This window comes from Aeromonas sp. S16(2024) (assembly GCF_041403065.1).
In the GTDB taxonomy this organism is placed as follows: domain Bacteria; phylum Pseudomonadota; class Gammaproteobacteria; order Enterobacterales; family Aeromonadaceae; genus Aeromonas.
The window spans coordinates 1-57,671 of the sequence record NZ_JBGLQX010000002.1; the positions used below are offsets into that span (position 1 = coordinate 1).

Annotated in this window: 49 protein-coding genes (1 of these 49 running past the window's edge); 26 read left to right on the forward strand and 23 right to left on the reverse strand. The window is 61.9% G+C overall.

All coding sequences use genetic code 11. From position 1 onward, the window contains the following. Window positions 1-135: 135 nt before the first annotated feature. Window positions 136-834, reverse strand: coding sequence for a B3/4 domain-containing protein (locus tag ACB030_RS01860; RefSeq protein ID WP_371157561.1), 699 nt, complete (start codon window positions 832-834; stop codon window positions 136-138). 310 nt (window positions 835-1,144) lie between these two features. On the opposite strand from ACB030_RS01860, the gene ycaO reads away from it, so the two are divergent. The 3 genes from ycaO (at window position 1,145) to pflB (ending at window position 6,459) form a co-directional block, all read left to right on the forward strand. Then, on the forward strand, window positions 1,145-2,905 hold the full coding sequence (ycaO, locus tag ACB030_RS01865) for a 30S ribosomal protein S12 methylthiotransferase accessory factor YcaO (protein WP_371157563.1): 1,761 nt from the start codon (window positions 1,145-1,147) through the stop codon (window positions 2,903-2,905). A 381-nt stretch (window positions 2,906-3,286) separates the two neighbouring features. Next, window positions 3,287-4,135, forward strand: a complete 849-nt coding sequence (gene focA, locus ACB030_RS01870; RefSeq protein ID WP_371157565.1) for a formate transporter FocA — start codon at window positions 3,287-3,289, stop codon at window positions 4,133-4,135. Window positions 4,136-4,176: 41 nt separating this feature from the next. Continuing rightward, window positions 4,177-6,459 (forward strand): formate C-acetyltransferase, encoded by a 2,283-nt coding sequence (gene pflB, locus ACB030_RS01875; protein WP_371157567.1) that lies wholly within the window; start codon window positions 4,177-4,179, stop codon window positions 6,457-6,459. A 122-nt stretch (window positions 6,460-6,581) separates the two neighbouring features. Here pflB and phnX read toward each other — a convergent pair whose 3' ends face one another. From phnX to phnW, 3 genes are read right to left on the reverse strand one after another with little or no spacing between them, the layout of a single operon-like run. Further along, window positions 6,582-7,421, reverse strand: coding sequence for a phosphonoacetaldehyde hydrolase (gene phnX, locus ACB030_RS01880; protein WP_371157569.1), 840 nt, complete (start codon window positions 7,419-7,421; stop codon window positions 6,582-6,584). Beyond that, window positions 7,414-8,838, reverse strand: coding sequence for an aspartate aminotransferase family protein (locus ACB030_RS01885; RefSeq protein WP_371157571.1), 1,425 nt, complete (start codon window positions 8,836-8,838; stop codon window positions 7,414-7,416). The genes phnX and ACB030_RS01885 overlap by 8 nt, the downstream gene beginning before the upstream one ends. Further along, on the reverse strand, window positions 8,835-9,977 hold the full coding sequence (gene phnW, locus ACB030_RS01890; RefSeq protein ID WP_371157573.1) for a 2-aminoethylphosphonate--pyruvate transaminase: 1,143 nt from the start codon (window positions 9,975-9,977) through the stop codon (window positions 8,835-8,837). Before phnW ends, ACB030_RS01885 begins: the two co-directional genes overlap by 4 nt. Window positions 9,978-10,218: 241 nt before the next feature. Here phnW and phnR point away from each other — a divergent pair, with 241 nt between their 5' ends. From phnR to ACB030_RS01915, 5 genes are all read left to right on the forward strand, one after another. Continuing rightward, on the forward strand, window positions 10,219-10,926 hold the full coding sequence (gene phnR, locus ACB030_RS01895; protein WP_371157575.1) for a phosphonate utilization transcriptional regulator PhnR: 708 nt from the start codon (window positions 10,219-10,221) through the stop codon (window positions 10,924-10,926). 134 nt (window positions 10,927-11,060) lie between these two features. Beyond that, a complete protein-coding gene (locus ACB030_RS01900; protein WP_202045325.1) occupies window positions 11,061-12,080 on the forward strand; it encodes a putative 2-aminoethylphosphonate ABC transporter substrate-binding protein in 1,020 nt (339 codons plus the stop codon). A 256-nt stretch (window positions 12,081-12,336) separates the two neighbouring features. Next, window positions 12,337-13,431, forward strand: a complete 1,095-nt coding sequence (locus tag ACB030_RS01905) for a putative 2-aminoethylphosphonate ABC transporter ATP-binding protein (RefSeq protein WP_371157577.1) — start codon at window positions 12,337-12,339, stop codon at window positions 13,429-13,431. Next, window positions 13,428-15,164: a putative 2-aminoethylphosphonate ABC transporter permease subunit gene (locus tag ACB030_RS01910; protein ID WP_371157579.1), complete on the forward strand. Its 1,737-nt coding sequence runs from the start codon at window positions 13,428-13,430 to the stop codon at window positions 15,162-15,164. The genes ACB030_RS01905 and ACB030_RS01910 overlap by 4 nt, the downstream gene beginning before the upstream one ends. An 18-nt stretch (window positions 15,165-15,182) precedes the next feature. After that, complete coding sequence (locus tag ACB030_RS01915; protein ID WP_371157581.1) at window positions 15,183-16,589, forward strand: FAD-dependent oxidoreductase; 1,407 nt, start codon at window positions 15,183-15,185, stop codon at window positions 16,587-16,589. Between the two features lie 116 nt (window positions 16,590-16,705). Here ACB030_RS01915 and ACB030_RS01920 read toward each other — a convergent pair whose 3' ends face one another. From ACB030_RS01920 to sdhC, 10 genes are all read right to left on the reverse strand, one after another. Further along, the gene (locus ACB030_RS01920; protein WP_371157583.1) at window positions 16,706-17,161 is read right to left on the reverse strand and encodes a YcgN family cysteine cluster protein; all 456 of its coding nucleotides are present in this window, start codon (window positions 17,159-17,161) and stop codon (window positions 16,706-16,708) included. Between the two features lie 330 nt (window positions 17,162-17,491). Continuing rightward, a complete protein-coding gene (locus ACB030_RS01925) occupies window positions 17,492-18,592 on the reverse strand; it encodes a GTP pyrophosphokinase family protein (RefSeq protein ID WP_371157585.1) in 1,101 nt (366 codons plus the stop codon). 285 nt (window positions 18,593-18,877) lie between these two features. Beyond that, on the reverse strand, window positions 18,878-19,750 hold the full coding sequence (sucD, locus tag ACB030_RS01930) for a succinate--CoA ligase subunit alpha (RefSeq protein WP_042649072.1): 873 nt from the start codon (window positions 19,748-19,750) through the stop codon (window positions 18,878-18,880). Continuing rightward, complete coding sequence (sucC, locus tag ACB030_RS01935) at window positions 19,750-20,916, reverse strand: ADP-forming succinate--CoA ligase subunit beta (RefSeq protein WP_005300220.1); 1,167 nt, start codon at window positions 20,914-20,916, stop codon at window positions 19,750-19,752. The genes sucD and sucC overlap by 1 nt, the downstream gene beginning before the upstream one ends. A gap of 106 nt (window positions 20,917-21,022) precedes the next feature. Continuing rightward, window positions 21,023-22,213, reverse strand: coding sequence for a 2-oxoglutarate dehydrogenase complex dihydrolipoyllysine-residue succinyltransferase (odhB, locus tag ACB030_RS01940; protein ID WP_025326738.1), 1,191 nt, complete (start codon window positions 22,211-22,213; stop codon window positions 21,023-21,025). A gap of 92 nt (window positions 22,214-22,305) precedes the next feature. Beyond that, window positions 22,306-25,116, reverse strand: a complete 2,811-nt coding sequence (gene sucA, locus ACB030_RS01945; protein ID WP_371157588.1) for a 2-oxoglutarate dehydrogenase E1 component — start codon at window positions 25,114-25,116, stop codon at window positions 22,306-22,308. Window positions 25,117-25,231: 115 nt separating this feature from the next. Beyond that, entirely contained in the window at window positions 25,232-25,948 is a 717-nt protein-coding gene (locus ACB030_RS01950; protein WP_139435404.1) for a succinate dehydrogenase iron-sulfur subunit, read from the reverse strand. Between the two features lie 17 nt (window positions 25,949-25,965). Continuing rightward, window positions 25,966-27,732 (reverse strand): succinate dehydrogenase flavoprotein subunit, encoded by a 1,767-nt coding sequence (gene sdhA, locus ACB030_RS01955; RefSeq protein WP_025326735.1) that lies wholly within the window; start codon window positions 27,730-27,732, stop codon window positions 25,966-25,968. 1 nt (window position 27,733) lies between these two features. Then, window positions 27,734-28,078: a succinate dehydrogenase, hydrophobic membrane anchor protein gene (gene sdhD / locus ACB030_RS01960; RefSeq protein ID WP_005326929.1), complete on the reverse strand. Its 345-nt coding sequence runs from the start codon at window positions 28,076-28,078 to the stop codon at window positions 27,734-27,736. Beyond that, window positions 28,072-28,461, reverse strand: a complete 390-nt coding sequence (gene sdhC, locus ACB030_RS01965) for a succinate dehydrogenase cytochrome b556 subunit (RefSeq protein ID WP_025326734.1) — start codon at window positions 28,459-28,461, stop codon at window positions 28,072-28,074. Before sdhC ends, sdhD begins: the two co-directional genes overlap by 7 nt. Window positions 28,462-28,884: 423 nt before the next feature. Between sdhC and ACB030_RS01970 the strand changes: the two genes are divergently transcribed. The 3 genes from ACB030_RS01970 (at window position 28,885) to ACB030_RS01980 (ending at window position 31,169) form a co-directional block, all read left to right on the forward strand. Further along, a complete protein-coding gene (locus ACB030_RS01970) occupies window positions 28,885-30,171 on the forward strand; it encodes a citrate synthase (protein WP_371157592.1) in 1,287 nt (428 codons plus the stop codon). A gap of 95 nt (window positions 30,172-30,266) precedes the next feature. Further along, complete coding sequence (locus ACB030_RS01975; RefSeq protein WP_371157594.1) at window positions 30,267-30,581, forward strand: DUF4377 domain-containing protein; 315 nt, start codon at window positions 30,267-30,269, stop codon at window positions 30,579-30,581. A gap of 93 nt (window positions 30,582-30,674) precedes the next feature. After that, the gene (locus ACB030_RS01980; protein WP_371157596.1) at window positions 30,675-31,169 is read left to right on the forward strand and encodes a GNAT family N-acetyltransferase; all 495 of its coding nucleotides are present in this window, start codon (window positions 30,675-30,677) and stop codon (window positions 31,167-31,169) included. Between the two features lie 62 nt (window positions 31,170-31,231). Here the strand turns inward: ACB030_RS01980 and fabB are convergent, their stop codons facing one another. After that, complete coding sequence (gene fabB, locus ACB030_RS01985; protein WP_371157598.1) at window positions 31,232-32,443, reverse strand: beta-ketoacyl-ACP synthase I; 1,212 nt, start codon at window positions 32,441-32,443, stop codon at window positions 31,232-31,234. A 90-nt stretch (window positions 32,444-32,533) separates the two neighbouring features. On the opposite strand from fabB, the gene mnmC reads away from it, so the two are divergent. Next, window positions 32,534-34,558 carry a bifunctional tRNA (5-methylaminomethyl-2-thiouridine)(34)-methyltransferase MnmD/FAD-dependent 5-carboxymethylaminomethyl-2-thiouridine(34) oxidoreductase MnmC gene (mnmC, locus tag ACB030_RS01990; RefSeq protein WP_371157600.1) on the forward strand — a complete coding sequence of 675 codons (2,025 nt, stop codon included), beginning with the start codon at window positions 32,534-32,536 and terminating at the stop codon, window positions 34,556-34,558. Between the two features lie 72 nt (window positions 34,559-34,630). Here the strand turns inward: mnmC and ACB030_RS01995 are convergent, their stop codons facing one another. Then, on the reverse strand, window positions 34,631-35,236 hold the full coding sequence (locus tag ACB030_RS01995; protein WP_371157602.1) for a DUF922 domain-containing protein: 606 nt from the start codon (window positions 35,234-35,236) through the stop codon (window positions 34,631-34,633). A gap of 320 nt (window positions 35,237-35,556) precedes the next feature. On the opposite strand from ACB030_RS01995, the gene dcuC reads away from it, so the two are divergent. From dcuC to ACB030_RS02020, 5 genes are all read left to right on the forward strand, one after another. After that, window positions 35,557-36,909, forward strand: a complete 1,353-nt coding sequence (gene dcuC, locus ACB030_RS02000) for an anaerobic C4-dicarboxylate transporter DcuC (protein ID WP_371157604.1) — start codon at window positions 35,557-35,559, stop codon at window positions 36,907-36,909. Window positions 36,910-37,011: 102 nt separating this feature from the next. Next, complete coding sequence (locus tag ACB030_RS02005) at window positions 37,012-38,673, forward strand: bifunctional UDP-sugar hydrolase/5'-nucleotidase (RefSeq protein WP_371157606.1); 1,662 nt, start codon at window positions 37,012-37,014, stop codon at window positions 38,671-38,673. Between the two features lie 394 nt (window positions 38,674-39,067). After that, window positions 39,068-40,711 carry a hypothetical protein gene (locus ACB030_RS02010; protein WP_371157608.1) on the forward strand — a complete coding sequence of 548 codons (1,644 nt, stop codon included), beginning with the start codon at window positions 39,068-39,070 and terminating at the stop codon, window positions 40,709-40,711. 131 nt (window positions 40,712-40,842) lie between these two features. Then, complete coding sequence (locus tag ACB030_RS02015) at window positions 40,843-41,346, forward strand: M48 family metallopeptidase (RefSeq protein ID WP_371157610.1); 504 nt, start codon at window positions 40,843-40,845, stop codon at window positions 41,344-41,346. Between the two features lie 81 nt (window positions 41,347-41,427). Beyond that, on the forward strand, window positions 41,428-42,192 hold the full coding sequence (locus ACB030_RS02020; RefSeq protein ID WP_371157931.1) for a DUF2927 domain-containing protein: 765 nt from the start codon (window positions 41,428-41,430) through the stop codon (window positions 42,190-42,192). Between the two features lie 129 nt (window positions 42,193-42,321). Here ACB030_RS02020 and ACB030_RS02025 read toward each other — a convergent pair whose 3' ends face one another. Then, window positions 42,322-42,576 (reverse strand): DinI family protein, encoded by a 255-nt coding sequence (locus ACB030_RS02025; protein ID WP_025326722.1) that lies wholly within the window; start codon window positions 42,574-42,576, stop codon window positions 42,322-42,324. Window positions 42,577-42,831: 255 nt separating this feature from the next. Between ACB030_RS02025 and ACB030_RS02030 the strand changes: the two genes are divergently transcribed. Both ACB030_RS02030 and ykgO read left to right on the forward strand, forming a co-directional pair. Next, complete coding sequence (locus ACB030_RS02030; protein ID WP_139744400.1) at window positions 42,832-43,101, forward strand: type B 50S ribosomal protein L31; 270 nt, start codon at window positions 42,832-42,834, stop codon at window positions 43,099-43,101. Next, window positions 43,098-43,223 carry a type B 50S ribosomal protein L36 gene (ykgO, locus tag ACB030_RS02035; RefSeq protein WP_025326720.1) on the forward strand — a complete coding sequence of 42 codons (126 nt, stop codon included), beginning with the start codon at window positions 43,098-43,100 and terminating at the stop codon, window positions 43,221-43,223. Before ACB030_RS02030 ends, ykgO begins: the two co-directional genes overlap by 4 nt. Window positions 43,224-43,312: 89 nt before the next feature. On the opposite strand, the gene araC is transcribed toward ykgO, so the two are convergent. The 4 genes from araC to ACB030_RS02055 form a co-directional block, all read right to left on the reverse strand. Beyond that, window positions 43,313-44,224 carry an arabinose operon transcriptional regulator AraC gene (gene araC, locus ACB030_RS02040; RefSeq protein ID WP_163156424.1) on the reverse strand — a complete coding sequence of 304 codons (912 nt, stop codon included), beginning with the start codon at window positions 44,222-44,224 and terminating at the stop codon, window positions 43,313-43,315. Window positions 44,225-44,356: 132 nt separating this feature from the next. Beyond that, complete coding sequence (gene araH, locus ACB030_RS02045; protein ID WP_371157613.1) at window positions 44,357-45,358, reverse strand: L-arabinose ABC transporter permease AraH; 1,002 nt, start codon at window positions 45,356-45,358, stop codon at window positions 44,357-44,359. A gap of 50 nt (window positions 45,359-45,408) precedes the next feature. After that, a complete protein-coding gene (araG, locus tag ACB030_RS02050) occupies window positions 45,409-46,905 on the reverse strand; it encodes an L-arabinose ABC transporter ATP-binding protein AraG (RefSeq protein ID WP_371157614.1) in 1,497 nt (498 codons plus the stop codon). A 66-nt stretch (window positions 46,906-46,971) separates the two neighbouring features. Beyond that, entirely contained in the window at window positions 46,972-47,955 is a 984-nt protein-coding gene (locus tag ACB030_RS02055) for an arabinose ABC transporter substrate-binding protein (protein ID WP_371157615.1), read from the reverse strand. Window positions 47,956-48,316: 361 nt separating this feature from the next. On the opposite strand from ACB030_RS02055, the gene ACB030_RS02060 reads away from it, so the two are divergent. The 3 genes from ACB030_RS02060 to araA are packed head-to-tail and all read left to right on the forward strand — an operon-like array spanning window position 48,317 to window position 52,203. Then, entirely contained in the window at window positions 48,317-49,993 is a 1,677-nt protein-coding gene (locus tag ACB030_RS02060; RefSeq protein WP_371157617.1) for a ribulokinase, read from the forward strand. Next, window positions 49,990-50,688 carry an L-ribulose-5-phosphate 4-epimerase gene (locus ACB030_RS02065; RefSeq protein WP_371157619.1) on the forward strand — a complete coding sequence of 233 codons (699 nt, stop codon included), beginning with the start codon at window positions 49,990-49,992 and terminating at the stop codon, window positions 50,686-50,688. The genes ACB030_RS02060 and ACB030_RS02065 overlap by 4 nt, the downstream gene beginning before the upstream one ends. A 15-nt stretch (window positions 50,689-50,703) precedes the next feature. Next, window positions 50,704-52,203 (forward strand): L-arabinose isomerase, encoded by a 1,500-nt coding sequence (araA, locus tag ACB030_RS02070; RefSeq protein ID WP_371157621.1) that lies wholly within the window; start codon window positions 50,704-50,706, stop codon window positions 52,201-52,203. 109 nt (window positions 52,204-52,312) lie between these two features. Here the strand turns inward: araA and ACB030_RS02075 are convergent, their stop codons facing one another. After that, window positions 52,313-53,203: a LysR family transcriptional regulator gene (locus ACB030_RS02075; RefSeq protein ID WP_371157623.1), complete on the reverse strand. Its 891-nt coding sequence runs from the start codon at window positions 53,201-53,203 to the stop codon at window positions 52,313-52,315. Window positions 53,204-53,317: 114 nt separating this feature from the next. Between ACB030_RS02075 and ACB030_RS02080 the strand changes: the two genes are divergently transcribed. The 4 genes from ACB030_RS02080 (at window position 53,318) to ACB030_RS02095 (ending at window position 57,084) form a co-directional block, all read left to right on the forward strand. Continuing rightward, window positions 53,318-54,469, forward strand: coding sequence for a methionine aminotransferase (locus ACB030_RS02080; RefSeq protein ID WP_371157625.1), 1,152 nt, complete (start codon window positions 53,318-53,320; stop codon window positions 54,467-54,469). An 8-nt stretch (window positions 54,470-54,477) separates the two neighbouring features. After that, a complete protein-coding gene (locus ACB030_RS02085) occupies window positions 54,478-55,293 on the forward strand; it encodes a carbon-nitrogen hydrolase family protein (RefSeq protein ID WP_371157627.1) in 816 nt (271 codons plus the stop codon). 53 nt (window positions 55,294-55,346) lie between these two features. After that, entirely contained in the window at window positions 55,347-56,117 is a 771-nt protein-coding gene (locus ACB030_RS02090) for an ABC transporter substrate-binding protein (protein ID WP_371157629.1), read from the forward strand. 250 nt (window positions 56,118-56,367) lie between these two features. Beyond that, window positions 56,368-57,084 carry a metallophosphoesterase gene (locus ACB030_RS02095; protein ID WP_371157631.1) on the forward strand — a complete coding sequence of 239 codons (717 nt, stop codon included), beginning with the start codon at window positions 56,368-56,370 and terminating at the stop codon, window positions 57,082-57,084. Window positions 57,085-57,619: 535 nt separating this feature from the next. Here ACB030_RS02095 and ACB030_RS02100 read toward each other — a convergent pair. Then, on the reverse strand, window positions 57,620-57,671 hold the 3' portion of the coding sequence (locus ACB030_RS02100; protein ID WP_371157633.1) for an ADP-ribosylglycohydrolase. It continues 590 nt past the right edge of the window; 52 of the gene's 642 nt are visible here — the last part of the coding sequence; its start codon lies off the right edge, out of view — the gene reads right to left on this strand; the stop codon is at window positions 57,620-57,622.

Genomic DNA, 57,671 nt, shown 5'->3' on the forward strand with positions numbered 1-57,671 from the left:
GCGAGCCTCGATAGCGGTGTTATGGGAGGGCTGGTTTAGGTTAGAGACCCTCCTTGAAGGCTATGAACTGGCGCTGTCTCTTGCGCATCAACAGTTGTGATCAAGAGACAGCCCAGGGTGGCCATTATGTTCTCCTCATGCCCCGTCGGGGTTTCCTATCAGCACGCTCTCTATCCGGGCGCCCGGCATCATCTGCCTTAACCCCTCGATCAGCCGATCACCGGCCTCCTGCAGCGCCGCCAGCGGCATTTCAGGCAAGCTTTCCAGGATGAACCACATCTGCCCGGACTCGGCGCTGAGCCGGGTTCTGGTCCCCTGACGCCAATTCCAGCGGCGACAGGTCACGCCTCTGTCATCACACCAGACCACCTCGCCAGGTTCGGGGGTCTCATGGGCAGGGGCCCCCTCCTTCATGGTGTCAAACAGCTCGGTGCCATCGGCAATGATCAGCCGGGGCGATCCTTCATAAGCGGTGAGATCCTCTCCACCGACGGGGATGGCATATTCGATGCTGATGGCGTTGTAGAGATCGACGACGGGATCGATGCAGGGCAGGCTGCCCTCGCGCTGCACCCGCTTGAGCAGCGCCTGTGCCGAGCAGGGGGTCCGCTGAGGCTTGGCACCGAAGCGTTTGAATACTTCGCCCCAGGCGGACAGATGATCCTGTGCCCAAGGTGCACCGCCCGCCGCAACGTATTGGCAGGCCCGCGCCAGCGCTTGTGCGCCGACGTTGCGATCGACCATGGTGGCCCCGTCGACCTGGATGCTCAGGGCCCGGAATCCCGGGGCCAGGCTGGTCACCCTGGCATCAATCTGTGGTGTCATGAATGGCATAGCAACTCCCAATAAATGATCCGTGGCGAAGGCGATAACGGCAGACGAGGCCAAGTGACCCATGCCCGGAGGGCTGGTGCAGGGTGCTTGTCACCACGAAGAAACAAGTCGGCCCCATGATGGACGGCGGCATGAGATAAAAAAATCTACTTTTTCTTAATGTTGTTCAGGAGAGCTAATAACCCAGACTATGCTGGCCACCGACGACAACCTGACCCGCACCTGGAAGGGGATTGTCCTGGCCGCTTTTCCCGCCACTCATGCTATTATCTGCGACCGAACATGAGCCATTAAAAATCAGGATATTGTGATGACCGACCACACTTTTATTCCCGGCAAGGACGCGGCGCTGGAAGACTCCATCGAGCGGTTCCAGACCAAGTTGCAGGCCCTGGGGTTTGATATCGAAGAGGCCTCCTGGCTCAACCCCGTACCCAACGTCTGGTCCGTACACATCCGGGACAAAGAGTGCGCCCTCTGCTTCACCAACGGCAAGGGAGCCAGCAAGAAGGCGGCCCTGGCGTCGGCCCTGGGGGAGTATTTCGAGCGTCTCTCCACCAACTACTTCTTTGCCGACTTCTATCTGGGCGAGCAGGTGGCAAATGGTGACTTCGTCCACTACCCGAACGAGAAGTGGTTCCCCATCCAGGGTGACCAACTGCCTGCCGGTCTGCTCGACAGCTTCACCCGCAAGTTCTACAACCCGGATGGTGAAGTGACCGCCGACATGCTGGTGGATCTGCAATCCGGCAACGAGGAGCGCGGTATCGTCGCCCTGCCGTTCGAGCGCCAGTCCGATCATCAGACCGTCTATATCCCGATGAACATCATCGGCAACCTCTATGTCTCCAACGGCATGAGTGCCGGCAACACCAGGACCGAGGCCCGCACCCAGGGCTTGTCCGAGGTGTTCGAGCGCCACGTGAAGAACAAGATCATCGCCGAAGCCATCAGCCTGCCGGAGATCCCGAGCGAGGTGATCGCCCGCTACCCCGGTATCAAGGCTTCCATCGATGCGCTGGAGGCCGAAGGCTTCCCCATCTACAGCTTCGACGCCTCTCTGGGTGGCCGCTATCCGGTCATCTGCGTGGTGCTGCTCAACCCGAGCAACGGCACCTGCTTTGCCTCCTTCGGCGCCCACCCGCGTTTCGAGGTCGCCTTCGAGCGCACCGTCACCGAACTGCTGCAGGGCCGTGGCCTGAAGGATCTGGATGTCTTCGTGCCGCCGTCATTCGACAACGAGCAGGTGGCGGATCACCACAACCTGGAGACCCACTTCATCGACTCCTCCGGCCTCATCAGCTGGGATCTGTTCAAGCAGGAGTCCGACTTCGAGTTTGCCGACTGGGATTTTCGCGGCACCTCCCAGGAGGAGTTCGACCACCTGATCGGCATCTTCCACGAGCTGGAGCAGCCGGTCTACATCGCCGACTACGAGCACCTGGGCGTCTACGCCTGCCGCATCCTGGTGCCGGGCATGTCCGACATCTATCCGGTCGAGGATCTGCTGCTGGCCAACAACACCATGGGCGCCCACCTGCGGGAAACCATACTGGCGCTGCCGTCCCTGGCGTGGGACGCCGAGCAATACATGGCGCTGTTCGACCAGTTGGATGAAGAGGGGCACGACGAGCGTACCCGGGTGCGCGAGCTGCTCGGCATCGCCGCCGCCAAGGGCACTGCCCTGCACACCCTGCGGGTCGGCGAGCTCAAGGCCATGCTGGCGCTGGCAGCAGGCGAGCTGGAAAGCGCGCTGGATCTCATCGACTGGACCATGGAGTTCAACCAGTCGGTGTTCCCGGCGGATCGCGCGAACTACTACCGCGCCCTGCGCGCCTGTGTCGAGCTGTTCCTGGATGACGAGCGTGACCCCGAGCAGTACCGCCCGGTATTCGCCCGCATGTTCGGGGAAGAGACCCTGGCCGAGGCCTGGGCCCATGCCCGCGGCGAGGCACGTTTCCACGGGTTGGAGGCGGCCGATCTGTCCCTCTCCCAGTTCCCGCTGCATCAGAAACTGCTAGCAGCCTACGAGAAACTGCAAAAGGCCAAACGAATCCACACATGGAGCTGATATGCCGGTGTGACGAAGGGGCCTGATGGCCCCTTCTGTTTTATGGGCTACGCTTTGGCGGGCTCTTACTCAAAGATGAAATAAATAACAAAAAATACCTCTTAGGGGGTTGTCAATTTGACCTTCATCATGCTGAGGAGCCGTAAAGGTGCATTGCCGGTGCTTTTTTTGATATGCAAGATATAAATTCTTAAAAATCATCAAATTAAAAATAAACCCATTTCTGTTTCACCTGAAACCTGGTGTAAAGTCAAGCTTCCGGATGAAGAAAAAACCTGTAGTAAAATTACATTCACAATCTGTAATTCTTGATCGGAGTCAATTTTGGGGATCAGCCCCTTTGTTATTATTTCCACAGGCAAAATATGCAGGTACTGAGAATTGAAAGCAGAATCTCCCTTTGATTGTCTGAAGCCCGAAGCCATAGCCGCGCTGGCTGAAGACATTACCTATGCCAAGGCAACCAAGCCCGCCCACAAGGTCATTCCTCTGGCCATCACGGCAGGTGCTTTCATCGCCATCGCATTCGTGTTCTACATCACCGTCACCACGGGATCGAGCGGCATGGCCTGGGGAATGTCCAAGCTGGTCGGCGGCATCTGTTTCTCCCTCGGTCTCATTCTGTGCGTGCTGCTCGGTGCCGAGCTGTTCACCTCCACCACCCTGACCCTGGTGGCCAAGGCCGCCAACCGCATCAGCTGGTCTCAGCTGCTCAAGAACTGGGGGCTGGTCTACTTCGGCAACCTCATCGGCGGGCTCATCATAGTCGCGCTCATCATCATGTCGGCGGAATACACCGCGGCGGATGGTCAGTGGGGGCTGAATGCCATGAAAGTGGCCCAGCACAAGATCCATCACACCTTCTTCGAGGCCCTGGCGCTCGGCATCCTCTGCAACCTCATGGTGTGTCTCGCCGTGTGGATGGCCTTCGGTGCCCGCACTGCCACCGACAAGGTGATGGTGATGCTGCTTCCCGTCGCCATGTTCGTGGCCTCCGGCTTTGAGCACAGCATCGCAAACATGTTTATGATCCCGGTCGGCATCGCCATCCATAGCGTCGCAGGCCCGGAATTCTGGCAGGCCATCGGCCAGGACCCGGCATCGTTCGCCGATCTGACCGTATCCAACTTCGTCCTAAACAACCTCATTCCGGTCACCCTTGGTAATATCATTGGTGGCGGCGTCATGGTTGGTCTGACTTACTGGTTTATCTTCCGTCGCCATCATTAAGGATGGCGGCAGACACATAAATACCTTGAGAGGTAATGAAAATGGCAGAACTTAACGAACAGTTCCAAAAAGCATGGGAAGGCTTCGCGGCCGGTGAATGGCAGACCTCTGTCAACACCCGTGACTTCATCCAGAAGAACTACACCCCGTATGAAGGTGACGAGTCCTTCCTGGCTGGCGCGACCGAAGCTACCACCAAGCTGTGGGACAAGGTCATGGAAGGGATCAAGATCGAGAACCGCACTCACGCGCCGGTCGATTTTGATACCGACCTGCCCTCCACCATTACCGCTCACGATGCCGGCTATATCGATCAGAGCCTGGAGCAAATCGTTGGTCTGCAGACTGACAAGCCGCTCAAGCGCGCCATCATCGCCAACGGCGGTATCAAGATGGTCAAGACCTCTTGCGAAGTCTACGGTCGTCAACTTGACCCCATGGTCGAGAAGATCTTCACCGAGTACCGCAAGACTCACAACCAGGGCGTGTTCGACGTTTACACCAAGGACATCCTGAGCTGCCGTAAATCCGGCGTCATCACCGGTCTGCCGGATGCCTACGGCCGTGGCCGCATCATCGGTGACTACCGCCGTGTTGCCCTGTACGGTATTGACTTCCTGATGGCCGACAAGCTGGCCCAGTTCAAGTCTCTGCAGGCCGATCTGGAAAACGGTGTCAACCTGGAAGCCACCATCCGTCTGCGCGAAGAGATCTCCGAGCAGCACCGTGCCCTGGCCCAGATGAAGGTGATGGCCGCCAAATATGGCTGCGACATCTCAGTTCCGGCCAAAACCGCCAAAGAAGCCGTGCAGTGGACCTACTTCGCCTACCTGGCGGCGGTCAAGTCCCAGAACGGCGCCGCCATGTCCTTCGGTCGTACCTCCAGCTTCCTGGACGTCTACATCGAGCGTGACCTGAAGAAAGGCCTGCTGACCGAGCAAGAAGCCCAGGAGCTGATGGACCACATGGTCATGAAGCTGCGCATGGTTCGCTTCCTGCGTACTCCTGAATACGATTCACTGTTCTCCGGCGACCCGATGTGGGCGACCGAGACCCTGGCCGGTATGGGCGTTGATGGCCGTACCCTGGTCACCAAGAACAGCTTCCGTATGCTGAACACCCTGTACACCATGGGCCCGTCACCTGAGCCGAACCTGACCATTCTGTGGTCCGAGAAGCTGCCGGTCGGCTTCAAGAAGTACTGCGCCAAGGTATCCATCGAGACCTCTTCCGTTCAGTACGAGAACGATGACCTGATGCGTCCGGACTTCAACAACGATGACTACGCCATCGCTTGCTGTGTGTCCCCGATGATCGTCGGCAAACAGATGCAGTTCTTCGGTGCCCGTGCCAACCTGGCCAAGACCATGCTGTATGCAATCAACGGCGGTATGGACGAGAAGCTCAAGATCCAGATCGGCCCCAAGACCGAGATGGTCAAGGGTGAGTACCTCGAGTACAACGACGTGATGGACCGTCTGGATCACTTCATGGACTGGCTGGCCAAGCAATATGTCGCCGCCCTGAACATCATCCACTACATGCACGACAAGTACAGCTACGAAGCCTCCCTGATGGCGCTGCACGACCGTGACGTCTATCGCACCATGGCATGCGGCATCGCCGGTCTGTCTGTTGCGGCTGACTCCCTGTCTGCCATCAAGTACGCCAAGGTCAAGCCGATTCGTGACGAAGATGGCGTTGCCATCGACTTCGAAATCGACGGCGAGTACCCGCAGTTCGGTAACAACGACGCTCGCGTCGATGACATCGCCTGTGACCTGGTCGAGCGCTTCATGAAGAAGATTCAGAAGCTCAACACCTACCGTGGCGCCGTGGCTACCCAGTCCGTGCTGACCATCACCTCCAACGTGGTGTACGGCAAGAAGACCGGTAACACCCCGGATGGCCGTCGCTCAGGTGCGCCGTTTGGCCCGGGTGCCAACCCGATGCACGGTCGTGACCAGAAGGGTGCCGTTGCTTCCCTGACTTCCGTCGCCAAGCTGCCGTTCGCCTACGCCAAAGATGGTATCTCCTATACCTTCTCCATCGTACCGAATGCTCTGGGCAAAGACATGGAAGCCCAGAAAGCCAACCTGGCCGGCCTGATGGATGGTTACTTCCACCATGAAGCCAACCTGGAAGGCGGTCAGCACCTGAACGTCAACGTGATGAACCGTGAAATGCTGCTGGACGCCATGGAAAACCCGGAGAAATATCCGCAGTTGACCATCCGCGTATCCGGTTATGCCGTTCGCTTCAACTCCTTGACCAAAGAGCAGCAGCAAGACGTCATCACCCGTACCTTCACCGCTTCTCTGTAATAGAGTCTCTGTGAACAAAAACCGGCGCCCAGGCGCCGGTTTTTTTATGTCTGCTCTTCAGGGCCCAGCGGCTTGCAAGGCCGATGACAATCCAAGCCTCCCCTTCCCTCTCACCACCTTGTTCAGGGTCGCTCCCCTGCCGCCAGACGGCGGTTGATGTCCGCGATGACTGGGGCGATATCGGCCAGGGTGTCGATGACATAGTGAGCCCCCGCCCCCCGCAGTTTGGCCTCGGCCGGAGCGCGCCGGGCGGCGATCTCGACTTCGCTCATGGCTGCAAACTCGTCCCAGGTGGCACCAAATTCGTTGCCGGAAACCGACAATCCCACCGTCCACATGCCGGCGCTCAGCCCTTCGCTGATGCCGGGTACGGCATCATCCACCTTGATGCAGCGATGCACCGCACTCACGCCCAGCTCAATCACGTTGGCCAGCGCCATCCAGGGGCCGGGGCGACCGCCTGCCTTGAGATCGTCGGTGGCAACCCAGTGATCCGGCCGATAGCCGTGATCGGCCGCGGCTGGCACCAGCGCCTCCATCACCGGGCGGGGGTAGCCGGAGCAGGAGCCGATCCGCAGCCCCTGCCCCCGCAGTGCATCCAGCACCGGCAGCACACCGGGGATGGGGGCGGCGAAGCGGGTCACGGCGGCAATCTGCAGCGGCATAAAGGTGTGATAGAGGTGGTCTACCTCGGCATGGCTCATGGGGTGGCCGAAGCGGGCCTGCCAGCGCTCATCCACCGAGGGCAGACGGCCGAGGGCCGCGATATGATCCCACTTGCCCAGCCCCATGGGCTGGCGTGCCTCGTCCAGGCTCACCGGGAAGTCATAGGCGCGGGCGAAGGCCTCGACGAAGATGGAGGTGGGGGCGAAGGAGCCGAAATCGACGACGGTGCCGGCCCAGTCGAGGATCAGCGCCTCTACATCGGTGGCCGGGTGGATGGCAATCTGCAAGTCAGTCATGGTGATCTTCCTGTTTAGGTGAAAGTGCGATCTCGCCAAGGGCGCGATCGAGAATGTTGATGGCGCGCACCAGATCGGCGCGGGCGATATTGAGCGGCGGCGAGAGCTGGATGACGTTGCCCTGGGAGACCTTGAAGCTGAGCCCGAGTTCCAGACAGCGGTAGAGCAGCCGCTCGGCGGCCTGGCTATTGCGGGTGCGACTCTGGTGATCGACCACCAGATCGAGCGCCCACAAAAGACCGATACCGCGCACCTGCCCGATCAGCGGGTGACGCTCGGCAAGCACCGCGAGCTCGCGCGCCATAAAGCGGCCATCCTCCTGCGCTTTTGCCAACAATCCCTCTTCGCGGATTGTCTCTATAGTGGCGAGCGCCGCAGCGCAGCCGATGGGGCTCTTCTCGTGGGTGTAGTGACCCAGCGAGATGGCCGCCGCCTGATTGAAACGATCGCGAGTGATGAGCGCGGCAAAGGGCACCACACCGCCCCCCAACCCCTTGCCCATGCAGATGATGTCGGGCTCGATGCCGAACTCTTCGAAGCTGAACCAGTGGCCGGTGCGGCCCAGGGCATTGGGGATCTCGTCAACGATCAGCAACACCTTGTGGCGATCGCAGATCTCCCGCACCCGCTGCCAGTAGGCCTTCGAGGGCACCTGCACATCGGTGTTGCGGATGGGCTCGGCGATAAAGGCCCCTATCCCCCCCTCCTTCTCGATGACGTACTCCAGATAATCGGCGTAGTGCAGGTCGTCCCCCTCCCCGCGATACCAGACGCCGCGATAACGGGTGGGGGGTGGAATGCGCTCCACCCCGGCCATCAAGGGGCCCATGCCGGCGCGAAAGCAGGCCTCACCGCCCACCGAGATGGCATCGAGGGAGGCACCGTGAAAGGCATCCCACAGGGACACCACCTTGCTGTTGCCGGTGATAAAGCGGGCTAGCTTCAAGGCAATGCCCACCACCTCGCTGCCGCCCGGGGCGAACAGCACCCGGTTGAGATCGCCGGGAGCCAGTTCGGCCAGGGTGCGGGCACAATCGATGGCGATCCTGTGGGTGTAGCGGCGGGGTGCGAACGGCAGATCGGCGAGCTGCTGCTGCACCGCGGCCACCACCTTGGGGTGGCCGTGGCCCAGCTGATGGACGCTGTTGCCGTGAAAATCGAGGTAACACGCGCCCGATACGCTGGTCAGCCAGCTCCCCTGCGCCCCCTCAATCAGATCCAGACAGGGGGTGGAGAGGGCTTGATGGAGGAAGTAGCGGCTATCTTCCGCCAATCCGGCCTGTACTACTTCGCTCTGGCCCGCCCACCAGCGCGCCCGACTCTCGCCGAGGTTGATATCCCCTTCGCTGTCGGCGCGGCCACTGCCGTGCAGCTTATCGTCACGCAGATCAGGACCCTGAGCCGGCATGCTGGTCATGGTGCTTCCCCCTGCCAGTAGCAGGCGCTGGCCATGGCGGCGAGCAGTTCACGCACCCGCTCTGGAGTCACGTCGCCGATATTGCCGATACGGAAGCAGTCGGCCTGGGAGACCTTGCCCGGATAGATGACAAAGCCCTGTGCCTTGAGCCGCTGGTAGAAGTCGACGAAGCGGTAGTCCGGGTGGGCCGGGGAGTAGAAGGCGGTGATGATGGGAGATTGCCATTTTTCTGGCAGCAGCGGCGCAAAGCCGAGCTCGGCCATCCCCGCCACCAGGGTGCGCTGATTCTCGCCGTAGCGCCGATGGCGGGCGGCGATGCCCCCCTCTTCATCCAGCTCACGCAGGGCCTGGGCAAAGGCCAGCACGGTGTGGGTTGGCGAGGTAAAGCGCCACTTGCCCCCCTGCTGCTCCATGGTCTGCCACTGGGCGTGCAGGTCGAGGGAGACAGAGCGGGCGCGACCGGAACAGGCCATCAGCGCGGCGCGGCGGGCAATGACGAAGCCAAAACCCGGCACCCCCTGAATGCACTTGTTGGCGGAGCTGATGAGAAACTCGATGCCAAGGCGGCCCATGTCGATGGGGATGCCGCCAAAGCTGCTCATGGCATCGACGATCAGGCGAATGCCACGGCGCTGGCAGAGCGCAGCCACCTCCTCAAGGGGGTTGAGCATGCCGGTGGTGGTCTCGCAGTGCACCATGGCCAGATGGGTGATCTCGGGGTGGCGCGCCAGCATGGCGTCGATGGCGGCAGGCTCCGGGCGGGTCGTCTCACCGCAGTCCAGCTCATGGTGGCGCAGGCCGAGGCAGCGGGCCATCTCCCCCATGCGGGCCCCGTAAGCGCCGTTGTTGATGATCAGCAGGCACTCATCGGCACCGATCGCCGAGCCCAGCACGCTCTCCACCACATAGCTGCCGCTCCCCTGCAGCAGTACGGCACTGTAGTCGCTTTCATATTCCGGGCCGGTGGCGAGGCGCACCAGCTCGCGGCGGATGGGCTCCACCACGCCCAGGTTGTAGTCCGCATCCCAGGTGCAGCTGTCTTGCAGCATGGCGGCCCGCACGGTAGCTGTGGTCGAGAGGGGGCCCGGGGTCAGCAGCAGGTAATCGACGGCGGCAGGGGCCGCAGGAATATGGGTCATGACTTCGCTCCTTTTGGTATATACCAGAATGAGCGCATTGTGGGTAACTGCCCCGCCAAGGTCAAAGGGGTGGGGCCACGTGCAACAAAAAATTCATTTTCAGCGCCGGGATCGCGATAATCTAGGAAGCCTGAACAACAGGGGCAACACTGGTCTCTACCAACATTTTTTGACGCCGCCGTTTAACGACCGAGCAGATAACCAGCCCATTGCCCAACTCATTGCACAACCAGAGATTTTCATGAGCAAACCGCAATACCTGCAGATCAAGGATGCCCTCGCCAACCAGATCCTGGCGGGGGGCCTGGCCTCCAACGACAAGCTCCCCTCCGAGCGGCTGTTGGGGGAGCTCTACGGCACCACCCGGGTCACCATCCGCGAGGCGCTGGTGCAACTGGAGGCAAACGGCCTCATCTATCGGGAGGATCGCCGCGGCTGGTTCGTCACCCCGCCGCGCTTTAGTCTCAACCCCAGGCGCACCTCCAACTTTCACCAGATAGTGCGGGAGCAAGGGGGAGAACCGCGCACCGAACTGCTGGAAAAAAGCCGCCAGGCGGTGCCGCCCGCGTTGATGGCGCGGCTGCAGCTCAAGCCGTTCGACAGCCTGTTTCTGCTCAAGCGGCTGCGCTATGCCAACGGGCGCGCCATCTGCTATTGCGAGAATCACTGCCTGCCCGAGCGGGTGCCCGGCCTGCTGGAGCTGGATCTTGCCGGCAGCCTGACCGAGATCTATCAGGCCCATTACGATCTCCACTACGCCCGCATGCAGGTGCGCTTCTTCCCCACAGCCCTGCCGGACGAGGTGGCCAAGGCGCTGGGGGCCACCGCCGGTCTGCCCGCCCTGCGCCTCGAGCGGCTCAACTTCGATCAGCACGGCCGGGTGCTCGACTTCGATCTGGAGTACTGGCGCCACGACAGCCTGGAGATCGAGGTGGATACCCAGGATTAGGAACAGACAAGTCAAGGGCGGACAATCCCGTGCGGCAAAACGTCACGGGACCGTCACCTGAACGTCATAAAGATCCCCTAGCCTCTCTCTCGACCAATCTGGTTTATACCAAGCCAATTCATATGGAGAAGAGGATGAAACAGGGAACCCCTTTGCTGGCCGCCGCCGTGCTGGCCGCCATGACAGCCCCGGCACTGGCCGCGACCGATCTCACCGTCTACACCGCCTTCGAGCCGGAGCAGCTCGGCGAGCTGAAAACCGCGTTCGAGCGCCAGCACCCGGATATCAGCATCAAGTGGGTGCGTGACTCCACCGGGGTGGTCACTGCCAGGCTGCTGGCTGAAAAGGCCCAGCCCAAGGCAGACGTGGTGTGGGGACTGGCCGCCACCAGCCTGATGCAGCTCGATCAGCAGCAGATGCTGACCGGTTACGCCCCCAAGGGGCTGGAGAAACTCGACAGCCGTTTTCGTGACGGCAAGGCCGAGCCGCACTGGATTGGGCTGGACGCCTTCTTCAGCGCCATCTGCTTCAACAAGGTAGAGGCACAAAAACAGGGGATACCGGCCCCCACCAGCTGGGCGGATCTCACCAAACCCATCTACAAGGGCAAGGTGATCATGCCCAACCCCAGCTCCTCCGGCACCGGCTACCTCAGCGTCGCCGGCTGGCTGCAGACCATGGGTGAGCAGCAGGGCTGGCAATTCATGAACGGCCTGCACCAGAACATCGACCGCTACACCCACTCGGGCTCGGCTCCCTGCAAGCTGGCCGCCAGCGGCGAGACGGTGATCGGCATCTCCTTCGACTTCCCGGCCACCAGCCTCAAGGCCAAGGGGGCCCCCATAGAGGTGGTGTTCCCGAGCGAAGGCTCGGGCTGGGACATGGAGGCCGCCGCCATCATCAAGGGCACCCCCAAGCTGGAGGCCGCCAAACAGCTGCTCGACTTTGCCGCCACCGAGCAGGCCAACGCCCTCTACAACAAGTCGTTCGCTGTGGTCGCCATCCCTGGGGTCGCCCAACCAAGAGCGGGCTATCCGGCGGATATCAAGGGTCAGATGATCGACAACGACTTTGGCTGGGCCGCCCGCGAGCGCAACGCCATCCTGACCCAGTGGAGCGCCAGCTTCGACGGCAAGACCGAAGCCAAACAGTAAGCGTGAACGGCAGCGGTCCGTGCACGCCCGACGAACCGCCGCCAATAAACCCCTTGCGAAGGCCAACAGGTGTTGGCCTTCGCTTTTTGGTTTATGTCGCCCTCGATGGGCGGCTCCCCGCCCGTCTGTACGCGGCACAGCCACCTGCCGGCGACCCATGGTCATCTGACTGTCATCGAGCTGTCATCCCCTTATCACCTGACCGTCACACTTCATCGGCAAACTGGTATATACCAAATCAGTAGCGAGTCGAACCATGACCCAGCCCTATCTGGACATTCAACATCTCAACAAGCAGTTCGGTGCTTTTCAGGCCCTCAAGGGGATCTCTCTGACCATTGAGCCGGGGGAGTTTATCTGCTTTCTCGGCCCCTCCGGCTGCGGCAAGACCACCTTGCTCAGAGCCATCGCCGGTCTGGATCTGCCAGACAGCGGCGAGATCTGGCAGGGGGGGCGCAATATCTCCCGCCTGCCGCCCCAGCAGCGGGATTTTGGCATCGTGTTTCAATCCTACGCTCTCTTCCCCAACCTGACGGTGGCCCAGAACATCGCCTTCGGCCTCGAGAATCAGGGGCTGGCGCGGGATCTCATCAAGGAGCGGGTCGATCACTGGCTGGGGCTGGTGGATCTCACTGCCCAGTCCCACAAATATCCGAGCCAGATCTCCGGCGGCCAGCAGCAGCGGGTGGCCCTGGCCCGGGCGCTCGCCCTCTCCCCCGGCCTGCTGCTGCTGGACGAGCCCCTCAGCGCACTGGATGCGCTGGTGCGCACCCACCTTCGCAGCGAAATCCGCGCCCTGCAGCAGCGCCTCGGCATCACCACCATCATGGTGACCCACGATCAGGAGGAGGCCCTGACCATGGCCGATCGCATAGTGGTGATGGAGAGCGGCAACATAGTGCAGGTGGGCACCCCGCAGGAGATCTACCACCAGCCTGCGAGCCGCTTCGTGGCCAGCTTCGTCGGCACCATGAACTTCCTCGATACCCTGGTGCTGAGTCCCACCCAGGTGCGCCTCAACGAACAGCCTCTTCAGCTCGCCAACCGGGCCGCAGCAGGCAGCAAATTGCAGGTGGCCATCCGCCCCGAGGCCATCACCCTGAGTGCGCCGAGCGAGCCTTATCTTGGCCAACATGGCGTTGAAGCAACCATCGATCAGGTGGAGTTTCTCGGTGCCGCCCAGCGCCTTATCTGCACCGCCAACACCTATCTGGGCCCGCAACAGATCCTGGTGGAGCGCCCGACCCAGGAGCTGCCCCGCCACGAACAGGGGGGCTGGCGCAGCGGCATGCGCTGCTCCCTGCACTGGCCCGCCGGGGCCATGCAGCTGTTTGAAGGAGATGGCGCATGAGCTCCCCTCTCACGACCTCATCCCCATTGCCCCCATCGCAACCGCAGCGCGCCCCCCTCTGGCGGCGCTCTTGCACCGGCTGGAATCGGGATCAGCTGCTGCAACTCCTGCTGCTTCTGCTAGGCATCGCCCTGCTGGTGGGCGGCCTGCTGCTGCCGCTGCTCACCATGCTGCAAAAGAGCCTGCAAGACGAAAACGGCCTCTGGGTAGGGCTCGCCAACTTCAAGGCCTACTTCGACTCCCCCCATCTGGGGCGCACCATAGGCAACACCCTCTGGCTCGGGGTGCTCATCACCGCGCTGGTGGTGACCATCGCCTTCGGCTACGCCTATGCCCTCACCCGCACCTGCATGCCGGGCAAGAGCCTGTTTCGCCTCGTTGGCCTGATCCCGCTCTTGATGCCCTCCCTGCTGCCAGCCATCAGCCTGGTCTACTGGTTCGGCAATCAGGGGATCGCCAAGGGGTTGCTCGGCGGCGAGAGCATCTACGGCCCCATCGGCATCGTCATCGGTCTGGGCTTCTGGTGCTTCCCCCACGCCCTGATGATCCTTATCACGGCGCTCGGCCAGAGCGATGCTCGCCTCTATGAAGCATCACGGGTGCTCGGCAGCAGCGGCTGGCGCACCTTTGTCACCGTCACTCTGCCCACCGCCCGCTATGGCCTGCTCAGCGCCGCCATCGCCGTCTTCACCCTCACCATCTGCGATTTCGGGGTGGCCAAGGTGATTGGCGGTCAGTACAGCGTGCTGGCCACCGACATCTACCGCCAGGTGATCGGGATGCAGAACTTCGCATTAGGGGCGGTCGCCAGCGTCACCCTGCTGCTGCCGGCGCTCTTGAGCTTTGCCCTGGAGCACAGAGTGCGCAGCAAGATGCAGGAGCAGAGCAGCACCAAGGCGGTGCCCTATCAGCCCAAACCCCATCGGCTGCGGGATCTGCTGGCGCTCGGCTGGTGCAGCCTCTGGGCCCTGCTGTTTCTGGCGCTGGTGGGCATGGCGGTCTACGGCTCCCTGGTGCAATTCTGGCCCTACAACCTCGGGTTGACGCTGGATCACTACGCCTTTGACAGCAACAGCGTCTATGGCTGGCAGCCCTTTACCAACACCCTTCAGCTGGGCCTCTATACCGCCATCACAGGCACTGTGCTTATCATGGTGCTGGCCTGGGCGCAGGAGAAGGGGCGCCACTTCCCATGGCTTCGCCAGTTGCTGCATCTGCTCGCCATGCTGTCGCTGGCGGTGCCCGGCATGGTGCTGGGGCTGGGTTACATCTTCTTTTTCAATGGCTCCGGCCTGCTTGGCAATCTCTACGGCACCCTGCCGCTCATGGTGCTCTCCTGCGTCATCCACTACTACACAGTGGGCCATATGACGGCGGTGACCAGCTTGAAGCAGTTGCCCAGGGAGCTGGAGCTGGTGGCCATCTCATTGCGCATTCCGCTCTGGAAGGCGTTCTGGCGCATCACCCTGCCCGCCTCCCTGCCGGCACTGCTGGAGATCTTCATCTATCTGTTCGTCAACGCCATGACCACCACCTCGGCGGTGATCTTCCTCTATTCCAGCGACAGCGTGCTCGCCTCCATCGCCGTGCTGAACATGGAAGATTCCGGCGATACCGCCACGGCCGCCGCCATGGCCACCCTGATCCTGCTGGCCGCCGCCACCGTCAAGCTGGCCCAGCTTTTCCTGAGCCGAGCCCTGCTGGCCCGCACCCAGCGCTGGCGCCACTCATAACCTTGTCGAGGAGTCATCATGTCCACTCTCCCCTTCTGGCTGGCCGAGGCCCTCGCTGCCGAACAGCCCGCTCCCCCAACGCCTCTTCAAGGCCAGCACGAGGTGGATGTCTGCATCGTCGGCGGCGGCTTTACCGGGCTCTGGAGCGCTATCGCCCTTAAAACAGCCGAGCCACACTTGCGCATCCTGGTGCTGGAGAAGGATCGCTGTGGCAGCGGCGCCTCGGGGCGCAACGGCGGCTGCCTGCTCACCTGGTCGGCCAAGTACCTGACGTTAAAGCGCCTCTTTGGCGAACAGCAGGCGGCCTGGCTGGTGCAAAGATCCGAACAGGCGGTGCACGAGATCGCCCGCTTCTGCGAAAAGCACAACATAGAGGCGGAGCTGAGGGTCGAGGGCACCTGCTACACCGCCACCAGCGAGGCCCAGCGCGGTCTGATGGATCCGGTATTGCGGGAACTAAAGCGAGCGGACCTTAACCAGTGGCAGGCGATTGCGGAGGGTGAACTGGCCAGCCAGAACGGATCCCACGTCCATCTGGAGGGGCTCTACAGCCCCCACGCCGGCTCGGTGCAACCGGCGCTGCTGGTGCGCGGCCTGCTGCGGGTAGCGCGGGAACTGGGAGTCGAGGTCTACGAAGGTTCCCCCATGCAGCGCCTCGAAGGGGGGCAGCCTGCACGGGTACAGACGCCACAGGCTGAAATAATCGCCCGCAAGGTGGTGCTGGCCCTCAACAGCGCCATGACGGCGCACTTTCGCGAGTTTCGTCGCAGCATAGTGCTGGTCTCCTCGGATATGGTGATAACCGAACCCGCGCCACAGGCACTTGCCGCCCAGCAGCTCGCGCACGGCCGCAGCGTGGTGGATGGCCGCACCTTCGTGCACTACTACAGATCCACCCCGCAGGGGCGGCTGATGCTGGGCAAGGGGGGCAACACCTTCGCCTTTGCCAACCGCCATCTGGCCGAGTTCGATGCCCCCAGCCGCTATCTCGCCCCCCTCACCCGCACCCTGCGCCGTTTCTTTCCGGCACTTGAAGATGTGCCCATCGCCGCCAGCTGGTGCGGCGCCTCCGACCGCTCGGTGGATGGCCTCCCCTTCTTCGGCCACTGGCGAGCGCAACCCAACGTTGTCTACGGCCTCGGCTATTCCGGCAACGGGGTAACCCAGAGCTGGATGGGCGGCCAGATCCTGGCGGCCTTGGTGAGAGATGAGGTGCGGGAGGAGGACAAACTGTGGCGCGAGTGCGCCCTGGTAAGCGGACCGCGCGGCTATTTCCCGCCCGAGCCGTTTCGCTGGCTGGGGGCCATGGCGGTACGCAATGCCATCCGGCGAAAAGAGCGGGCGGAGGATGAAAACCGCCCGGTGGCCTGGTATGACAAACAGCTGGCCAAACTGGCCGATGCGGCGGGCAAGGCGGACAAATAAGCGCCTTCGCAGAGCACTGTGGAAATCGCCAGAAAGCCGAAGGGGCAGGAGAGTATGACTCCCCTGCCCCTTCGCTGTTGATACGGTTCGGCGGCTGGCCCGAAAAGGGTCTGGCGTTAGCTGGCCCAGGTGATGATGTGATCGATCCAGTCGCCGGCATGGGCCTCGTGCACCACCTTGCCGCGCACCGACTGGCCGGCCTGGTGCATGGCGCTGCGGCTGCCGGTGATAAGTGGATGCCACTCAGGCAGGCTCTGCCCCTCGGCCAGCAGGCGATAGGCGCAGCTCGACGGCAGCCAGTCGAACTCGGCAATCTTGTCGAAGGTGATCTGCAGGCAGTCCGGCTCTTTCTTGAAGCGGTTGCCGTAGTCGGAACACTGGCAGGTCTTGGTATTGAGCAGGTTGCAGGCCACGTTGGTGAACACCAGCTCCTCGGTGTCCTCGTCGATCAGCTTGTTCAGGCAGCACTTGCCGCAGCCATCGCACAGGGACTCCCACTCCGTCATGGTCATCTGTTGCAGGCTCTTCACCTGCCAAAAGGGGGCGGTCTGCACGGGTTCACTCTGCTGCATAAAGGTAGGCTCGCTCAATACACTAACAAGCGCGTGGTTATACGCCCTATGGCCCGATTTTTCAAGGTTGGTGGTAAACGTTGGGCTTCGCTACGCTCAGCGCCAACCTACAACGCCTGTAGGTTGTGGCTGAGCCTGCGAAGCCCAACAACAAACGAGATAACCATGTGGTCATAAGGCGAATCTTGCAGACTAACTCAACGTGAACGGGTGATAATCATGCTTCACCCTCTCGCCAGTGATCTATCCGGACAAGTACAGGGTTATACCGTGGTCAAAAAGGCGTGTATCCAAAATTTCCCACTACCTGATATTCCTTAACACTGAGTTTTAGTTTGGTGTAACTACAACATGTGACAGCGGATCGTAGTTCCCTATTGAAACTCCACTCTCGCGCATATGGTCAATCTGCGAAGTGAATCGATCAACCCATTTTGCTTCTTCCGACCACGGGTGCCGTTTTGCATAGACTTCGCCCATAGATGCTAGAAGTACAGCCTCGAATCGAGCGACCTGCCCCATTCGACTTCCCCAGAGAATCCGACAAATGTGATCGTCATCGTAGTCTCCAATGCATTCATCAAGCTGAGTCAAAAAAGTAAAACCCATATGCTTCAAATATCGTGCGGTCATCTCATATACCCACTCCGCGATACGGCCATCTGGGCCCAACTTTCTATCAAGATAGGCTTTAAGAGAATCTGGCGTAATTTCAACATCTGCCAAGTGTCCGGATTCTACTGATGTTCTCGCTTCAGTACGTAGCCTCTCATCTGCATCAAGCAATGCTTCAAATTCACGGTCAGCCATTTCTAACATGCCAGCCAATGCAATAAAGCGTCTGCGTATTGTTGAAGGTATTACCGTTTCACTTTTGTATTGTATATCATGCTCCATTTCAGCCCATGCGTGTTGTAGAAGTGTACGAACTTGAATTTCGAAGGTCAGCCCATCGAATCTTGCATATTCTGGCAATCGAAGTCTTGCCGGATGCATTTTGACCAAATAGTGAACACTTTGATAACCAAATCGTCCTTCGTCCAACAACTCTTGGGCTTTATCACTCCTCTCGATGACAAGAAATTGATCATCGATTAGATTGCAAACATTCTGAACCACCTTAGGAAGGAATGTAATTACCCGGATTGCAGCAAGATCCGTGATGTCATGGAGCGGATTAGAATACTTTGGCCTAGTTGGGTCAGTGGCCGATGCCTTTGATGCTTTCATCCCGAAGCTTTCTATTGTTTTCGCTCTACCTTCAACGGAATGGACCCTAATGAGCGCTGTATCAAGCGCAGTCAAGACAATCCTCTGAGCTGTTTCAGAAAGGTCTTCATAACGGGCCCGAACTTCTCGGTACTGAGCCATCCACTGATCGCGGTAAGCTGTCGGTTCAAATGTCACAACACTTTCTGAGTTAATCACCATTCAATTCCCAACAATTCTATTAAATAAAAATTTTCCATCAAGTTACAATGTACTCATCGCACCATTACAAATGGTAAGAACTCTCGCTTCCCATCTGGTTTAATCTCAATAAAACACAAACTTATTTTTCTTGTAGGTAGCTATCCAACTTGTCAGATAGCCAACTTCAAAGTTCTGATTAAAATCAATTTTATATAGAAATATTTATAGCTACTCGAGCAATATGTAAATACTGAAATGCCGCCCTAGGGCGGCATTTTTATCAGAGATAACAGGCTAAAGAACTTACCAGCCGGTCACTTCACGCAGGGCCTTGCCGATATCGGCGAGCGACCGCACGGTTTTCACGCCGGCATCTTCCAGGGCGGCAAATTTCTCTGCAGCTGTGCCCTTGCCACCGGCGATGATGGCGCCCGCATGACCCATGCGCTTGCCAGCCGGAGCGGTGACGCCCGCGATGTAGGAGACCACCGGCTTGGTGACGTGGGCCTTGATGTAGGCCGCTGCCTCTTCCTCGGCGCTGCCGCCGATCTCGCCGATCATCACGATGGCTTCGGTCTTGGGATCGTTCTGGAACATCTCCAGGATGTCGATGAAGTTGGAGCCCGGGATGGGGTCGCCACCGATGCCGACGCAGGTGGACTGGCCGAAGCCCTCGTCCGTGGTCTGCTTGACCGCTTCGTAGGTCAGGGTGCCGGAGCGGGAGACGATGCCCACCTTGCCCGGCTTGTGGATGTGGCCCGGCATGATGCCGATCTTGCACTCACCCGGGGTGATGACGCCCGGGCAGTTCGGCCCAATCATGCGCACGCCGGTTTCCTGCAGCTTCACCTTGACCTGCAGCATGTCCAGGGTGGGGATGCCTTCGGTGATGGTGACGATGAGCTTGATGCCGGCGTCGATGGCTTCCAGGATGGCGTCCTTGCAGAACGGGGCCGGCACATAGATGACGGAGGCGGTGGCGCCAGTGGCTTCCACTGCGTCACGGACGGTGTTGAACACCGGCAGGCCCAGGTGGGTGGTGCCACCCTTGCCCGGGGAGACGCCGCCGACCATCTGGGTACCGTAGGCAATCGCCTGTTCGGAGTGGAAGGTACCCTGACCGCCGGTGAAGCCCTGGCAGATCACCTTGGTGTCTTTGTTGATCAGAACGCTCATTATTTGGCCTCCGCTGCTTTAACCACTTGCTGAGCTGCGTCAGTCAGACTCGTTGCGGCGATGATATTGAGGCCGCTGTCGGCCAGTTTACGGGCACCCAGTTCGGCATTATTGCCTTCCAGACGCACTACCACGGGCACCTTGACCCCCACTTCCTTGACCGCGCCTATGATGCCTTCTGCGATCATGTCGCAGCGCACTATGCCGCCGAAGATGTTGACCAGCACGGCTTGTACCTTGCTGTCAGAGAGGATGATCTTGAAGGCCTCGGTCACGCGCTCCTTGGTGGCGCCGCCGCCGACGTCCAGGAAGTTGGCCGGTGAGCCGCCGTGCAGGTTGACGATATCCATGGTGCCCATGGCCAGACCGGCGCCGTTGACCATGCAGCCGATGTTGCCATCCAGCGCCACATAGTTCAGCTCCCACTGGGCGGCATGCGCTTCGCGGGGGTCATCCTGGGAAGGATCATGCATCTCGCGCAGCTTGGGCTGGCGATACAGGGCGTTGGCGTCGATGTTGATCTTGCCGTCCAGGCAGTGCAGGTTGCCCTTGTCGGTGATGACCAGGGGGTTGATCTCCAGCAGGGCGAAGTCGCAATCCAGGAACATCTGACCCAGACCCATGAAGATCTTGGTGAACTGCTTGATCTGATCGCCGACCAGACCCAGCTTGAAGGCCAGCTCGCGGGCCTGGTAGGGCTGCGGGCCCACCAGAGGATCGATGGCAGCCTTGTGAATGAGTTCCGGGGTTTCGTGGGCGACTTTCTCGATCTCCACGCCACCTTCGGTGGAGGCCATGAAGACCACGCGGCGGCTGCCACGGTCGACCACGGCGCCGAGGTAGAGCTCCTTGGCGATGTCGGTGCAGGATTCCACCAGGATCTTGGTGACCGGCTGACCGTTGGCGTCAGTCTGATAGGTCACCAGGTTCTTGCCGAGCCAGTTCTGGGCGAAGGCACGGATCTCGTCCTTGCTCTTGGCCAGCTTGACGCCGCCCGCCTTGCCACGGCCACCGGCGTGGACCTGGCACTTGACGACCCAGGTATTGCCGCCAATCTTGTCGGCCGCTTCGGCCGCTTCCTGCGGGGTAGCACAGGCATAACCTTCGGAGACCGGCAGGCCATACTCGGCAAACAGCTGTTTTGCCTGATATTCATGCAGATTCATAGATGCTCTATCCGTGTTGTAGGTATTTCCGTCCGGGGCTCGTGTTTCTCAATCCCCTGTGAATGGGGGCCTGGGCGGCCCCTCGTTATCTTTCAGTCACGCTTGCTCAGACATCCAGCAGCAGACGGGTCGGGTCTTCCAGCAGCTCCTTGATGGAGACCAGGAAGCCCACGGACTCGCGGCCGTCGATGATGCGGTGATCGTAGGAGAGCGCCAGGTACATCATCGGCAGGATTTCGACCTTGCCGTCGACGGCCATGGGTCTGTCCTGGATCTTGTGCATGCCCAGAATGGCGCTCTGGGGCGGGTTGATGATGGGGGTGGACATCAGGGAGCCGAACACGCCGCCGTTGGTGATGGTGAAGTTGCCGCCGGTCAGTTCGTCTACGGTCAGCTTGCCGTCACGGCCCTTGCCCGCCAGATCCTTGATGGCCTTCTCGATGTCGGCGAGGCTCATGTTGTCGCAGTCACGCAGCACAGGGGTCACCAGACCACGGGGGGTGGAGACGGCGATGCTGACGTCGAAGTAGCTGTGATAGACGATGTCGTCACCGTCCAGCGCCGCGTTCACTTCCGGGTAGCGCTTGAGGGATTCGACAACGGCCTTGACGTAGAAGGACATGAAGCCGAGCTTGATGCCGTGCTTCTTCTCGAAGATCTCGCCGTACTGCTTGCGCAGCTTCATGATGGGCGCCATGTTGATCTCGTTGAAGGTGGTCAGCATGGCGGTGGTGTTCTTGGCCTCCAGCAGACGCTCGGCGATGCGCTTGCGCAGACGGGTCATGGGCACGCGCTTCTCGGTGCGACCGGCCAGCGGGGCTATGGGCGCAACCGGTGCGGCAGCCACTGCAGCGACGGGGGCTGCCGGCTTGCCCAGGTTCTTGATGAAGGCATCCACGTCTTCCTTGGTGACGCGACCACCCTTGCCGGTGCCGGTCAGCTTGGCCACGTCGATGTCGTGCTCGGCCACCAGGCGGCGCACGGAGGGGCTCAAACCGTCGGCAGCGTCATCGGCTGCCACTTCCACCGGCTTCTCCTTGGTCTCTTCACCGGCCACAGGGGCCGCCTTGAGGATGGCGATCAGCTGGCGGGAGAGCACTGTTGCGCCTTCCAGTTGCAGGATGTCACCCAGCACGCCGGCTTCCGGCGCGGGGACTTCCAGCACGACTTTATCGGTTTCGATGTCAACCAGTACTTCGTCACGGGCAACCAGATCACCCGGTTTCTTGTGCCAGGTGGCGATGGTGGCGTCCGCCACTGATTCCGGCAGGTCCGGTACCTTGATCTCGATAGTCATGTAATCAGTTCCTTGTTACTTCTTGGCCAGCAGGCTTGTTCCAGAGACGGAGAGGGTCGGCTTCACGGAGCCCCCTCCCCTTCACAACTCGTTTATTCCAGGGTCAGCGCGTCTTCCACCAGGGCTTTCTGCTGCTTGGCGTGGACAGACATGTAACCGACGGCCGGTGAGGCCGAGGCCGGGCGACCGGCGTAACGCAGACGGGCATTGCTTGGCAGCACGCTGTCATAGTGATGACGGGTGCTGTACCAGGCGCCCTGGTTCTGCGGCTCTTCCTGACACCAGACGAAATCGGTGACGTGGGCATAATCGGCCAGGATGGCGCGCACTTCCTCTTCCGGGAAGGGGTAGAGCTGCTCGATCCGCACCAGTGCCACATCCTGCTGCTCCGCCTTGCGACGGGCATCGAGCAGGTCGTAATAGACCTTGCCGGAACAGAAGACCACCCGCTTGACGGCTTTCGGATCCAGGGCGTCGATCTCGCCGATGGCGTTCTGGAAAGTGCCTTCGGCCAGCTCGTCGAGCTTGCTCACCGCCAGCGGGTGGCGCAGCAAGGACTTGGGCGTCATCACGATGAGCGGACGGCGCATCGGGCGCACCACCTGGCGGCGCAGCATGTGGAACACCTGGGCCGGGGTGGAGGGCACGCACACCTGCATGTTGTGCTGGGCACACATCTGCAGATAGCGCTCCAGACGGGCGGAGGAGTGTTCCGGACCCTGCCCCTCGTAGCCGTGGGGCAGCAGCATGGTCAGACCGCACATCCGACCCCACTTCTGCTCGCCGGAGGAGAGGAACTGATCCACCACCACCTGGGCGCAGTTGGCGAAGTCGCCGAACTGGGCTTCCCAGATGGTCAGACCGGCCGGCTCGGCGCTGGCGTAGCCATATTCGAACGCCAGTACCGCATTTTCGGTCAGCACGGAGTCGTAGATCTCGAACGGACCTTGCTCGTCGTGCAGGTTGCACAGCGGGGTATAGGTGCTCGCATCGGTCTGGCTGTGCAGCACGGCGTGGCGATGGAAGAAGGTGCCACGGCCGGAGTCTTCCCCGGTAAAGCGGATGCGGGAACCCTTGTCCACCAGGGTGGCGTAGGCCAGGGTCTCGGCGAAGCCCCAGTCCACCAGCTTCTCGCCGGCGGCCATCAGGCGGCGGTCTTCGTAGATCTTCTCGACCTGGCGTTGCAGCACATGGGTCGCCGGGTACTGGCTGATACGCTCGCCGAGGGACTTGAGGTGATCCATGGGCACTGTGCTGTCATAGGGCATGGCCCAGTCGTGACCCAGATAAGGGGTCCAGTCAACGGAGTGCAGCTCCATGGGACGCCACTCCTTGCTCACCCGCTCGCCCCGATCCAGGGTATCGCGATAGTCGTTGACCAGGGTGGTGGCCAGCTCGGGGGTGATGGTGCCTTCGCCAATCAGCTGATCGGCGTAGATCTTGCGCGGCGTCGGGTGCTGCTTGATCTTCTGGTACATCAAGGGCTGGGTCGCGCTCGGCTCGTCCGCCTCGTTGTGACCGTGACGACGGTAGCAGACCAGCTCGATCACCACGTCGCGCTTGAAAGTGTTGCGATAATCCAGCGCAATCTGGGTCACCAGCACCACGGCTTCCGGGTCATCCCCGTTGACGTGCAGCACAGGTGCCTGCACCGCCTTGGCGATGTCGGTACAGTATTCGGTGGAGCGCAGGTCACGTTGATAGGAGGTGGTGAAACCGACCTGGTTGTTGATGACGATGCGCACAGTGCCGCCGACGCCGTAGGCACGGGTCAGGGACATGTTGAAGGTCTCGGCCACCACCCCCTGCCCTGCGATGGCGGAGTCACCGTGGATGGTGATGGGCAGGACGCTGGAGCCATCCTTGTCACCACGGCGGTCCATACGGGCACGCACCGAGCCGATGACCACGGGGTTGACGATCTCGAGGTGGGACGGGTTGAAGGCCAGCGCCAGGTGGACGTTGCCGCCCGGGGTGGCGAAGTCGGAGGAGAAGCCCATGTGGTACTTCACATCCCCTGTGCCCCAGGATTCGCCGTGCTTGCCGGCGAACTCGTCGAACAGCTCTTGCGCACGCTTGCCCAGCACGTTGATCAGCACGTTCAGGCGACCGCGGTGGGCCATGCCGATGACGGCCTCCTTGCAGCCCTGCTCACCGGCGCGGCGGATAAGCTCTTTGAGCATGGGCACCATGGCATCGCCCCCTTCCAGGGAGAAACGCTTGGCCCCCGGGAACTTGGCCCCCAGGTATTTTTCCAGCCCTTCGGCGGCAGTCAGGCTCTCGAGGAAGCGGGTCTTCTCTTCGAGGGTATAGGTCCCCTTCCCTTCGATGGATTCAAGACGGTCTTGCAGCCAGCGCTTCTCCTCGGTGGAGGTGATGTGCATGTAGTCTGCACCTATGCTGCTGCAGTAGGTCTTCTTCAGCGAGGCGTAGAGATCGGAGAGCACCATGGTCTCGCGACCGATGGCGTAGGAGCCCACATTGAAGGTGGCCTCCATGTCTGCGCCCTGCAGGTTGTGAAATGCCGGGTCGAGTTCGGCAACGGTTTCACGCTGCCACAGGCCCAGCGGATCCAGATTGGCATTCTGGTGACCACGGAAACGGAAGGCGTTGATCAGCTGCAGTACGCGCACCTGCTTGGCATCCACCTGGGGATCGGAGACCGGGGCGCTGTAACGGGAGGGATCCTTGGCCAGGCGGCGGAAATAGTCGCGAACCTGGGAGTGGGGTTGTTCGACTGCATGGCCATTGACCTGGGGCAGCTCGCTAAACAGGCTGCGCCACTCTTCGGCCACGGAGTCGGGGTTTTCCAGGAAGGATTCGTACAAATCCTCAATGTAGCTTGCATTCGCACCAGCCAGGTGAGATGACTCCAACCAGGCCTTCATCACGCCGTTATGCATTTCTATCCCTTGTACATCTTGTTCACTGCAGCGCAGCTTGTAGGGTCATAGCCATCCCGGGACGGGATGGCTATCCAGAGGTCGGGCCCGGCGCAAGGCGCCTCAGGCCCTGGTATCAAACAGCCCGGTTGAGCAACATCGACTTGATCTGACCGATGGCCTTGGTCGGGTTCAAGCCCTTGGGACAGACGTTCACGCAGTTCATGATGCCGTGGCAGCGGAACACGCTAAAGGCGTCATCCAGGTTGCCCAGTCGTTCGGCAGCCGCAGTGTCGCGGCTGTCTGCCAGCCAGCGGTAGGCGGCGAGCAGGCCAGCGGGGCCGATGAACTTGTCCGGGTTCCACCAGAAGGAGGGGCAAGAGGTGGAGCAGCAGGCACAGAGAATACACTCGTACAGGCCATCCAGCTTGGCGCGCTCTTCGGGGGATTGCAGGTGCTCACGCACGGGCGGCAGTTTTTCATCGTTGATGAGGAAGGGCTTGACCTTCTCCCACTGGGTGTAGAACTGGGTCATGTCGATCACCAGATCGCGGATCACCGGCAGACCAGGCAGGGGCCGGATGACGACCTTGTTGCCCTTCTTCAGCAGATCGGAGAGCGGGGTGATACAGGCAAGACCGTTCTTGCCATTCATGTTGAGACCGTCCGATCCACAGACCCCTTCGCGGCAGGAGCGGCGGAAGGAGAGCGTGGGATCCAGCTCCTTGAGCTGGATCAGTGCGTCGAGCACCATCATGTCGGAACCTTCAGGAATATCAAGACGATATTCCTTCATATGCGGGACGTTATCAACGTCCGGGTTATAGCGATATACCGAGAATGTGACGTTCATTGTGGTTGCCTCCGCAATCAGTAAGTCCGCACCTTGGGTGGGAATGCCTCACGGGTTTTCGGAGACATGTTGACAGCACGACGGGTCATGGACTCGGTGTCCGGATGATAGAGGCTGTGGCACAGCCAGCTCTCGTCGTCACGCTCCGGGAAGTCGAAGCGGCTATGGGCGCCCCGGCTCTCGGTACGGAAGTTGGCGGCAACCGCGGTGGCAAACGCCGTCTCCATCAGGTTGTCCAGCTCCAGGCACTCGATGCGCTGGGTGTTGAACTCCTTGGAGGTGTCGTCCAGACGGGCATTCTTGAGGCGCTCGCGGATGAGTTTCAGCTCGGCCAGCCCTTCTGCCATGGCGTCCCCTTCGCGGAACACGGAGAAGTTGTTCTGCATGCAGCGCTGCAGATCACGGCGGATCTCGGCGGGATCCTCGCCATCGCGGTTGTTCTCCCAGCGATTGAAGCGGGCCAGCGCCGCGGCGATGTCGGACTCGGAGGCCTCGCGGCCATGATCCATCTCGCCCAGGGTCTCCACCAGGTGCATGCCGGCGGCACGACCGAACACCACCAGATCCAGCAGGGAGTTGCCACCCAGACGGTTGGCACCGTGCACGGAGACGCAGGCGATTTCCCCCACTGCGAACAGGCCGACCACGGGGACGTCGTTGCCGTCTTTATCCTGGGTCAGACACTGGCCGTTCACGCTGGTCGGCACGCCGCCCATCATGTAGTGGCAGGTCGGGATGATGGGAATGGGTTCCTTGACCGGATCCACGTGGGCGAAGGTGCGAGAGAGCTCGCAAATGCCCGGCAGACGGGATTCCAGCACCTCTTTGCCGAGGTGATCCAGCTTGAGCTTGATGTGCGGGCCCCAGGGACCGTCACAACCACGGCCCTCGCGGATCTCGATCATGATGGAGCGGGCCACCACGTCGCGACCGGCGAGATCCTTGGCGTTGGGTGCATAACGCTCCATGAAGCGCTCGCCATCTTTGTTGAGCAGATAGCCGCCTTCACCACGGCAACCCTCGGTCACCAGTACCCCTGCCCCAGCGATGCCGGTGGGGTGGAACTGCCAGAACTCCATGTCCTGCACGCCGACCCCGGCACGCAGCGCCATGCCGACGCCGTCACCGGTGTTGATGTGGGCGTTGGTGGTGGACTGGTAGATGCGACCGGCACCGCCAGTGGCAAGCACCGTGGCCTTGGCCTTGAAGTAGACGACCTCGCCGCTCTCCATGTCGATGGCGGTGCAGCCGACGATGTGACCGTCCTGGTTCTTCACCAGATCCAGGGCATACCACTCGGAGAAGACGGTGGTCTTGTTCTTGACGTTCTGCTGATACAGGGTATGCAGCAGGGCGTGACCGGTCCGGTCGGCAGCCGCCGCGGTACGGGCCGCCTGCTCGCCGCCAAAATTCTTGGACTGACCGCCGAAGGGGCGCTGATAGACAGAGCCGTTGTCGAAGCGGGAGAAGGGCAGGCCCATGTTCTCCAGCTCATAGATGGCCTCGGGGCCGGTCTTGCACATGTATTCAATCGCTTCCTGGTCACCGATGTAATCGGAGCCCTTGACGGTGTCATACATGTGCCACTGCCAGTTGTCGTCATGGGCATTGCCCAGGGCGACCGTGATCCCGCCCTGGGCGGAAACCGTGTGGGAACGAGTCGGGAAAACCTTGGAAAGCAGTGCGCAGCTCTTGCCGGACTGGGCAATCTGCAGCGCGGCGCGCATGCCGGCACCACCGGCACCGATCACGACCGCATCAAATTCACGAGTTGGAATAGTCACCTTACACACCCCACAGCACGACGAAACCCGTCATCAGATAGACGAACAGCACCACCACCAGCGCAAACTGCAGCGCACCGCGCAGCCCGACCGGCTTGATATAGTCGGTCAGCACCTGCCACAGACCGATCCAGGCGTGGATCAGGACGCACAGCAGCGTCAGCAGGGTGAAGACCTTGGTGAAGGTTGTGGCGAAGAAGCCGGTCCACACCTCGTAGGTGATGTCGTTGAAGGCGACAAAGCCCACCAGATAGAGGACGTAAGCCGTCATGATGAGGGCGGTGGCGCGGATCAGGATGTAATCATGAACACCGCTGCGCCCGAAAGTTGCAGAATTGGTTACCATACCAGTACCCCCGCCAATACCGCCAGAATCCCGGTAATCACGAAGCCCACCCGGGCACTCTGATTCGCGGAATCCAGCTCTTCCCAATGCCCCATGTCCATGACCAGGTGACGCAGGCCGCCCACTATGTGGTATGCCAGCGCAGTCAGGATCCCCCACAACACGAACTTGACCAGGAAGTTGTCCATGATGGCAACGACGGTTTCAAATCCTTCGGGAGAGGAGAGTGAAGTTCCAAGCATCCACAGCAAGATGGCCAGCGCCACAAAGGTGATGACCCCTGAGACACGGTGCAAGATGGAAGCGATGGCGGTGACAGGAAAGCTGATCGTTTGCAGGTCGAGGTTTACAGGTCTCTGTTTATTTTTCACGGCTTTGCCCACTCAGCTCCATTGAGCACGTTAGTTATTGTTTTCACACGCTTTGAGGGCGAGGAGTGGCATTTGTTAGGTTTTTGTTACCAAAACAACTCGGAAAAGCCAAAAACAACATTTTAGATATCACATCTGGCTTTGCGAAAGCGTTTCAAACACCGACGGCCATCACCCACGAGGCGCAGTATATCGGCGGCCTTAACCAATGACAATCAATTAGCTACATAGAAAACCCAAAACCGTAAACCAGATCTCACAACCGCTTTAACAAGTCATTAATGATCATTCAGGAAAATTGACAAGAGAGTGGTTCTCTGGTTCAAATAAGGCGCTCCAGCCGCCGTGGTACGGGTAAGAACCTTTGCCAGCGTCATGAAAGTCGTAATAAAGTAGGACTGGAACCAAATTATAAAAGAGCAAAGGAGACGTGCTATGGCTGATAAGATAGCCACCCTACATCTGCCCGGAAAAGAGCCGGTAGAACTACCGATCCTGTCCGGTACTGTTGGACCCGATGTAATCGATGTCAGAAAACTGGGCTCGCAAGGGTACTTCACCTTCGACCCCGGCTTTATGGCCACCGGTGCTTGCAAATCATCCATTACCTATATCGACGGAGATCAGGGTGTCTTGCTGCACCGTGGTTATCCCATCGCCCAGTTGGCCACCCAGGCCAGTTACCTGGAAGTCTGCTACATACTGCTGTACGGCGAGGCGCCCACCAAGACGCAATACGCGGAATTTGAACGCCTGGTCACCCGCCACACCATGGTGCACGAGCAGATCGCCTTCTTCTTCCGAGGCTTCCGTCGTGACTCCCACCCCATGGCGATCATGTGCGGTGTGGTCAGCGCCCTGTCCGCCTTCTACCACGATGCCCTCGACATCAACAACGAAGAGCATCGCGAGATCTGCGCCTTCCGTCTGCTCTCCAAGATGCCGACCCTGGCCGCCATGTGTTACAAGTACTCCATCGGCCAGCCCTTCATGCAACCGCGTAACGCCCTCTCCTATGCAGGCAACTTCCTGCACATGATGTTTGGCGTGCCGACCGAAGAGTACAAGGTCAACCCCATCGTCGAGCGGGCCATGGATCGCATCTTCACCCTGCATGCGGATCACGAGCAAAACGCCTCCACTTCCACCGTGCGTCTGGCTGGCTCCTCCGGTGCCAACCCGTTTGCCTGTATCGCCGCGGGGATCGCCTCCCTGTGGGGTCCGGCCCACGGCGGTGCCAACGAAGCCTGCCTCAAGATGCTCGAAGAGATTGGCTCCGTGGATCGCATCCCCGAGTACATTGCCAAGGCCAAGGACAAGAACGACCCCTTCCGTCTGATGGGCTTCGGCCACCGGGTCTACAAGAACCACGATCCCCGTGCCACCGTGATGCGCGAGACCTGCCACGAGGTACTGACCGAGCTGCAGATCAAGGATCCGCTGCTGGATGTGGCCATGGAGCTGGAGCGCATCGCGCTCTCCGACCCCTACTTCATCGAGAAGAAGCTCTACCCGAACGTGGACTTCTACTCCGGCATCATCATGAAGGCCATCGGCATCCCCATGTCCATGTTCACCGTGATCTTCGCCATCTCCCGCACCATCGGCTGGATTGCCCACTGGAACGAGATGCACTCGGACCCGGATCAGAAGATCGGTCGTCCGCGTCAGCTCTATACCGGCCTGGCCCAACGGGAGTTCACTCCCCTCGATCAACGCTGAGCCGGCAAGTTGTCATGGTTTGTTACAAAGGCGGTCATTGACCGCCTTTTCATTTGAGGGTTTAATCGCGCCCTTTTACGCCAAGGACACCCATCATGAAAGCTCCCCTGCTCCTCTGCTCCGCCCTGTTGCTCAGCGCCTGCCAGAGCACCCTGACCACCCAGACCCTCTATGTCCAGGACAAGCTGGCCGACTGCGTCGGTGTCGCCCCCATGAAGTGCATGCAGGTGCGCAGCCAGCCGGGTGAGAGCTGGACCCTCTTCTACCAGCAGATCGAGGGCTTCACCTTCGAACCAGGTTTCCGCTATCAGCTGGAAGTGCGCACCGAGCAGCTCACCGACGTGCCGGCGGACGCCTCCTCGGTGCGCTATCAGCTGATCAAGGTAGTGAGCAAAGAGGCCGTTCGCTGAGCCTGAGGGGCCGCAGTTCAGTTTGCGCGCCCCTTGGGTTATGCTGACCCCCTTCTTTCAAGGGTTGACCAGGGGCGCACGCCCCCCAGTACGATGATCAAGATCAGAACCATACGGGCCCTCGACTGGCCCGCCATCATGGCCATTCAGCGCGAGTGCTACCACCAGCTGGAGCCCGAGCCCCTCGAGGTGATGAGCAACAAGGCAGAGCTCGCCCCCGCCTGCTGCTGGGTCGCCGAGCGTCAGGGCCGGGTGCTCGGTTACCTGCTCTGCCATCCCTGGCGTGCCCACCAGCCCCCGCCCCTCTCGGTGCCGATGACGGCGCTGGCCGGTCATGAAGAGTTCTATCTGCACGATCTCGCTGTCAGTGGCGAGGCCCGCGGTCTGGGCGTCGGGCAGCGGCTGCTCGCCACGGCGCTCGATTTCGCGAGCCGCGAAGGGTATCGCCATGCAGGTCTGGTTGCGGTGCAGGACGCCCCCGCCTTCTGGCGCAAGCAGGGCTTCGTGCCAGCCAACACCCCCAAGTCGCTGGAGGAGTACGGCGAGGGCGCCGTCTATATGCGACTGCCGCTGACCGATCTCGCCTGAGGGTCGCCCTGTTGCCAATAAAAAAGGCGCCTTTCGGCGCCTTTTTTCACTTCATCGGTTCATCAAGCCTTGAACTTGCTGAACACCAGGGAAGCGTTGGTACCGCCAAAGCCGAAGCTGTTGGACATGACGGTATTGAGATCAGCCGTTTCGTACTCGCGCACTATGGGCAGACCCACGGCCTTCTCGTCCAGGTTCTCGATGTTGATGCTGGGGGCGATGAAGCCGTGTTCCATCATCAGCAGGGAGTAGACGGCCTCGTGCACACCGGCGGCGCCCAGGGCATGACCCGTCATCGCCTTGGTGGCGGAGAGCTTGGGCGCATTGCTGCCAAACAGGGTCTGGATGGCTTCCAGTTCCTTGGTATCACCGACCGGGGTGGAGGTGCCGTGGGTGTTGATGTAGTCCACGGAGCCGACGTCCTTCATCGCCATCTTCATGCAGCGCACCGCGCCTTCACCGCTCGGAGCGACCATGTCATAGCCGTCGGAGGTGGCACCGTAACCGGTGATCTCGGCGTAGATGTGGGCACCGCGGGCCAGGGCATGTTCCAGCTCCTCGACCACCAGGATACCGCCGCCACCGGAAATAACGAAACCGTCGCGGTCCGCATCATAGGTACGGGATGCCTTTTCCGGGGTGTCGTTGTACTTGGTGGAGAGGGCACCCATGGCGTCGAACTGGATGGTGGAAGACCAGTCCAGCTCCTCGCCGCCGCCGGCGAAGACGATGTCCTGCTTGCCAAGCTGGATCAGCTCCAGTGCGTGACCTATGCAGTGGGCAGAGGTGGCACAGGCGGAGCTGATGGTGTAGTTGACACCCTTGATCTTGAACGGAGTGGCCAGGCAGGCAGAGGTGGTGGAGGACATGGTGCGCGGTACCATGTAGGGACCCACACGCTTGACCCCTTTCTCACGGGCAATGTCCGCAGACTCGGAGGTGTTCTTGCCGGAGGCGCCGCCGGAGCCGACCACTATGCCGGTACGCTCGTTGGAGACCTGATCCTCTGGCAGACCCGCGTCAGCGATGGCCTGCTCCATGGACAGATAGGCATAGGCCGCGGCGTCACCCATGAAACGCATGACTTTACGGTCGATCAGTTCAGACGGATCGAGTTTGATGTTACCCCAGACACGGCTGCGCAGGTTGTACTGTTCAAACTGCTCGGAATAGGTGATGCCGGATTTGCCTGCTTTCAGGGAGGCCAGCACCTCTTCCTTGTTGTTGCCGATACTGGAGATGACGCCGATACCGGTGATCACTGCTCTTCTCATTAATTCATCTCGTCTGGAAAAACTGGCACCGAGTCTACCCGCTTTCGGCTGCCAAACTGGTCTGCTTTCACGTAGAATGCCCGCGAATTTATGACGCGAGCAGAGGAAAACGTGAGTCAAACATCCTTACATCATGCCCGATTGGACTGGAATGAAGCGGGAACTCCAGTCTCCAGTGAGTTCGGGGATGTGTACTTTTCCAATGATAACGGTCTAAGTGAAACCCGCTACGTCTTTTTATTGCAAAATCGCCTACCGGCACGATTTTCGCACCACGATAGTGACAGTTTCGTGATTGGCGAAACAGGTTTCGGCACAGGTCTTAACTTTCTGGCGACAATGGCCGCCTTCCTGGAACAGGCGCCCCAATCCGGCAACGGCTCGCGCCTGCACTTCATCAGCTTCGAGAAATACCCCCTGTCCCAGGCCGATCTGCGCAAGGCCCTGGCGGCCTGGCCCGAGCTCGCGTCCTTAAGCCAGCCTCTCATCGACCAGTGGCCGCTGCCGGTCTCCGGCTGCCATCGCCTGCTGTTTGCAGACGGTCGCATCCGCCTCGATCTCTGGCTTGGCGACATCAAGGAGATGCTGCCCCAGGTGCCTCACGGCCCCCAGGGTCTGGTGGATGCCTGGTATCTGGATGGCTTCTCGCCTGCCAAGAATCCCGAGATGTGGACACAAGCGCTGTTCGACGGCCTGGCTCGCCTCGCCCGCCCCAGCGCCACCATCGCCACCTTTACCTGCGCCGGTTTCGTGCGCCGCGGTCTGATTGACGCCGGCTTTGCCATGAAGAAGGTGAAGGGGCACGGCAGCAAGCGGGAGATGCTGGCAGGGATGCGGGAGGGCAAAGTGCCCGAGCAGAGCATCTCCCCCTGGTATGCCCGCCCCGCCGGCCGGGACGGCGAGGTGCTGATCATCGGCGGCGGCATCGCCTCGGCCATGACGGCGCTCTCCCTGGTGGAGCGGGGCCGCAAGGTGACCCTGCTGTGCGAAGAGGGCGAGCCGGCCACCGGCGCCTCCGGCAACCGCCAGGGGGCGCTCTATCCCCTGCTCAACGGGGAGCACGACGCCCTGTCGCGCTTCTATTCCCTGGCCTTCGGCTATGCCCGCCAGCGGTTGCTGGCCCTAGCCGAGCGCCATCCCGTCGCCTTCTCCCTGTGCGGCGTCACCCAGCTTGGCTATGACGAGAAATCCGCCGCCAAGCTCGCCAAGATGGGTCAGGGCCCCTTCCCCCCCGAGCTGATGTACCCACTCTCTGCCTCGGAAGTTGAGCAGGTGGCCGGCCTGCCCTGTGGCCACGGTGGCGTCAGCTACCCCCTGGGGGGCTGGCTCTGCCCGGCGGATCTCACCCGCGCCGCCCTGAACGAAGCGCAAGCCAGCGGTCTGCTGCGCCTTGAGTACCACACACCGGTGAGCACCATCAGCGAACTGGCGGACGGCTGGCGGGTGGAGAGCCTGGATGGCCGCCAGTGGCAGGCCCCCAACCTGGTGGTGGCCGCCGGTCACCGGCTGCCCGCCCTGCTCCCCTTCGCGGAGCTGCCGCTCTACCCGGTGCGCGGTCAGGTGAGCCATGTGCCAACCACGGCGCGGTTAAGCCAGCTCAGGACTGTGCTCTGCTACGACGGCTACCTCACCCCGGCCCACGACGGAGCGCACTGCATCGGGGCCAGCTATGGCCGCAATCAGAGCACCCTCGCGTATCGTGCCGAGGAGCAGGCCCAGAACCGGGCGCGGCTGCAAGCCTGCCTGCCGGATCAAGGCTGGCCTGCCGAGGTGGATGTGAGCGGCAACGAGGCGCGGGTGGGCGTTCGCTGCGCCAGCCGGGATCACCTGCCGGTGGCGGGGCCAATCGCCAGATTGGCAAGCCTGGCGGATCAAGACCCTAAAGCGCCCGCTGATCGGCAGGGCGCGCTGCCCCTGCACGCCGGTCTCTATGTGCTGGGCGCCCTCGGCTCCCGGGGTCTGTGCTCGGCGCCGCTCTGCGGTGAACTGGTCGCGAGCGAGATCTGCGGGGATCCGCTGCCGCTGGCCGCCGATCTGCTGGAGGCGCTCCACCCGGCCCGCTACTGGGTGCGCAGGCTGCGCAAGGGCAAGCCCCTGCGCGATCCGGCGTCCTGATCCCAACCCAGATTGGATCTCAAACAAAACGGGCTTCCGCAAGGGAAGCCCGTTTTTTATTGGCGATGATGCTCAGCTGCCCTCTGGCCAGCTGAGCCCGAGCTTGCGCCCCTTATCTGTCTGCTGCGCCAGGGTGGCAAATCGATCCCGGGTCGCCTCCAGCACCGCCTGCCCCTCCTGCCAGCCCTGATACTGCAAGGCGGCGCAATCCTGGGCGACGGGCAACTGGGCGAGCCGGATGCCGAGCTGGCTGACGCTTTCGAGCAAGATGTCCTTGTGACGGCTCTCGTAGTCAAACATGGCCGCCACCAGCTTGTCCCACTTCTGCCGCTCCGCTGCGGACGCCCTGGCCTTGTCCATCCAGTTCGGCACCCTGACCTGGATGCGGGCCGTCACCTGGGCCTGATCCAGCTCGCAGCGCGCCGGGGTCGCCCTGGTCTGCAACTGCCAGGAGAGCTGATAGCTGGCCCTGCCGATATGGCCGTCCGCCTGGGCAGGCGACAAGGCGGTGATCTGGCGCATCACGGCGGCCACATCGGCTCCTGATACCCGATAGAACTGGAAATCGACCTTGATATCGGGCGCCACCCGAATACCTGCATAATGGGAGGGTGCCGCTCCGATTGAGGCGGCATATATGAGGGCCGCCACCGCCCCTGTCTTGCTGAAGAGTCCCATCGTCGTGCTGCCTTGCTCCTTGTGAGTCCGGCGTAATTTCAATTAATAATCAATGAATTAATAGTCAATGTGGGAGATTAACCGCGATCAGGGGCGCTGTCACCTGCTCTCGGTGCCGGGGGCGGCAAAGGGGCGGCTTCCACCCGTTCAGAATGGGGATTTGCAAGGGAGATCACAGCCAGTCACCATCCCCATGGTGAATTACTCCTTATGAGGTAATAATCCCGGCGTTTTTGTTGGCACATGTCGAACTAGCCAGTCCAACCCTCTGGCCAGCCCGTCAGATGCCCGACGTCACTCCATACTCAGGAACTTTTTTTATGATGGAACTCCTTATTGGCACCCTGGTCACCCTGGCCGTGGGTCGCTACATCTTCAAGGGCTATTCGGCGACCGGGGTGCTGCTCAGCGGCGGCCTCTTGCTGCTGGCGATCACCGCCCTGATGGGCAAGGCGGTGCTGCCTGCCAGCGTCGCCTCCACCGGCCACGTGGCCACCGACGTGTTCGAGTACGTGCGCTTCCTGCTGGTGGACAGGGGCGGCGGCCTCGGCATGCTGATCATGGTGCTGTGCGGCTTTGCCGGCTACATGAGCCACATCGGCGCCAACACCATCTTGGTGAAGCTGGCCAGCAAGCCCCTTGGCATCATCAAGTCCCCCTATATCCTGCTGGTGGCCGCCTACCTGGTCGCCTGTGCCATGTCGCTGGCGGTGAGCTCCGCCACCGGCCTCGGCGTGCTGCTGATGGCGACCCTGTTCCCGCTGATGGTCAACATGGGGATCTCCCGTGGCGCCGCGGCCGCGGTGTGCGCCTCCCCGGCCGCCATCATACTGTCTCCCACCTCGGGGGACGTGGTGATGGCCGCCCAGGCCGCCAACATGGAGCTCATCGACTTTGCCTTCAAGCTGACCCTGCCCATCTCCCTGACGGCCATAGCCGCCATGGCGGTGACCCACTTCTTCTGGCAGCGCTATCTGGACAGAAAGTCCGGCGAGCACAACGCTGCGGTTGCCCCGAGCGATCTCATCACCGATGCCCCCGGCTTCTACGCCATACTGCCGTTCACCCCCATCATCGGCGTGCTGCTGTTTGACGGCAAGCTGGGCCCCAAGCTCGACATCGTCACCATCATCGTCATCTGTCTGGTGCTGGCCGCCCTGCTGGAGCTGGTGCGCAAGCGCAACGGCAAGGAATTGCTGGACGGCCTGCAGGTGTGCTGGCGCAGCATGGCTGACGCCTTCGCCGGCGTGGTCATGCTGCTGGTGGGGGCCGGGGTCTTCGCCCAGGGGCTGATGGGGCTCGGCTTCATCGCAAACCTCTTGGATCTGGCCCAGAGCTTTGGCACCGGCGGCATCGTCATCATGCTGGTGCTGGTGGTCATCACCACCCTGGCCGCCTTCACCACGGGTTCCGGCAACGCCCCCTTCTACGCCTTCGTGGAGCTGATCCCGCACCTGGCCACCAGTCTGGGCGTCAACCCCGCCTACCTGGTCATCCCCATGTTGCAGGCTTCCAACCTGGGTCGCACCATCTCCCCGGTCTCCGGGGTGGTGGTCGCCTGTGCGGGCATGGGCAACCTCTCCCCGTTCGAGGTGGTCAAACGCACCTCTATGCCGGTCGCCGTCGGCCTCTTGGTGGTGATCCTCGCCACCCAGATCCTGGTGCCTGCCTGAGTACCGTCTGACACTTTTCCAGCCCGGCGTCTGCCGGGCTGGCATACCCCCCACCCCTTGCAGTAGACTCGGTGCTCTTTTTCCCCTAAGGAGGACCGAGCCTTGCGTATTACGGTTCAACTTGCCCACTTCAGTGACTGCCACTCCCATTTCGATGGCGCGCCCATGCGCTTCTCCCCAGAGGGTGAGTCCGAGTGGCGCACCCAATGTGGCGGCTACAGCCGCATCCTGACCCGGCTGACCGCCCTGCGCCAGCAGGCCGCCGCCGCGGGCCAGACCTGCCTGCTGCTGCACGGGGGTGACACCTTCCAGGGGTCGCTCTATTTCAACCGCTTCAAGGGGCGGGCCAACGCCGACCTGCTCGGTCTGCTGCGACCGGATGCCATGGTGATCGGCAACCATGAATTCGATCTCGGCAACGGCCCGCTGGTGGAGTTTCTGCGCCAACTCAACTATCCGGTGCTGGCCGCCAACCTCGACAGCAGCCAGGAGCCAGCCGATGCCCCGCTGCGGTTGCACGGCTTGCCACAGCTGTTTGATGCGAGCCGCCCCTGGCACAGGCGCGTCATCGACGGCGTCCCCTTCGCCCTGCTCGGCATCACCTTGCCGCAGATGGCCGCCATCGCGAGCCCGGATCCCCACACCCGCTTCCACGGCATAGAGGAGACCCTCAGCGCCGCCCTCGGCGAGATCAAGGCCGAAGGAATAAAGCACATCATATTGCTCAGTCACCTGGGGCTGGAGCAGGACAAGCGGCTGGCGGCCCGCTTCCCCGAACTCAGCCTGATTGTCGGCGGCCACACCCACAGCCAGCTGGGGGATCTGGCCCCGCTCGGACTGATAAGCGAGGGGAGCTACCCCTTGATGATCGAGGGGGTCGCCATCCTGCATGCGGCCCACAGCGCGCTCTGCCTCGGGGTGTGCGAGCTGGAATTTGATGCGCGCGGGCGCGTTTGCCAAAGCCGCGGCCAGCTGGAGTGGCTGCCTTGGCAGCCCTGGCCCTTTGCCTCGCCCCCGCCGGCAGGCCTCCATTTCTGCGAGCCGGCCCCCGAGATCGAGCAGCATCTGGCCAGGCGCTACCGGCCCGAGCTCGAGACCATGACCCGGCGCATCGTGACCCACCTCGCCGGGCCACTGCACCATCAGCGCCTGCCCGATGCCGCCCTGCCCGCCGGCAGTCAGGTCGCCCCCCTGGTGGCGAGCGCCATGCTGGCCGGTGCCCGCGAGCAGGTGGGTCAGGTGGATTTCGCCCTGCACAACGCAGGGGGGGTGCGCTGCTCCCTCGAACCCGGCCCCTTGAGCGAGGCGGACATCGCCGGGCGCCTGCTGCCCTTTGCCATCCCGCTCACCCTCTACCGGGTGCACGGCCATGAGCTGGCGGAGGCGCTGGAGGGAGCCATCGACAACGCCACCAACAACGGCGTGGTCGGCAATGGCAGCGGCAGCTTCCCCTATACCGCCGGGATGCGCTTCCGTTATCAGGCAGACAGGCCCAAGGGAAGCCGGATCACCCGCCTCGAATGGGAGGCGAGCCCGGGTCAGTGGCAGCGCGTCGAGATGGATGCCATCTATCGGGGGGTCTCCAGCGCCTACACCGCCTCCGGCAAGGAGGGCTACACGGCGCTGGCCCGCACCCTGACCCAGCACAATCAGGAGCTCGGCATCACCCTGGCCGATGCCTTTATCCGCTGGGCCCGTCATCTGCCCGAGCTGGCCCCCCTGCCGCCGCTGGTGGAATACCAGGGCGCCAGTCCCATGGCCTGAGGCCCCTCGCCGGGCCATCCCCTGTCAAGGCGCCGCTTTTCTTCGTGAAAGCGGCGCTTGATACATTTTTCAAGCACAGTCCCCAGCCCTATTGCAGCGTACTGCCAGCCTAGGCAACACCAGGCAACAGCGGGTCCCGCTAATCATTTAGCCCACTGCGGGCACTGAAAACGCTACTTTTATACATTATTTCAAACACATCACCCCAGCCCATTGCATCGGACTGCCGGCCTCGGCAACACCAGGCACCGCCGTTCGTCTTGTGCAATGCAGGCACTGAAAACGTTACTTTTATACATTATTTCAAACACATCACCCCAGCCCATTGCATCGGACTGCCGGCCTCGGCAAGATAGGCCCGCTTTTACGTCTTTCCCGCAGGAACAGGTCATCCATGAATCACGCCATCCGTTTTACCCCTCAGCGCTACAACCCCGGGCTCAAGCCGCCGGTTGTCCTGCTCACCGCCCTGATGGCGCTGCTGTTTTGCTTGCGCAACCCGCTGTTCCACGGCATGGCCCCCGGCTTTGATGCCTCCCTGTTTGCTGTGATGGGCAAGATGTGGAGCGAGGGGGGTGTGCTCTATCGGGACATGATCGACATCAAGGGCCCCATGATCTTCGCCCTCGACGCCCTCGGCTACTCCCTGGGCGGCTTCTTCGGGATCTGGCTGCTGGAGTGGGTGCTCTGCTGGCTCGGCCTGCTCGCCAGCTGGCAGGCATTCTCCCAGCTGGGGCTCTCCCTGCGGGCCCGCCTCGGCAGCATGCTGGCGATCCTTGCGCTTTACAGCACCCGCTACTACTACGGCAACATGACCGAGGACTGGACCTTCCACCTGGCCCTCATCGCCCAGTGGGCCTTCATCACCCTGCTGCTGGACAAGCAGTTTCGCTGGGGCCCTGCCCTGGTGGCGGCCCTCACCTTCGCCATCGTGGCCTGGATGCGCACCAACAACGGCGCCTTCTGGGGAGCCTGGTATATGGTGCTGTTCTGCCACTGGTCTCTGCGTGAGCAGTGGCGCTGCGCCTTCGGCCTGCTCTGCTCCAGCCTGCTGGGGCTGGCCCTGGTCGGCGGCCCGCTGTTTGCCTACTTCCAGCACCACGGGTTGCTGGCCGAATTCAAATACTACGCCTTCGGCATCTTCTTCGAAGGGAGCTATGGCAACGGCTTTTCGCCGGAAGTGGGGGCCGTCGGCTTGCTGCGCACCGGCCTCGTCATGCTGCTGCCGGCCTTCATTGTGCTGATGCTGGGACGCCGCCAGGAGTGGTATCTGCCCGCCCTCTGCGCCACCCTGTTCGGCGTGCTCTTTACCCTGATCGCTAACTCCGTCTCCGGCCACGTGTTCGATCACTACGACGTGCTCTACCTGCAACTTTGCCTGCTGCCTCTGGCCTGCCTGCTGGATCGCAGCGAGCAGCAGTCCGATGCCCTGGGTCTGCTCTGCATCTCCCTGGTGGTGCTGACCGCGAGCTGGCTGCTGGCCCAGCAGCTCGGTTACGGCTGGAGCACCAAGGAGTGGTCGCTGCCGCGGGTGCGCGAAGTGCTCGGCAACAGCCTCTTGTGGGCCCTGCCGGTGCTCATCCTGGTGCCGCTCTGGCGCGCCTGGGATGTGCGCAGCGCCACCCCCTGGCTGGCGTCGCTCGCCATGCTGGCACTGCTGGTCAACAACGCCTGGGAGGGCAACCTCAAGGGCAAGCCGTTCAATCCGCCGGCCCAGGTGCGGGTCGACAGGATCAAGGCCGAGACAGGGCCGACCGACAAGATCTGGGTCGACGGCATACAGCCGCAATACTATCTGTGGACAGATCGCCAGCCCGCCTCCGCCTATCTGTTCTTCGCCAACGTCAATCCGCCCTATGACGTGCGCGAACGGGTGCTGGCCGACATCCGGCGGCAGGATCCCAAGTTCATCATCGCCAAGCCGGAGCGGGTGGCAGAGCAGTTGAAAACGCCGAGCTCTCCCTCCAGCCTCGCCTTCTATCAATATCTGACGGACCGCTATGAAGAGGTGGATCCGGGTCTCTATCGCCGGCGTTGAGAGCGGTTGACGAGAGTCGGGGCCGTCGCTGGCAACAGCGACGGCCCCTTTCATTGGCGTGCAGACCTGTGTTCAAGGGGGCCCATCATGATTACAATGGCGCTCTTTTTTAGTATGAAGGGGGAGACATCATGGCGGAGCTGACCTATCTGGGGGGCTATCCTGACCCGCTCAAGAGCCAGGTACAGCAGTTGATCGCGGCGGGAAAACTCGGCGAGATGCTGGCCAAACGCTACCCCGAGACCCACCTCGTCCAGAGTGACAAGGCGCTGCTTGCCTATACCATGGAGCTGAAAAACCGCTACCTGAAAAGCTCGGCGCCGCTCTCCAAGGTGATCTTCGACGGCAAGATCAACGTGATCAAGGATGCCCTCGGCCTGCACACCTATGTCAGCCGGGTACAGGGCAACAAGCTCAAGGCCAAGAACGAGATCCGCATCGCCGCCCTGTTCAAGGAGGCCCATCCCGCCTTCCTGAAGATGATAGTGGTGCACGAGCTGGCCCACTTGCGGGAGAAGGATCACAACAAGGCCTTCTATCAGCTCTGTCAGCACATGGAACCGGACTATCATCAACTGGAGTTCGATCTCAGGCTCTGGCTCACCTGGCGTGACATCGAACGCACCTCGGGCTGACCCTATCGATTGCAAGGAGGCAAGATGATCCCAGGGCACACTCGTTCAGGGCGCAGCCCTCGGCATGCCGCGCCAGGCCGGATGCTGGCCCTGTGGCTCGCCGCGCTGCTGCCCGGCTCCCTGCAGGCCACCGAACGCTGGCAGAGCAACGACTATCTGGTCCAGAGCTTCATGGAAGTCGCCATGAAGCGGGAATATGGGCATGAGAGCCAGGTACATTTCTCCCGCTGGCAAGGCCCCATCCGCCTCAAGCTCATCAACGAGTTTGGCGACAAGACGCTGCAGGCCGAGGTGGTCAAGGTACAGAGCCAGCATCTGGCCAGGATCACCGGCCACCCCATACAGCTCGTCAACGACAACCCCAATCTCACCCTCATCATGACAAGGCACCAGCAGATGGCCAGCTGGGCCAGCCGTACCATGCGTCAGGATGACTCTGTCAGCATTGCCCTCAAGGAGGGGATCTGTCTGGCCAATTTCGCCACCAATGCCAGCTACGAGATCACCCGAGCCACCATCATCATCCCGGTGGACTACAGCCGGGCCAAGGGCCGCTTCCTGGATTGCGTGGTGGAAGAGCTCACCCAGGTGATGGGGCTGCCCAACGACTCGAACAAGGTGTTTCCCTCCATCTTCAATGACAACAGCATCGACAGCTTCCCCACCGGCCTCGACTATGTGCTGCTCAAGCTCGCCTATCATCCGGCCCTCCAGGCAGGGATGACGGCCGACGAAGTGCGCACTGCCCTTCCCATTGCCCTCAAGGCGCTTCGCGCCAATGGCGACATCGCACAGGCCAACCAGCGGGTACAGAGCGGCAGCCTCAAGCGCTGGGCCGGGCTCTGAATCTCCTGACCTGGCTAAGCGCCCGATCGCCTGCCCACAAACACGAAACGCAGCCTTGAGCTGCGCTTCGTTCAAACCGGGTGAAAGCCTGCCCTGGCCAGGAGAGGCAAATCGACAACCGGCCCCTGATCAGGCCTCGGCGCCTTCCGCTTCCGGCATCCAGCTCTCGGCGTTCTCCCACACTTCCTGCACCATGGTCTCGGCCAGTTCCCTGTCCTCCTTGCTGGCGCGGCTGACCGTCAGGGCCATGGCACTGCCCGGGGCGACCCGCACATGCAGATCAGGGAATCGCTCGCCCAGTTGCTTGAGCAACTCCTGGCGCAGCGCCTCCATGGTCGCAGTGGGGATCTGATGTTTTCTGTCGATGATGATTTCCAGGCGCATAGGATAGCTCTCCATGATGGTTAACTGTATTTTTATACAGTAAAAACCAAAAGTAAAGGCTCAGCTTCTCGTTCCCCCTCCATCGCTCAACAATCCATCACTCTCCCTGTCATGACCTCATCCGCATTCCCTCCTGCTTCCCTTTTCTGAGCGAGTTCCATCCTGCCTGGCCACCTCGGGAGAAAAAATGGTTGATATTGGTTCTCATCCATCGCATCATCCGCATTTGTTATAACATAACAAAAAGAGACAATCATGCGCCCCAATATTCACCCTGAATACCGCAAGGTCCTGTTCCACGATCTGGCCAGCAACACCTGCTTCCTGATCGGATCCACCTTGCAGACCGATCGCACCAAGCAATGGGAAGATGGCAACACCTACCCCTATGTGACGCTGGATGTCTCCAGTGCCTCCCACCCCTTCTATACCGGCAAGCAGAAGCAGGTCGGCAAGGAAGGACAGGTCGCCCGCTTCGGTCAGCGATTCGGCCAATTCTTCAACAAAGGAAAAGAGAAGTCATGAAGGTACTCGCCTCCCTGAAATCAGCCAAGTCACGTCATCCGGACTGCCAGGTCGTTCGTCGGCGCGGCAAGCTGTTCGTGATCTGCAAGAGCAACCCCAGGTTCAAGGCTCGCCAAGGCTGATCTCGGCAACGACAAGGTCCGCCCCCCTGAATAACCAAAGCCCTCATCACGAGGGCTTTGTCATCTCTGGGAGCTTGCCGTGGCCGGCATCACAACGGGGTGGCGCACTTGCGGTATTCGGTGGGGCTGACTCCCACCCGCTTCCTGAACACCCGGGAGAAGTAGAGCTGATCGTCATAGCCCACCTGCTGGCCTATGGTAGCCACCGACATGGGGGTGGTCTGCAGCAACAGCTTGGCCCGCATGATCCGCTGATCCTCGCGCCAGCGCACTATGCTCACCCCCACCTGCTCGCGAAACAGGTGGGCGAGGCGCGAGGGGGACAGGAAGACCTGCTCCGCCAGCGCCTCCACCGAGATCTCGGCGCAGAGCGACTCGCTCAGGATCTGGCACGCCTGGTGAACTCTGTGATCGATGGTGGGATAGGCACTGAGGGAGGAGGCCTCGTAGCAGCGGATGAGCAGCCGCTCCAGCAGGTTCATGGCGAGCTGCTCCGACATGGGTCTGAGTTGCTGGTGGGTCTCTTCGATGTCGAGGAAGAGGGCGTCAAATTCGGCGAGCAACTGGCTGTCCGCCAGTTGCAGGCGTCCCACCCGCTCCGTCACCTGGGGCCACTTGAGCCAGTCGGCCCAATAGGCCCGCGGCCGGAAATAGACCCAGCGGTGATACCACTCCCGCGCATCCGGCGCCCGGCCGTAATAGTGCACCGCCGCCGGCGGAAACAGCAGCAGGTCCCCTGGCTCCACGGTAAAAGCCTGATCCCCCTGAAAGATCTGCCCCTTGCCCCTGATGGTCAGGTTGACGATGAACCCCTTCATGCCCTGAGGCCGGTCGATGATGAAGTCGAGGGCGCTCCCCTGCTCTATGGGGGTCATGCCCGAGACCAGGAACACATCGAAGGCGTAGCCCGGCAACAGGGGGTTGAGTTGTTTCGGCTTCTCTTTTTGCATCGAGGACATGGCGGAAAACAGCGCTTGGGTAAAAAAATCGGCTTGGGCCATTGTAGAGATCCGGCGTTGGAACAACCTATTTTCGCAAGCGGCCTGATGTGAATTTATTGAACTGGCTCACAGCTTGCGTGAAGGAGGCACCAGGCCAGCGAGGGCCGACCTGGTGCCTGAGGGCGCAGCAGCTCAGACGCGCGCCTTGCGCACCTGCTTGTAGCGGTCGAACAGCACGGCGGCGAGCAGGATGAGGCCGCGCACCACGTACTGGGCAAACGGGGAGATGTTGAGCAGGTTCATGGCGTTCTCCATCAGCCCCAGGATCAGCACACCGGCGATGATGTAGGAGATCTTGCCGATGCCCCCCTTCATGGAGACCCCACCCAGCACGCAGGCGGAGATGACCACCAGCTCGAAGCCGATGGAGGTCATGGGCTGGCCCGAGGTCATGCGCGACGCGAGTATGATGCCCGCGATGGAGGCGATGAGCCCGGTCATGGTGAAGATGATGATCTTGGTGCGCACCACGTTGACCCCGGCCAGACGCGCCGCCTCCTCGTTGCCCCCCATGGCCAGGGTGTTGCGGCCGAAGGTGGTCTTGTTGAGCAGCAGGCCGAACAGCACGAAGCAGACCGCCGTCAGCCAGATAGGCGTCGGGATCCCGAGCAGGGCGGAGTTGCCGAGCTCGAAGAAACCCTCCTCCACTATGCCGACCGCCTTGCCGTCGGAGATGATGTAGCCCACCCCGCGCGCCATCTGCATGGTGGCGAGGGTGGTGATGAGGGCGTTGATCTTGAATTTGGCCACCACTATGCCGTTGATGAGGCCAAACAGCACCCCCACCGACATGCCTGCCAGTATGCCGACCGTGATGCTCTCGGTGGCGTTGATGCCCACGGCGCAGGCGACGCCGGAGCAGGCCACCACTGAGCCCACCGACATGTCGAACTCACCGGAGGCGAGGCAGAACAGCATGCCGCAGGCCACCATGCCCGACATGGAGACGGCGAGCCCGAGCCCGCGCATGTTGATCAGGCTGGCGAAGTTGGGCACCAGCGCGCAGGCCAGCAGGAACAGGATGGCGAAGATCACCAGCATGCCGTATTGATCCCAGATGCGGGCCAGTTGCAGGCGGGTGCCGCTCGCCGTGGCTGCGCTGGCGGCCTGACCGACTGAGGTAGTTGTTGTCATGGTATTTCTCCTGAAAATTCCGGGTGTTATCGCGTTGCTGTCACGGGGGATTAACGGGACGGCATGGCCAGATTGAGCGCCTTGACCTCGTCGGCCTCATGGTGGGAGAGCTCCCCTGCTATCACCCCCTCCCGCATGACCATGATCCGATCCGCGATGCCCAGCACCTCAGGCAGCTCGCTTGAGACCACCACCACGGCGATGCCCACCTTGGCCAGATCGTAAATCACGTTGTAAATCTCGTTCTTTGCCCCGACGTCGATGCCGCGGGTCGGCTCGTCGAGCAAGATGACCTTCATGTCTTCGGAGAGCCAGCGGCCCAGAATGGCCTTCTGCTGGTTGCCGCCGGAGAGGTTCATGATGGCCTGATGGGGGGACGGGGTCTTGACCCGCATGTCGCGGATCCTGAGCTTCGCGTTCTCGTCCTCCCATTTCTGGTTGATCCAGAAGCCCCCCCACGCCTTGTGGCGGCGAGCGCTGATGTTGATGTTCTCCTGCACCGAATGGATGGGGATGATGCCGAGGGCCTTGCGGTCTTCGGTGCAGAGCATGATGCCGCTGCGAATGGCGTCGATGGGATTGCGAATGACCACCGGCTTGCCGAACACGGCAATCTCGCCGCTACGCGCCTTCTCGGCACCGAAGATAAGCTTCATCAGCTCGCTGCGACCGGCCCCCACCAGCCCGAAGATGCCGAGGATCTCTCCCCGTTTCACCTCAAACGAGACGGGTGCCTTCAGGCCGGGGCCCATCAGGTTCTCTACCCGCAGGCCCACCTCGCCAAGCGGTCTCGGGCTGTAGCCATAGATGTCGGTCAGATCCCGCCCCACCATGGTCTTGACCAGCAGATCCCGGTCCACCTCGGCCATGGAGGCAAAGGTGCGCACGAACTGGCCATCCTTGAACACTGTGATGGCATCGCACAGGGCGAAGATCTCGTCCATCCGGTGGGAGACGTAGAGAATGACCTTGCCCTCGTCCCGCAACTGGCGAATGACCCGAAACAGCTGATCTATCTCGCGAGACGACAGGCTGCTGGTCGGCTCGTCGAAGGCGATGACGCTGGCGTCCCGGGTCAGGGCCTTGGCGATCTCCACCATCTGCCATTGACCGAGGGACAGGTACTTGAGCGGCGTCTCCGGCGACACATCCATGCCGAGGCGCGCCAGCTGTTTCGCCGCATCCTGATAGAGCTTCTCCCGATCGATGACGCCGCGCCGGGTCGGCAGCTGGCCGAGGTAGATGTTCTCGGCCACCGTCATCTCGGGCACCAGGTGCAGCTCCTGATAGATGATGGCGATCCCGCACTCCAGGGCATCGACCGTGTCTTGAAAGACCTTCTCCTGGCCGGCCAGCTTCACCACTCCTGTGGTGGGGGCCTGAAAACCGCTCAGGATCTTGAGCAGGGTGGATTTGCCCGCGCCGTTCTCCCCCATCAGCGCATGCACCGAGCCCTGCTGGCAGGAGAAGGAGACGTTCTGCAGCGCCTTGACGCCGGGGAACTCCTTGCTGATGCCGCAAAACTCCAGATAAGGAACTTGATTCATGAGATGACTCCAGCCAGCCGGCACGGCGCAGGGCACCATGCCGGCATGGGTATCAGGGATTGGCGATCACAGACCTTTCTTCTGCAGCTCGACCTTGAAGTTGTCGCGGGTGATGAGCACCACGTCGGTCACTTCGGTGAACTTGGCCGGCTCTGCGCCATTGACGACCCAGTCATGGAGCATCTGGATGCTCTTGTAGCCGTGTACGTCCGGGCTTGGCAGCAATGAGCCGAGGAAGCCGGTGGCGCTGGACTTGGAGAGCTCGTTCACCGCATCCACCCCATTGATGCCGATGCCGATGACGTTCTCGGCCTTGAAGCCCTGCCCTTCGGTGGCGCGCACACCGCCGAGCACTGTGTTGTCATTCATGCCGACGATGAGCCAGTTTTTGACCTCGGGGTGCTGCACCAGCATGGAGTTGGCGGCGTCCAGTGCCCCCGGAATGTCGTTGGCCTTGGTGGGGGAGCGGTAGATCTGCGCCTCGGGGAAACCGGCGGCCTTGAGCGCGCTCAAGGAGCCTTCGACCCGGCGACGGGCGGTGTCGAGCTCATCGGCGGTGATGGCCAGCACCCCGGTCGCCTTCACATCCCACTGGCGTTTTTCCATCTCCTTGTAGAGCTCCTGACCCTGGCGCTCGCCTATCTTGGTGGCGGCCATCATCACCAGCGGCACCTGCTCCATGGGCAGGCCCTTGGCGTTGACAAACTGGTCATCCACAGTGATGACCTTCAGATCCATGCTGTTGGCCTTGGCCATGATGGCGGCCCCGAGCTTGGGGTCAGGGGTACAGATGACGAAGCCCTTGGCGCCGTTGGCCGCCAGGCTGTCGATGGCATTGAGGGTCTTCTCCCCATCGGGCACGGCTATCTTGATCACCTCGAAACCGAGATCCTTGCCCGCCTTGTCGGCGAAGTTCCATTCGGTCTGGAACCAGGGCTCCTCGGGCTGCTTGACCAGGTAGCCCAGCTTGAGCGCCTCGGCCGAGAAAGCAGAATTTGCCATACCAAGGGCAAACCCCATCGCGATCATGCCTTTAACGATTTTGTTCATGCGAGTGTCTCCAGATGTTCCATCAATCCATGTATCCATGAAACGCAGCCATTGGGTCCATTCCTCTGGCCGCCACATAAAAACATGTCCAAACATGACGTTATTGTTGTTGCTAGATGAGCGAACCAAGTTGTAATCGTTTTCACATGGAAAAATGGAGAGCAGGATCACGCCATGAGATTGCAGCCATTTTGTCTATATATTTAGCAAAATCGTTACATGCGAGATCCTCGACAAGGGTCACCCTCTTGCGCTTGTAGCGTTTAAATCCATATTTCCAGCAGCCAATGGCTAACCGTCCGTTCGGTGCATCTCCTATGGTTCCTCCCCAGTCACCCCTCATTGATGGTCAGGAGCACATATGTCTGAGCACATCGTCATCGGACTCGATTTCGGCAGCGACTCGGTCAGGGCACTCGCCGTGCGCTGCCAGGACGGCGCCGAGCTGGCGACCCATGTTGTCTATTACCCACGCTGGCAGGCCGGCCACTACTGCCAGCCGGTCCATAACCAGTTCCGCCACCACCCCCTCGACTACATCGAATCCATGGAGCAGGCGGTGGTGGCGGTGGTGAGTCAGCTCACCCCGAGTCAGCGCGCCGCCGTGCGCGGTATCGGGGTGGACAGCACCGGCTCCACCCCGGCCCCCATCGATGAGGAGGGGCGTGTGCTGGCCCTGCGCCCGGAATTTGCCGACAACCCCAACGCCATGTTCGTGCTGTGGAAGGATCACACCGCCATCGAGGAGGCGGAGGCCATCACGGCGCTGTGCCACGGCGGCCAGTTCCCCGACTACAGCCGCTACATAGGCGGGGTCTACTCCTCCGAGTGGTTCTGGGCCAAGATCCTGCACGTCTCCCGAGCCGATGCCGCCGTGCGCGCCGCCGCCTGCAACTGGGTCGAGTTGTGCGACTGGGTGCCCGCCATCCTGAGCGGCACCCAGGCCCCCGCGAACCTCAAGCGTGGACGCTGCGCCGCCGGCCACAAGTCCCTCTGGCACCCGAGCTGGGGCGGCCTGCCCCCCGCCGATTTTCTCAACGCGCTGGATCCGCTGTTGACCCAGGATCTCGACTTCCCCCTCTTTACCGACAGCTGGACCGCCGATCTGCCGGTCGGCACCCTGACCCCGGAGTGGGCCGAGCGGCTGCACCTCTCCTGCGAGGTGGTGATAGCGGGCGGCGCCTTCGACTGCCACATGGGGGCGGTCGGGGCCGGGGCCGGCAACAATGCGCTGGTCAAGGTGATAGGCACCTCCACCTGCGACATCCTGATTGCCGACGAAGCCACCATAGGCGAGCGGGCCATTGCCGGGATCTGCGGCCAGGTGGACGGCAGCGTGGTGCCGGGCATGGTGGGGCTGGAAGCGGGACAATCGGCCTTTGGCGACATCTATGCCTGGTATCAGCGCCAGCTCGGCTGGCCGCTGGAGAGCCTCGCCGCCCAATACCCGGAGCTTCGCACCGCCATCGAGGCCCACAAGCGGGAGTTGCTGCCAAGCCTCGCCGCCGCCTGGGAGCAGCAGCGCGATCTCGCCCACCTGCCGGTGGTACTCGACTGGTTCAACGGCCGCCGTACCCCTTACGCCAACCAGCGCCTGCAGGGCACCCTCACGGGCATCAACCTCGGCACCGATGCGCCCGATCTGTTCGGCGCCCTGGTGGCCTCTACCGCCTTCGGTGCCCGCAGCATCATGGAGTGCATGACCCACCAGCAGGTGCCGGTGGAGCAGGTGATTGCGCTGGGCGGCATCGCCCGCAAATCAACCACTGTGATGCAGACCTGTGCCGACGTGATGAATCGCCCCATCCAGGTGGTGGCCTCGGATCAGTGCTGCGCTCTGGGGGCGGCCATCTTTGCCGCCGTGGCGGCCGGGATCTACTCGGATGTGGCTGATGCCCAGCGGGACATGGCGAGCGCCGTGGAGCGCACCCACCAGCCTGACCCCGAGCGGGTCGCCGAGTATGAGCGGCTCTACCAGCGCTACCTCGCCTGGGGCGCCGCCGCCGAGCCCCTCTACAACCGGGAGGTACCGGCATGAGCCTCAAAGCGCTCAAGGAGCAGGTGCTCGCCGCCAACCTGGATCTGCCGCGCCATGGCCTGGTGACCTTCACCTGGGGCAACGTGAGCGGCATAGACCGGGAACAGGGTCTGGTGGTGATCAAGCCCAGCGGCGTCAGCTACGAGCGGATGCGGGTCGAGGACATGGTGGTGCTGGATCTGGCGGGCAAGCAGGTGGAGGGGGAGCTTCGCCCCTCCTCCGACACCGCCACCCACCTGGTGCTCTATCGCGCCTATCCCGAGCTTGGCGGCGTGGTGCACACCCACTCCACCCATGCCACCGCCTGGGCCCAGGCGGGGCGCGCCATCCCGATTTTCGGCACCACCCAGGCCGACTACTTCAATGGCGAGATCCCCTGCTCTCGCCTGCTCACCCCGGGGGAGGTCGAGGAGGATTACGAGGGGCTGACCGGCCACCTCATCGTCGAGACCCTCAAGCAGACCCCCATCCTCACCATGCCGGGGGTGCTGGTGGCCAACCACGGCCCCTTCAGCTGGGGCAAGAACGCCGATGACGCTGTGCACAACGCCGTGGTGCTGGAGGAGGTGGCCCGCATGGCCTGGCTCACCGGCCAGATCAACCCCGCGGCCCGCCCCCTGCCCGATTACCTGCTGGAGAAGCACTACCAGCGCAAACATGGCAAACACGCCTATTACGGCCAGACAAAAGCTTAAAAAGAGGACACCAAGATGGAATTGATGAAACAGCTGGAAGTGTGGTTCCTGGTCGGCAGCCAGCACCTGTATGGCGCCACCACCCTGAAGCAGGTGGCCGATCACGCCCACACTATCACCAGCCAGCTCAACGAGGGGGCGAATTTGCCCCTCAAGATAGTGCTCAAGCCCACAGGCACCACACTCGATGAGATAAGCGCGGTGGCTCGGGATGCCAACCACAGCGAGCAGTGCGTGGGGCTCATGGTGTGGATGCACACCTTCTCCCCCGCCAAGATGTGGATCCCGGCCCTGAGTCAGCTGCAAAAACCCCTGCTGCAGTTCCACACCCAGTTCAACCGGGATCTCCCCTGGCGCGAGATCGACATGGACTTCATGAACCTGAACCAGACCGCCCACGGCGGCCGCGAGTTCGGCTTCATGGGTGCCCGCCTGCGGCTGCCCCGCACCGTGGTGGTCGGCCACTGGCAGGATGAGGAAGCCAGGCAGAAGATTGGCAACTGGATGCGAGTCGCCGCCGCCATCCACGACAGCCGCCACCTCAAGATCGCCCGCTTTGGCGACAACATGCGCAACGTGGCGGTCACCGAAGGCGACAAGATTGAGGCCCAGATCCAGTTCGGCTATCAGGTCAACTACCACCCGGTCGGCGATCTGGTCAAAGTGATCGATGCCGTGCCCGACAGCGACATCGAGGCGCTGCTGGCCGAGTACGAGCAGACCTTCACCCTGACCGAGGCGGTACAGGCGGGCGGGCCGCTGCGAGCCTCCCTCTATGAGGCGGCGCGCCAAGAGCTGGGGATGAAGAAATTCCTCACCGACGGCGGTTTCGGCGCCTTCACCACCACCTTCGAGGATCTCCACGGCCTGCACCAGCTGCCGGGGCTCGCCTGCCAGCGCCTGATGCAGCAAGGCTTCGGCTTCGGGGCAGAAGGGGACTGGAAGACAGCGGCTCTACTGCGCACCATCAAGGTGATGGGACATGGCTTGGCGGGGGGCGCCTCCTTCATGGAGGACTACACCTACCATCTGGAGGCGGGCAACAACCTGGTGCTGGGGGCCCATATGCTGGAGGTCTGCCCCTCCATCGCCGCCGATAAACCCGTGCTGGATGCCCAGCACTTAGGGATAGGCAAGAAGGCCGATCCGGCCCGCCTGCTGTTCGCGGCCCCGGCCGGCAAGGCGGTCAATGCCAGCCTCATCGACTTGGGCAACCGCTTCCGCCTGGTGGTCAATCAGCTGGAGGTGGTGGACTTGCCAGAGGCCATGCCCAAACTCCCGGTGGCCAGCGCCCTGTGGAAACCCATGCCCGACCTTCAAACCAGTGCCGAGGCCTGGATCCTGGCCGGGGCCGCCCACCATTCTGTGTTCACCCAGTCGGTGGACATTGAGCAGCTGCGCACCTTCGCCGACATCCTGGGCATCGAGTTCGTGGTGATTGACGAGCACACCCGGATCCCCGCGCTCAAGGAGCAGCTTCGCTGGAACGAGGTCTACTACAAGATCTGCCACTGACTTCTTAATCGGCCAGCGACCACCACCATGACAACAGCCCCGCCAGCGGGGCTGTTGTTTTTTGATGGACAGAGAGATCTCACCCCGCCAGGGGAGGCGCTGACGGCGATCAGGGGTGGTCGCGACTCTCCAGCAACCAGTGATAGGTGCGGGCCACCCCCTGCCGCCGGCTGTCGGGCCGGGCGAGCAGGGCGTACTCGTGATCCGTCTCCAGCACGGGGGCGAAGGGGGCCACCAGGGCGCCGCTCTCCAGCTCCTCGGCCACGATGGTGGGATCCCCGAGGGAGAGACCGAATCCCTGCAAGGCGGCATTCATCGCCAAGTCCAGGGTATCGAACAGCTGTCCCCCCTGGGGCTGCCAGGGGGTGGCGAGGAAGGCGGCAAACCAGTTGCGCCAGTCCCGTCGATCGGCGCTGGCATGGATGAGGGGCAGCAGGGGCAGCTCGTTCAGGTCGCGCTCGAACAGACGGTGCTTGGCGGCAAAGGCCGGGGCACAGACCGGGGTCAGCCGCTCCTGGAACAGCGACCGGCTGTGGGGGTACCTGGCCTGACAGGATTGATAGACGATGGCGAGATCGAAGGGCTCCCGGGAGAAGTCGATGCCATGGCTGTGACTGCCGCGCACCTCCACCGCCTCCCCCTCGAACGCCTGCAACCGTCGCAGCAGCCAGCGGCTGGCGCAGGAGGGCACCTTGATGCTGATGGCCTGCTCGTGGGGCAGGGCCTGCAAGGCACTGAGCCCCTCCCCCATGCGGGCCAGCCCTTCGCGAACGAAGGGCAGCAACCGCTCGGCGGCCGGGGTCAAGGTGAGGCAACGGGTGCCGCGCACGAACAGCAGGTGGCCGAGGCGCGCCTCCAGCTGAGCGATCTGTTTGCTCACCGCCCCCTGGCTCACGCACAGCTCGTCGGCGGCCAGGGTGAAACTCAGGTGGCGGGCAGAACACTCGAAAACCTGCAAGCCATACAGGGGCAACTGGCTGCGGGGTTGGGTGGACAACATACAAGCCTCCATGCTTGAGAAAAACTCATGCATAACATGCCGAATAATCCGTTGTCCGGCAACCCTTGCGGGGGCTAAAAAGGGACCTCTTTCACACACATCGGTGATGGCGCCATGTCTTCCCCCCGCATTGTCAGCAAACTGCCCCAGGTGGGCACCACCATCTTCACCGTGATCGGGGATCTGGCCGCCCGCCATCCCAGCATCAACCTCTCCCAGGGGGCGCCGAGCTTCCCTTGCGATCCCGAGCTCATCCGGGTGACCCACGAGGCCATGCTGGCCGGGGAGAACCAGTATGCCCCCATGACGGGGCTGCCCGCCCTGCGCGAGCAGCTGGCGGCCAAGATAGCAACCAGCTACGGCCACCACTATGACGCGGGCGAGGAGATAACCATCACCGCCAGCGCCAGCGAGGCCCTGTTCTGCGCCATCACCGCCCTGGTTCACCCGGGGGACGAGGTGATCATGTTCGAGCCGGCGTTTGACAGCTACCGCCCCATGATCCAGCTGCAGGGGGCCACCCCTGTGGTGATCGCCCTCAAGGCGCCGGACTTTGCCATCCCCTGGGATGAAGTGGCGGCCCGCATCACCCCGCGCACCCGCATGATAGTGCTCAACACCCCCCACAACCCCACCGGCACCGTCTGGCAGGCGGGGGATCAGGAGCAGCTCGCCCGCCTGGTACGCGGCACCGACATCCTGATCCTCTCGGACGAGGTGTATGAGCACGTGGTGTTCGACGGCGCCCTGCACCAGAGCGTGATCCGCTATCCGGAGCTGGTGGAGCGCTCCGTCGCGGTCTTCTCCTTCGGCAAGACCTTCCACGTCACCGGCTGGCGGGTGGGTTACTGCGTGGCCCCCCGCCCCCTGATGGAGGAGATCCGCAAGGTGCACCAGTTCGCCATGTTCGCCGCCGACACCCCCATGCAGTACGGCTTCGCCCACCTGTTGCAGCAACCGGCCCACTACCAGGGGCTGGCAGCCTTCTACCAGCGCAAGCGCGACCTGCTGACCTCGGCCCTGGCGGACTCCCGCCTGACTCTGCTCCCCTCGGCGGGCAGCTTCTTCATGCTGGCGAGCTACGAGCAGGTAAGCGACGAGCCGGACAGCCTCTTCGTGCAGCGGCTCATCCGCGATCACGGGGTCGCCACCATTCCGGTCTCCGCCTTCTATCACGACGGCACGGATCAGCGGGTCATCCGCCTCTCCTTCTCCAAGGATGACGACACCCTGCTGGCGGGCGCCGAGCGCCTGTGCGGCGTCTAGGAGGCACCATGGATTCACTGCGCGTTGCCGTCCTGCAGATGGTGTCCGGGGATGAGCTCGACCACAACCTGGCCCAGGCCGAGGCGCTGCTGCGTCAGGCGGCCGCCGAGGGGGCCGAGCTGGCCCTGCTGCCCGAATACTTCTACCTGATGCCGGTTGACGAGCGGGCGCGGGTGGCCCTAGCCGCCCCCGTGAGCGATCACCCTCTGCTGGCCTGGGCCCAGGGGCTGGCCCGGGAGCTCGGAGTCTGGCTGCTGGCAGGCACATTGCCGCTCGCAAGCGATGAGCCCGGCAAGATGCACAACAGCAGCCTGCTCATCGACCCGCAAGGGCAGCTCGCGAGCCGCTATGACAAGCTGCACCTGTTTGGCTTTTGCACCGGGCAGGAGCAGTATGACGAGGCCGCGACCATGAGCCCGGGCCGGGAGGTGGTGAGCCATCCCCTGCCCTGGGGCGTGCTGCGTTTGGGGATCTGCTACGACCTGCGCTTCCCGGAGCTGTTTCGCCTGGGGCCCGCCCCCGACTTCATCGCCCTGCCCGCCGCCTTCACCCACACCACGGGGCTCGCGCACTGGGAGCTGCTGCTGCGGGCCAGGGCGGTGGAGAACCTGGCCTTCGTGCTGGCCGCGGCCCAGGGGGGAGAGCACCCCGGCGGGCGCCGCACCTTCGGCCACAGCATGATCATCGATCCCTGGGGCCGGGTGCTGGCCCAGGTAGAGGAGGGTCAGGGACTGGCCATCGCCACCCTGGATCTGGCGGCCCAGCGCAGGGTACGCAGCCAGCTGCCGGCCCTCACCCATCGCAAGATAGCCGTCGGCCCTTGAGGCCGGCACCCTTTAGCACGCTAGGAATGACATCACACTTCAAGGGACTGACCATGAAACTCAACATACTGATGATGCTGGTGGCCCTGGCCACCACCGGCCAGGCGGCCGCCAAACCCCTGGTGATCGCCACCGACGCTACCTACCCCCCCTTCGAGATGGTCGACAGCAGCGGCAAGCTCGGCGGCTTCGAAGTAGATCTGGCCTATGCCCTGTGCGCGGCCATGAAGACAGAGTGCGAGGTGATCAACCAGCCCTGGGATGCCCTGCTCCCCGGTCTGCAGGTGCGCAAGTACGACGCCATCATGTCCTCCATGAACATCACGGACGAGCGGCGCCAGAAGGTCGCCTTCAGCCAGGTCTACTACATGATGCAGAACCGCTTCGTGGGGCGCAGCGACAAGGCGGCCGACTTTGCCGACACCCCTGAGCACTTCAAGGGCAAGGTGATAGCGGTGCAGGAAGGCACCCCCCAGGACAACTTCATCACCGCCCGCTACGGTGAGGTGGCCAAGATCAAGCGCTACGTCAACGCCCAGTCCCCCATGCTGGATCTGCAGTCCAGCCGCGCCGACTACACCTTCGGCAACATGGTGCAGTTGAAGGTGGGCTTCCTCGACAAGGAGATGGGCAAGCAGTTCGCCTTCGTCGGCCCCCAGTACAACGGCACCCAGGACAAGATCCTGGGAGAAGGGGTGGCGGTGGCCCTGCGCAAAAACGATGACAAGCTCAAGAGCCAGTTCGATGCCGCCATCGAGCGCGTCAAGGCCGACGGCACCTTCGACACCCTGCTCAAGAAGTACCAGCTCGAAGATCTGCTCTGATCCCGACGCCGGGCATCCGTCAGTACCTTGCATGCCAGTCGACACCGACTGGCATTCTTTTATCCGGGATCTGCTGGCAGCGCGGCAAGCCTTGCAAAGCCGCTTGTCGCCTCGACGGGGAAGAGCCCGCCCCCACCTGCCTCTACTATGACGAGGCAGAGCATGCCATGCTGCACTTATCCACGAGCCCCTGATCCCCCATCGGTCATCCGGCGGCGCGAGCCGGTCACACCAGACAAGGAGGCTAGCCATGAATCCGTCCCCGCTGATCAGACGCTTCTCCCGCAATCCTCTGGGGCGGGATCTCGCCGTCGGCGATATCCACGGCTACTTTTCGCTGCTGCAAGGGGCGCTGGACCAGGCGGGATTCGACCCCGCTCGGGATCGCCTCTTCTCCGTAGGGGATCTGACGGATCGCGGCCCCGACTGCACAGCCGTGCTCGAGTGGCTGGCCAGGCCCTGGTTTCACCCTGTCTGCGGCAATCACGACGACTACGTCTGCCGCTACGAGAGCTGCGATAGGGAGAACTGGATCCAGAACGGCGGCGGCTGGTTTGAACGGCTCTCCCCCCATCAGCAGGCAGAGTACGCCGCCCGCTACCGCACCCTGCCCCTTGCCATCGAGGTGGCCACCCCGGCCGGTCCGGTCGGGCTGCTCCACGCCGATTGCCCCTTCCCCTCCTGGCAGGGGCTGCTGGACCAACTGGATGCGGGGGTGAGCGGCGGCAGGCTGCGCGCCATCAAGAACGTCTGTCTCTGGTCAAGGCGCCGCATCGAGCGGCTGGACGAGAGTGGTGTCGAGGATCTCGTCGCCCTGGTGGTGGGCCACACCCCGGTAGGCCGCCCGGCCCACCTTGGCAATGTCTACTACATAGACACCGGCGGCTGGTATCCCGACGAAGGCGGCTACTTCACCCTGCTCGACCTCAACACCCTGATGCCGCTGCCCCCGAGTACGGCCCGATAAGCCCCATCCAGCCGCAATCATGCACCTCCCTTGAGCCGACGCCATGAGCGTTCAATAAACCGGCAGCCAGGGCGCCCGGGCTTCGCTCCGCCTGCGCTATGGTTTACCATGCTGGCAACTGCGGTGCATGGCACCGCCCACCCAGGCGCCATGGCGCCGCCATCGGACACCTCACCTCGAGCAACATGAGCAAAACAGCACAGCCCGGCAGCGAGCCCACCTTCTACTTCCACGTTTTGCAATATGTGTTTTTTAATGAACTGATTTATAAAGGTTTATGGTTCTGACGCTGATGAACGTGGTACACAATTGGGACATGATGAAATTTGAGGACCATTTCTACAGATAGTAACGGTGTTCGTTTGAGTAACTTAACCGTCAGGACTTCATCCGCTTTGGCCGCAAAAAAACAAGTAAGGCCAGTTCAGCTGTTTCATATGTGAAACACGACATGCAGAAGTTCGTGACCATAAACTGCATAAGTTTAATTTTCAGTTATATTTCAATGCATTGAGATGACATTCAAACAGCCCTTTCAGCACCCAGCTGACTTGTTCATGTAGAAAGCCCCGGCCAGCAAACCATAG

Bases quoted from the DNA above. Each gene is read 5' to 3' on its own strand.
- ACB030_RS01860 (WP_371157561.1), bottom strand. From the start codon at position 834: ATGCCATTCATGACACCACAGATTGATGCCAGGGTGACCAGCCTGGCC.
- ycaO (WP_371157563.1), top strand. From the start codon at position 1,145: ATGACCGACCACACTTTTATTCCCGGCAAGGACGCGGCGCTGGAAGAC.
- pflB (WP_371157567.1), top strand. From the start codon at position 4,177: ATGGCAGAACTTAACGAACAGTTCCAAAAAGCATGGGAAGGCTTCGCG.
- phnX (WP_371157569.1), bottom strand. From the start codon at position 7,421: ATGACTGACTTGCAGATTGCCATCCACCCGGCCACCGATGTAGAGGCG.
- ACB030_RS01885 (WP_371157571.1), bottom strand. From the start codon at position 8,838: ATGACCAGCATGCCGGCTCAGGGTCCTGATCTGCGTGACGATAAGCTG.
- phnW (WP_371157573.1), bottom strand. From the start codon at position 9,977: ATGACCCATATTCCTGCGGCCCCTGCCGCCGTCGATTACCTGCTGCTG.
- phnR (WP_371157575.1), top strand. From the start codon at position 10,219: ATGAGCAAACCGCAATACCTGCAGATCAAGGATGCCCTCGCCAACCAG.
- ACB030_RS01900 (WP_202045325.1), top strand. From the start codon at position 11,061: ATGAAACAGGGAACCCCTTTGCTGGCCGCCGCCGTGCTGGCCGCCATG.
- ACB030_RS01905 (WP_371157577.1), top strand. From the start codon at position 12,337: ATGACCCAGCCCTATCTGGACATTCAACATCTCAACAAGCAGTTCGGT.
- ACB030_RS01910 (WP_371157579.1), top strand. From the start codon at position 13,428: ATGAGCTCCCCTCTCACGACCTCATCCCCATTGCCCCCATCGCAACCG.
- ACB030_RS01915 (WP_371157581.1), top strand. From the start codon at position 15,183: ATGTCCACTCTCCCCTTCTGGCTGGCCGAGGCCCTCGCTGCCGAACAG.
- ACB030_RS01920 (WP_371157583.1), bottom strand. From the start codon at position 17,161: ATGCAGCAGAGTGAACCCGTGCAGACCGCCCCCTTTTGGCAGGTGAAG.
- ACB030_RS01925 (WP_371157585.1), bottom strand. From the start codon at position 18,592: ATGGTGATTAACTCAGAAAGTGTTGTGACATTTGAACCGACAGCTTAC.
- sucD (WP_042649072.1), bottom strand. From the start codon at position 19,750: ATGAGCGTTCTGATCAACAAAGACACCAAGGTGATCTGCCAGGGCTTC.
- sucC (WP_005300220.1), bottom strand. From the start codon at position 20,916: ATGAATCTGCATGAATATCAGGCAAAACAGCTGTTTGCCGAGTATGGC.
- odhB (WP_025326738.1), bottom strand. From the start codon at position 22,213: ATGACTATCGAGATCAAGGTACCGGACCTGCCGGAATCAGTGGCGGAC.
- sucA (WP_371157588.1), bottom strand. From the start codon at position 25,116: ATGCATAACGGCGTGATGAAGGCCTGGTTGGAGTCATCTCACCTGGCT.
- ACB030_RS01950 (WP_139435404.1), bottom strand. From the start codon at position 25,948: ATGAACGTCACATTCTCGGTATATCGCTATAACCCGGACGTTGATAAC.
- sdhD (WP_005326929.1), bottom strand. From the start codon at position 28,078: ATGGTAACCAATTCTGCAACTTTCGGGCGCAGCGGTGTTCATGATTAC.
- ACB030_RS01970 (WP_371157592.1), top strand. From the start codon at position 28,885: ATGGCTGATAAGATAGCCACCCTACATCTGCCCGGAAAAGAGCCGGTA.
- ACB030_RS01975 (WP_371157594.1), top strand. From the start codon at position 30,267: ATGAAAGCTCCCCTGCTCCTCTGCTCCGCCCTGTTGCTCAGCGCCTGC.
- ACB030_RS01980 (WP_371157596.1), top strand. From the start codon at position 30,675: ATGATCAAGATCAGAACCATACGGGCCCTCGACTGGCCCGCCATCATG.
- fabB (WP_371157598.1), bottom strand. From the start codon at position 32,443: ATGAGAAGAGCAGTGATCACCGGTATCGGCGTCATCTCCAGTATCGGC.
- mnmC (WP_371157600.1), top strand. From the start codon at position 32,534: ATGACGCGAGCAGAGGAAAACGTGAGTCAAACATCCTTACATCATGCC.
- ACB030_RS01995 (WP_371157602.1), bottom strand. From the start codon at position 35,236: ATGGGACTCTTCAGCAAGACAGGGGCGGTGGCGGCCCTCATATATGCC.
- dcuC (WP_371157604.1), top strand. From the start codon at position 35,557: ATGATGGAACTCCTTATTGGCACCCTGGTCACCCTGGCCGTGGGTCGC.
- ACB030_RS02010 (WP_371157608.1), top strand. From the start codon at position 39,068: ATGAATCACGCCATCCGTTTTACCCCTCAGCGCTACAACCCCGGGCTC.
- ACB030_RS02015 (WP_371157610.1), top strand. From the start codon at position 40,843: ATGGCGGAGCTGACCTATCTGGGGGGCTATCCTGACCCGCTCAAGAGC.
- ACB030_RS02020 (WP_371157931.1), top strand. From the start codon at position 41,428: ATGCTGGCCCTGTGGCTCGCCGCGCTGCTGCCCGGCTCCCTGCAGGCC.
- ACB030_RS02025 (WP_025326722.1), bottom strand. From the start codon at position 42,576: ATGCGCCTGGAAATCATCATCGACAGAAAACATCAGATCCCCACTGCG.
- ACB030_RS02030 (WP_139744400.1), top strand. From the start codon at position 42,832: ATGCGCCCCAATATTCACCCTGAATACCGCAAGGTCCTGTTCCACGAT.
- ykgO (WP_025326720.1), top strand. From the start codon at position 43,098: ATGAAGGTACTCGCCTCCCTGAAATCAGCCAAGTCACGTCATCCGGAC.
- araC (WP_163156424.1), bottom strand. From the start codon at position 44,224: ATGGCCCAAGCCGATTTTTTTACCCAAGCGCTGTTTTCCGCCATGTCC.
- araH (WP_371157613.1), bottom strand. From the start codon at position 45,358: ATGACAACAACTACCTCAGTCGGTCAGGCCGCCAGCGCAGCCACGGCG.
- araG (WP_371157614.1), bottom strand. From the start codon at position 46,905: ATGAATCAAGTTCCTTATCTGGAGTTTTGCGGCATCAGCAAGGAGTTC.
- ACB030_RS02055 (WP_371157615.1), bottom strand. From the start codon at position 47,955: ATGAACAAAATCGTTAAAGGCATGATCGCGATGGGGTTTGCCCTTGGT.
- ACB030_RS02060 (WP_371157617.1), top strand. From the start codon at position 48,317: ATGTCTGAGCACATCGTCATCGGACTCGATTTCGGCAGCGACTCGGTC.
- ACB030_RS02065 (WP_371157619.1), top strand. From the start codon at position 49,990: ATGAGCCTCAAAGCGCTCAAGGAGCAGGTGCTCGCCGCCAACCTGGAT.
- araA (WP_371157621.1), top strand. From the start codon at position 50,704: ATGGAATTGATGAAACAGCTGGAAGTGTGGTTCCTGGTCGGCAGCCAG.
- ACB030_RS02075 (WP_371157623.1), bottom strand. From the start codon at position 53,203: ATGTTGTCCACCCAACCCCGCAGCCAGTTGCCCCTGTATGGCTTGCAG.
- ACB030_RS02080 (WP_371157625.1), top strand. From the start codon at position 53,318: ATGTCTTCCCCCCGCATTGTCAGCAAACTGCCCCAGGTGGGCACCACC.
- ACB030_RS02085 (WP_371157627.1), top strand. From the start codon at position 54,478: ATGGATTCACTGCGCGTTGCCGTCCTGCAGATGGTGTCCGGGGATGAG.
- ACB030_RS02090 (WP_371157629.1), top strand. From the start codon at position 55,347: ATGAAACTCAACATACTGATGATGCTGGTGGCCCTGGCCACCACCGGC.
- ACB030_RS02095 (WP_371157631.1), top strand. From the start codon at position 56,368: ATGAATCCGTCCCCGCTGATCAGACGCTTCTCCCGCAATCCTCTGGGG.